Source organism: Streptomyces sp. NPDC101194, from assembly GCF_044767885.1.
Lineage (GTDB): Bacteria > Actinomycetota > Actinomycetes > Streptomycetales > Streptomycetaceae > Streptomyces.
In genome coordinates this window covers 1,344,358-1,402,028 of the sequence record NZ_JBIWOS010000002.1, presented here as the reverse complement: position 1 = coordinate 1,402,028, position 57,671 = coordinate 1,344,358, and the positions used below count along the sequence as shown (strand labels likewise).

45 protein-coding genes (2 of these 45 only partly in view) are annotated in these 57,671 nt (G+C 71.2%); 22 read left to right on the top strand and 23 right to left on the bottom strand.

Going from position 1 to position 57,671, the window contains the following annotated elements; all coding sequences use genetic code 11:
• Positions 1-710: the 3' portion of a response regulator gene (locus ACIRP2_RS13015; RefSeq protein ID WP_404249313.1), read on the top strand. 46 nt of this gene lie to the left of the window's left edge; only the last 710 of its 756 coding nucleotides appear in the window; its start codon lies off the left edge, out of view; it ends in the stop codon at positions 708-710.
• 434 nt (positions 711-1,144) lie between these two features.
• Positions 1,145-2,167, top strand: coding sequence for an alcohol dehydrogenase (locus ACIRP2_RS13010; protein ID WP_404249311.1), 1,023 nt, complete (start codon positions 1,145-1,147; stop codon positions 2,165-2,167).
• 32 nt (positions 2,168-2,199) lie between these two features.
• On the opposite strand, the gene ACIRP2_RS13005 is transcribed toward ACIRP2_RS13010, so the two are convergent.
• Positions 2,200-3,807 carry an MFS transporter gene (locus ACIRP2_RS13005; protein WP_404249309.1) on the bottom strand — a complete coding sequence of 536 codons (1,608 nt, stop codon included), beginning with the start codon at positions 3,805-3,807 and terminating at the stop codon, positions 2,200-2,202.
• Positions 3,808-3,943: 136 nt separating this feature from the next.
• Between ACIRP2_RS13005 and ACIRP2_RS13000 the strand changes: the two genes are divergently transcribed.
• Positions 3,944-4,858 (top strand): TetR/AcrR family transcriptional regulator C-terminal domain-containing protein, encoded by a 915-nt coding sequence (locus ACIRP2_RS13000; RefSeq protein ID WP_404249307.1) that lies wholly within the window; start codon positions 3,944-3,946, stop codon positions 4,856-4,858.
• 164 nt (positions 4,859-5,022) lie between these two features.
• Positions 5,023-7,059, top strand: a complete 2,037-nt coding sequence (locus ACIRP2_RS12995; RefSeq protein WP_404249305.1) for a M4 family metallopeptidase — start codon at positions 5,023-5,025, stop codon at positions 7,057-7,059.
• A 354-nt stretch (positions 7,060-7,413) separates the two neighbouring features.
• Here the strand turns inward: ACIRP2_RS12995 and glgP are convergent, their stop codons facing one another.
• Positions 7,414-10,017 (bottom strand): alpha-glucan family phosphorylase, encoded by a 2,604-nt coding sequence (gene glgP / locus ACIRP2_RS12990; protein ID WP_404249303.1) that lies wholly within the window; start codon positions 10,015-10,017, stop codon positions 7,414-7,416.
• Between the two features lie 753 nt (positions 10,018-10,770).
• On the opposite strand from glgP, the gene ACIRP2_RS12985 reads away from it, so the two are divergent.
• The 4 genes from ACIRP2_RS12985 (at position 10,771) to glgB (ending at position 18,698) form a co-directional block, all read left to right on the top strand.
• Positions 10,771-12,813, top strand: a complete 2,043-nt coding sequence (locus ACIRP2_RS12985; protein ID WP_404249301.1) for an alpha-1,4-glucan--maltose-1-phosphate maltosyltransferase — start codon at positions 10,771-10,773, stop codon at positions 12,811-12,813.
• Entirely contained in the window at positions 12,810-14,516 is a 1,707-nt protein-coding gene (gene treS / locus ACIRP2_RS12980) for a maltose alpha-D-glucosyltransferase (protein WP_404249299.1), read from the top strand. Before ACIRP2_RS12985 ends, treS begins: the two co-directional genes overlap by 4 nt.
• A 240-nt stretch (positions 14,517-14,756) precedes the next feature.
• Positions 14,757-16,160: a maltokinase gene (locus ACIRP2_RS12975; RefSeq protein WP_404249297.1), complete on the top strand. Its 1,404-nt coding sequence runs from the start codon at positions 14,757-14,759 to the stop codon at positions 16,158-16,160.
• 108 nt (positions 16,161-16,268) lie between these two features.
• Positions 16,269-18,698, top strand: a complete 2,430-nt coding sequence (glgB, locus tag ACIRP2_RS12970; protein WP_404249295.1) for a 1,4-alpha-glucan branching enzyme — start codon at positions 16,269-16,271, stop codon at positions 18,696-18,698.
• 61 nt (positions 18,699-18,759) lie between these two features.
• Here glgB and ACIRP2_RS12965 read toward each other — a convergent pair whose 3' ends face one another.
• Complete coding sequence (locus ACIRP2_RS12965) at positions 18,760-19,650, bottom strand: NAD(P)-dependent oxidoreductase (RefSeq protein ID WP_404249293.1); 891 nt, start codon at positions 19,648-19,650, stop codon at positions 18,760-18,762.
• Between the two features lie 443 nt (positions 19,651-20,093).
• Here ACIRP2_RS12965 and ACIRP2_RS12960 point away from each other — a divergent pair, with 443 nt between their 5' ends.
• Positions 20,094-21,032, top strand: a complete 939-nt coding sequence (locus ACIRP2_RS12960) for an ankyrin repeat domain-containing protein (protein WP_404249291.1) — start codon at positions 20,094-20,096, stop codon at positions 21,030-21,032.
• Between the two features lie 71 nt (positions 21,033-21,103).
• On the opposite strand, the gene trxA is transcribed toward ACIRP2_RS12960, so the two are convergent.
• From trxA to ACIRP2_RS12945, 3 genes are all read right to left on the bottom strand, one after another.
• Positions 21,104-21,448 (bottom strand): thioredoxin, encoded by a 345-nt coding sequence (gene trxA / locus ACIRP2_RS12955; RefSeq protein WP_404249289.1) that lies wholly within the window; start codon positions 21,446-21,448, stop codon positions 21,104-21,106.
• A 3-nt stretch (positions 21,449-21,451) separates the two neighbouring features.
• The gene (locus ACIRP2_RS12950; protein ID WP_404249287.1) at positions 21,452-21,856 is read right to left on the bottom strand and encodes a MerR family transcriptional regulator; all 405 of its coding nucleotides are present in this window, start codon (positions 21,854-21,856) and stop codon (positions 21,452-21,454) included.
• Positions 21,857-22,052: 196 nt separating this feature from the next.
• Positions 22,053-23,423 (bottom strand): cation:dicarboxylate symporter family transporter, encoded by a 1,371-nt coding sequence (locus ACIRP2_RS12945; RefSeq protein ID WP_404249285.1) that lies wholly within the window; start codon positions 23,421-23,423, stop codon positions 22,053-22,055.
• 131 nt (positions 23,424-23,554) lie between these two features.
• Between ACIRP2_RS12945 and ACIRP2_RS12940 the strand changes: the two genes are divergently transcribed.
• The 3 genes from ACIRP2_RS12940 (at position 23,555) to ACIRP2_RS12930 (ending at position 26,810) form a co-directional block, all read left to right on the top strand.
• Complete coding sequence (locus ACIRP2_RS12940; RefSeq protein WP_404249283.1) at positions 23,555-25,246, top strand: ATP-binding protein; 1,692 nt, start codon at positions 23,555-23,557, stop codon at positions 25,244-25,246.
• The gene (locus ACIRP2_RS12935; protein WP_404249281.1) at positions 25,243-25,917 is read left to right on the top strand and encodes a response regulator; all 675 of its coding nucleotides are present in this window, start codon (positions 25,243-25,245) and stop codon (positions 25,915-25,917) included. Before ACIRP2_RS12940 ends, ACIRP2_RS12935 begins: the two co-directional genes overlap by 4 nt.
• Before the next feature lie 254 nt (positions 25,918-26,171).
• Positions 26,172-26,810, top strand: a complete 639-nt coding sequence (locus tag ACIRP2_RS12930) for an XRE family transcriptional regulator (RefSeq protein WP_404249504.1) — start codon at positions 26,172-26,174, stop codon at positions 26,808-26,810.
• A gap of 186 nt (positions 26,811-26,996) precedes the next feature.
• On the opposite strand, the gene ACIRP2_RS12925 is transcribed toward ACIRP2_RS12930, so the two are convergent.
• Positions 26,997-28,022, bottom strand: a complete 1,026-nt coding sequence (locus ACIRP2_RS12925) for an ATP-dependent 6-phosphofructokinase (RefSeq protein ID WP_351074711.1) — start codon at positions 28,020-28,022, stop codon at positions 26,997-26,999.
• A 306-nt stretch (positions 28,023-28,328) separates the two neighbouring features.
• Between ACIRP2_RS12925 and pta the strand changes: the two genes are divergently transcribed.
• The 3 genes from pta to pyk all read left to right on the top strand — a co-directional run bounded on the left by pta (position 28,329) and on the right by pyk (position 33,162).
• On the top strand, positions 28,329-30,410 hold the full coding sequence (gene pta / locus ACIRP2_RS12920; protein ID WP_404249278.1) for a phosphate acetyltransferase: 2,082 nt from the start codon (positions 28,329-28,331) through the stop codon (positions 30,408-30,410).
• Positions 30,407-31,657 carry an acetate kinase gene (locus ACIRP2_RS12915; RefSeq protein WP_404249276.1) on the top strand — a complete coding sequence of 417 codons (1,251 nt, stop codon included), beginning with the start codon at positions 30,407-30,409 and terminating at the stop codon, positions 31,655-31,657. Before pta ends, ACIRP2_RS12915 begins: the two co-directional genes overlap by 4 nt.
• A gap of 74 nt (positions 31,658-31,731) precedes the next feature.
• A complete protein-coding gene (pyk, locus tag ACIRP2_RS12910) occupies positions 31,732-33,162 on the top strand; it encodes a pyruvate kinase (protein ID WP_351074715.1) in 1,431 nt (476 codons plus the stop codon).
• Between the two features lie 448 nt (positions 33,163-33,610).
• Here the strand turns inward: pyk and ACIRP2_RS12905 are convergent, their stop codons facing one another.
• The 4 genes from ACIRP2_RS12905 to ACIRP2_RS12890 form a co-directional block, all read right to left on the bottom strand.
• Positions 33,611-34,888: a hypothetical protein gene (locus ACIRP2_RS12905; protein ID WP_404249274.1), complete on the bottom strand. Its 1,278-nt coding sequence runs from the start codon at positions 34,886-34,888 to the stop codon at positions 33,611-33,613.
• The gene (locus ACIRP2_RS12900) at positions 34,878-35,447 is read right to left on the bottom strand and encodes a DUF6114 domain-containing protein (protein WP_404249272.1); all 570 of its coding nucleotides are present in this window, start codon (positions 35,445-35,447) and stop codon (positions 34,878-34,880) included. The genes ACIRP2_RS12905 and ACIRP2_RS12900 overlap by 11 nt, the downstream gene beginning before the upstream one ends.
• Before the next feature lie 95 nt (positions 35,448-35,542).
• Positions 35,543-36,196 carry a DUF6230 family protein gene (locus ACIRP2_RS12895; protein WP_404249270.1) on the bottom strand — a complete coding sequence of 218 codons (654 nt, stop codon included), beginning with the start codon at positions 36,194-36,196 and terminating at the stop codon, positions 35,543-35,545.
• A 598-nt stretch (positions 36,197-36,794) separates the two neighbouring features.
• Positions 36,795-37,772 carry a tetratricopeptide repeat protein gene (locus ACIRP2_RS12890; RefSeq protein WP_404249268.1) on the bottom strand — a complete coding sequence of 326 codons (978 nt, stop codon included), beginning with the start codon at positions 37,770-37,772 and terminating at the stop codon, positions 36,795-36,797.
• A 318-nt stretch (positions 37,773-38,090) separates the two neighbouring features.
• Here ACIRP2_RS12890 and ACIRP2_RS12885 point away from each other — a divergent pair, with 318 nt between their 5' ends.
• Entirely contained in the window at positions 38,091-38,720 is a 630-nt protein-coding gene (locus ACIRP2_RS12885) for a TetR/AcrR family transcriptional regulator (protein ID WP_404249266.1), read from the top strand.
• A gap of 81 nt (positions 38,721-38,801) precedes the next feature.
• Here ACIRP2_RS12885 and ACIRP2_RS12880 read toward each other — a convergent pair whose 3' ends face one another.
• From ACIRP2_RS12880 to ACIRP2_RS12865, 4 genes are all read right to left on the bottom strand, one after another.
• A complete protein-coding gene (locus ACIRP2_RS12880) occupies positions 38,802-40,502 on the bottom strand; it encodes a methylmalonyl-CoA mutase (protein WP_404249264.1) in 1,701 nt (566 codons plus the stop codon).
• Between the two features lie 108 nt (positions 40,503-40,610).
• Positions 40,611-40,943 carry a DUF3817 domain-containing protein gene (locus ACIRP2_RS12875; RefSeq protein ID WP_404249262.1) on the bottom strand — a complete coding sequence of 111 codons (333 nt, stop codon included), beginning with the start codon at positions 40,941-40,943 and terminating at the stop codon, positions 40,611-40,613.
• 63 nt (positions 40,944-41,006) lie between these two features.
• A complete protein-coding gene (locus tag ACIRP2_RS12870) occupies positions 41,007-41,516 on the bottom strand; it encodes a MarR family winged helix-turn-helix transcriptional regulator (protein ID WP_404249260.1) in 510 nt (169 codons plus the stop codon).
• A gap of 32 nt (positions 41,517-41,548) precedes the next feature.
• Positions 41,549-43,018, bottom strand: a complete 1,470-nt coding sequence (locus ACIRP2_RS12865; RefSeq protein WP_404249258.1) for an MFS transporter — start codon at positions 43,016-43,018, stop codon at positions 41,549-41,551.
• A 73-nt stretch (positions 43,019-43,091) separates the two neighbouring features.
• Here ACIRP2_RS12865 and ACIRP2_RS12860 point away from each other — a divergent pair, with 73 nt between their 5' ends.
• A complete protein-coding gene (locus ACIRP2_RS12860) occupies positions 43,092-44,078 on the top strand; it encodes a DUF5937 family protein (protein WP_404249256.1) in 987 nt (328 codons plus the stop codon).
• Positions 44,079-44,172: 94 nt separating this feature from the next.
• On the opposite strand, the gene ACIRP2_RS12855 is transcribed toward ACIRP2_RS12860, so the two are convergent.
• Together ACIRP2_RS12855 and ACIRP2_RS12850 are read right to left on the bottom strand one after the other, a co-directional pair.
• On the bottom strand, positions 44,173-44,466 hold the full coding sequence (locus ACIRP2_RS12855; protein ID WP_014048385.1) for an MTH1187 family thiamine-binding protein: 294 nt from the start codon (positions 44,464-44,466) through the stop codon (positions 44,173-44,175).
• Positions 44,463-44,813, bottom strand: a complete 351-nt coding sequence (locus tag ACIRP2_RS12850; RefSeq protein WP_327244297.1) for a DUF3817 domain-containing protein — start codon at positions 44,811-44,813, stop codon at positions 44,463-44,465. Before ACIRP2_RS12850 ends, ACIRP2_RS12855 begins: the two co-directional genes overlap by 4 nt.
• Positions 44,814-45,136: 323 nt before the next feature.
• Here ACIRP2_RS12850 and ACIRP2_RS12845 point away from each other — a divergent pair, with 323 nt between their 5' ends.
• The 4 genes from ACIRP2_RS12845 (at position 45,137) to ACIRP2_RS12830 (ending at position 47,782) form a co-directional block, all read left to right on the top strand.
• Positions 45,137-45,769 (top strand): AIM24 family protein, encoded by a 633-nt coding sequence (locus ACIRP2_RS12845; protein ID WP_404249502.1) that lies wholly within the window; start codon positions 45,137-45,139, stop codon positions 45,767-45,769.
• Positions 45,769-46,419 carry an AIM24 family protein gene (locus ACIRP2_RS12840; protein ID WP_404249253.1) on the top strand — a complete coding sequence of 217 codons (651 nt, stop codon included), beginning with the start codon at positions 45,769-45,771 and terminating at the stop codon, positions 46,417-46,419. The genes ACIRP2_RS12845 and ACIRP2_RS12840 overlap by 1 nt, the downstream gene beginning before the upstream one ends.
• Complete coding sequence (locus ACIRP2_RS12835; RefSeq protein WP_404249251.1) at positions 46,416-47,180, top strand: AIM24 family protein; 765 nt, start codon at positions 46,416-46,418, stop codon at positions 47,178-47,180. The genes ACIRP2_RS12840 and ACIRP2_RS12835 overlap by 4 nt, the downstream gene beginning before the upstream one ends.
• A gap of 125 nt (positions 47,181-47,305) precedes the next feature.
• Positions 47,306-47,782, top strand: coding sequence for a MarR family winged helix-turn-helix transcriptional regulator (locus ACIRP2_RS12830; protein ID WP_393694483.1), 477 nt, complete (start codon positions 47,306-47,308; stop codon positions 47,780-47,782).
• A gap of 135 nt (positions 47,783-47,917) precedes the next feature.
• On the opposite strand, the gene ACIRP2_RS12825 is transcribed toward ACIRP2_RS12830, so the two are convergent.
• Both ACIRP2_RS12825 and ACIRP2_RS12820 read right to left on the bottom strand, forming a co-directional pair.
• Positions 47,918-49,363 (bottom strand): ATP-binding protein, encoded by a 1,446-nt coding sequence (locus ACIRP2_RS12825; RefSeq protein WP_404249249.1) that lies wholly within the window; start codon positions 49,361-49,363, stop codon positions 47,918-47,920.
• Positions 49,360-50,022, bottom strand: a complete 663-nt coding sequence (locus ACIRP2_RS12820; RefSeq protein ID WP_404249247.1) for a response regulator transcription factor — start codon at positions 50,020-50,022, stop codon at positions 49,360-49,362. Before ACIRP2_RS12820 ends, ACIRP2_RS12825 begins: the two co-directional genes overlap by 4 nt.
• A gap of 117 nt (positions 50,023-50,139) precedes the next feature.
• Here ACIRP2_RS12820 and ACIRP2_RS12815 point away from each other — a divergent pair, with 117 nt between their 5' ends.
• The gene (locus ACIRP2_RS12815; RefSeq protein WP_404249245.1) at positions 50,140-50,745 is read left to right on the top strand and encodes a PepSY domain-containing protein; all 606 of its coding nucleotides are present in this window, start codon (positions 50,140-50,142) and stop codon (positions 50,743-50,745) included.
• 22 nt (positions 50,746-50,767) lie between these two features.
• Here the strand turns inward: ACIRP2_RS12815 and ACIRP2_RS12810 are convergent, their stop codons facing one another.
• From ACIRP2_RS12810 to ACIRP2_RS12795, 4 genes are all read right to left on the bottom strand, one after another.
• Entirely contained in the window at positions 50,768-53,068 is a 2,301-nt protein-coding gene (locus ACIRP2_RS12810; RefSeq protein WP_404249242.1) for a protein kinase, read from the bottom strand.
• A gap of 31 nt (positions 53,069-53,099) precedes the next feature.
• Positions 53,100-55,571, bottom strand: a complete 2,472-nt coding sequence (locus ACIRP2_RS12805) for a protein kinase (protein WP_404249240.1) — start codon at positions 55,569-55,571, stop codon at positions 53,100-53,102.
• A gap of 181 nt (positions 55,572-55,752) precedes the next feature.
• The gene (meaB, locus tag ACIRP2_RS12800; protein ID WP_404249238.1) at positions 55,753-56,709 is read right to left on the bottom strand and encodes a methylmalonyl Co-A mutase-associated GTPase MeaB; all 957 of its coding nucleotides are present in this window, start codon (positions 56,707-56,709) and stop codon (positions 55,753-55,755) included.
• Between the two features lie 73 nt (positions 56,710-56,782).
• Positions 56,783-57,671, bottom strand: partial view of an acetyl-CoA C-acetyltransferase gene (locus ACIRP2_RS12795; protein ID WP_404249236.1) — the 3' portion only. The gene runs 311 nt beyond the window's last position; 889 of the gene's 1,200 nt are visible here — the last part of the coding sequence; its start codon lies beyond the right edge, outside the window; the stop codon is at positions 56,783-56,785.

Genomic DNA, 57,671 nt, shown 5'->3' with positions numbered 1-57,671 from the left:
CGAGCCCAGCCGTCACGACCGGCCCCGGCCCCGCCACCACCAGCCCTACCGGCACCCCCGTCACACTGCTGATCGCGGACGACGACGAGGTGACCCGCAGCGGTCTGCGCACGTTGCTCGCGGCACAGCCGGGAATCGCGGTGGTCGGGGAGGCCGCCGACGGCGTCGAGGCGGTCGAGCAGGCGCGGCGGCTGCGGCCGGACGTGGTTCTGATGGATGTGCGGATGCCGCGACGCAACGGCATCGAGGCCACCCGGCACCTCCTTGCCGAGTCGGCCGAACCGCCGAAGGTCGTGGTGATCACCACCTTCGAGAACGACGGCTACGTCACCGCCGCGCTCGGTGCGGGGGCCAGTGGGTTCGTGCTCAAACGGCTTCCGGTCCGGCAGATCGCGGAAGCGGTGCGGGTGGTGGCGGCGGGAGAGGCGATCCTCTTCCCGGCGGCACTGCGCCGGATGGTCGCCGCCCGCCCGCTGGGCTCCGCCGAGGCGTTGCCGAAGGCGGCGCTGACGGGGCGGGAGGAGGAGGTGCTGCGATTGATGGCCACCGGCCTGTCCAACCCGGAGATCGCGGAGTCGCTCACGGTGAGCCTGGAGACGGTGAAGACCCACGTCGGAAACGTGCTGACCAAGCTCGGCGCACAGAACCGGACCCACGCGGTGGTGATCGCGTACGAGTCCGCTCTGGTGGTGCCGGGGTTCGCCGGCTGACGCGCCTGAACGTGCGTCCGATGCGGCACTCGCCGGCTTCGAAGAAGATCCGTACCGGCCCCGGCCGATCGACGGCTCCTGCCGCCCGCCGGCCCGCTCATGGACGACGACGGGATCGGATCAACCGACTCCGCGAGATTCGACCCGAATGACGGGTCGCAGGGCCCCGGCACGAGCCCCCCGCCGACTGCCGGCCGTGGCCTTTTGAAGCCGCGCGCCGAGGCAGTTCACCCACGCGCAGCCGCTGCGAGCAGCGCTCCCGCGGATTCCGACGTCTCCGCGGGAGCCGGTGCCACCGAAGACGGGGCCCCGCGAGGACTTCGGCACGTGCGCCGGGTGGTCCCCCTCGCCTGCACCACTCGGCGCGCGTGACCGTGCCGGAGCTGGTCTGCTGGTTTTGGGGGGCGTCCGCCCATGACCCGGAGAGATTCCAGATGAGCGTCTACCGAACCGCGCAGGTCGCCACCGCCGGTGGTCCGTTCGAGATCGTCGAACGCGAGGTGCCGCAGCCCGGACCCGGCCACGTACGGGTGGCCGTGGAGGCCTGCGGAGTCTGTCACAGCGACGCCCTTTTCGTGGACGGCGGGCTCCCCGGGGTGCGGTTTCCGGTGGTCCCCGGGCATGAGATCGCCGGGCGGATCGAGGAACTCGGCGCGGGAGCGGAGGACGCCTGGCAGGTGGGCGACCGGGTGGCGGTGGGCTGGTTCGGCGGCAGCTGCGGCCACTGCACGCCCTGCAGGCAGGGCGACTTCGTCGTGTGCCGGTACCTGAAGGTGCCCGGGTGGGCGTACGACGGGGGCTATGCCGAAACGGTGGTCGCGCCGGTGGACGCCCTGGCCCGGATCCCCGACGCGCTGGCGGCGGCCGATGCGGCCCCCATGGCCTGCGCGGGGGTGACCACGTACGACGGGCTGCGGCGCAGCTCCGCCCGGCCGGGTGACCTGGTCGCCGTGCTGGGCATCGGCGGGCTCGGCCACCTGGGGGTGCAGTTCGCGGCCGCGATGGGCTTCGAGACCGTGGCCATCGCGCGCGGAGCCGCCAAGGCCGACTTCGCCAAGGAGCTCGGCGCGCACCACTACGTCGACAGCACGGCGGACACCTCCGTCGCGGACGCGCTGCAGGCCCTCGGCGGCGCCAAGGCGGTCCTGGCCACCGCGGCCAACTCCGAGGCGATCTCGGCGACCGTGGAGGGGCTCTCCCCGCGTGGTGAGCTGGTGGTGATCGGCGTGGACCCCGAACCGCTGGCGATCAGCCCGGCCCAGCTGATCATGAGCGGCAAGACCGTCCGGGGCCACGCGTCGGGTACCGCGCAGGACGTGCAGGACACCCTGGCGTTCAGTGCCCTGCACGGAATCCGCCCGATGACCGAGACCGTGCCGCTGGACGCGGTCGACGAGGCGTACCGGAAGATGATGTCCGGCGCCGCCCGCTTCCGGATGGTGCTCACCACCCGCTGACGCACCCGGCCCCGCCCCGGGGCGACGGTGCTTCACCGCCGTCGGTGCCTCTCCTCGACGGATGAGCCGCCTGCCTCACCGGCCGGGGCGGACTCCGTGCCGCGGAGCAGGGCGATGGAGAGCACGGCGGCACCGGCCATCGCGAGGGCGGCACCCGCCGCGGCCGTGTTCATGCTGTGGGTGAAGGCCCGGAACGCGGTGGGCAGGAGCGTGTCCCGGAGCTGGTGCGGAAGCTGCCGGGCCACCGCGACCGCGCCGGACAGCGTCTCCCGCGCGGCTTCGGGTACGGCGGGCGCGGCGCCGTGCATGTCCCGGCCGTAGACGGCGGCGCCCACCGACCCGAGCAGCGCCATCCCCAGGGCACCGCCGAGTTCCTGACCCGATTCGAGGACGGCGGCGGCGGAGCCCGCCCGCTCGGGCGGCGCTGCACCGAGGGCGAGTTCGTTGGCGAGCGTCATCGCGGCGACCAGCCCGCCCGCGTAGACGGCCGACCCGGCGAGTGTCGTCCACAGCGGCGTGTCCGTCCCGATCCGGGTGAGCGAGAGGAAGCCCGCGGCGGAGACGAGGAACCCGCCGCCCATGACGTACCCGCGGTCGAACCGCCGGGCGAGCGCCCCGCCCAGCGGGGCGGCCACCACGACGCCGAGGGAGGGCACGAGGCTCCACAGCGCCGCCTCGAAGGGGCTCTTGCCCAGGACGGACTGCACGTACTGGGAGAAGAACGCGGCGAATCCGACGGTCGCCCCCATGGCCAGCAGATTGACGAGGGCCGAGCCCCCGAAGGTGCGTCGGCGCAGGAGCGCGAGGTCGACCATCGGGTGGGCGAGGCGGGCCTGCCGGCGGAGGAAGACGAGGCCCAGGGCGAGGCCGACGGTGACGCCGAGGACCGGCAGGGGCCGGTACCCGTGCTTGGCCAGCTCCTTGATGCCATGGATCAGCGGCAGCAGCGAGGCGAGCGAGAGCACCGCGCCCAGGATGTCGAACCTGCCTCTGCTCGGTGCCTTGGACTCCGGCAGCAGCAGCGGTGCGAGGACGAGCAGCAGTGCCATCGCGGGCAGGTTGACGAGGAAGACGGCACCCCACCAGAAGTGTTCGAGGAGCGCGCCGCTGACGACCGGTCCGAAGGAGATACCGGTGGCCATCACGGTCGTCCACAGGGCGACCGCCCCGGAGCGCTGTCGCTGGTCGTGGAAGAGGTTGCGGACGAGGGCGAGGGTGGACGGCATCAGACAGGCGCCGCCCACGCCGAGGAGCGCCCGCGCGGCGATCAGCTGTCCCGGGGACTGGGCGTAGGCGGCGGCGACCGAGGCCGCGGCGAAGAGCACCGTGCCGGTGATCAGTACGGTCCGGCGGCCGATACGGTCCCCGAGTGCCCCCATGGTGATGAGCAGCCCGGCGAGGACGAAGCCGTACATGTCGAGGATCCACAGTTGCTGGGTGGAGCCGGGTTCGAGGTCCGCGCCGATGGCCGGCAGGGCGTAGAAGAGGATGGAGACATCCATCGACACGAAGAGCAGCGGCAGCATCAGCACGCCGAGCGCGATCCATTCACGGCGTCCGGCGCGCGGTGCCGCGGGCTCGGGCGCGTCGGGGTCCGGGGCGGACACGGGTGCTGTCGGGATGTCTGGTCCTGAGGTCATGCCGGGAGCACAGCAGCCTCGCCGCGTACACCGCAAACACCGCCGTAGTACACCTGCCGCTGTTCTCGTACCGGCCCTCGGATCACCGGAGTTGATGGGGTGTACGCCGGTTCTGGCGCACTAGTACAGTGCGCCCGTGCAGACCGAACCGCCCTATCTCAGGATCGCCGGTGAGCTCCGTCGCCGGATCGTCTCCGATGAATTCGCCCCGGGCGAGCGGGTGCCGTCCACCCGTGCGATCGTCCGGGAGTGGGGTGTCGCCATGGCGACCGCCACCAAGGCGCTGTCGGTGCTGCGCCACGAAGGACTCGTACGAGCGGTGCCGGGGGTCGGCACGGTCGTCGCCGAGCGCCCCGCTCCGGGGGGCGCCGGTGCGGGGGCCGGCCCCGCCCTGAGCCGTGAGCGCATCGTGCGCACCGCCATCGAACTGGCCGACGCCGAGGGGCTGCCCGCGGTGTCCATGCGCCGGGTCGCGACCACGCTGTCCACCTCCACCATGGCGCTGTACCGCCATGTGCCGGGCAAGACCGAGCTGGTCCGGCTGATGTCCGACGAGGTCTTCGCGGAACGACCGCTGGGCGCCGCGCCCCGTGACTGGCGGCCGGGGCTGGAACTCGCCGCCCGGTGGCTGCGCTCGGTGTACGGGCGCCATCCGTGGATGGCACAGGCCATGGCTTCCTTCACCCGGCCCACCGCGTCCCCGCACGCCATGCGGTACACGGAGTGGGTGCTGCGCGCCCTCACGGGCACCGGCCTCCCGTCGCACACCATGCTGCACATCCATCTCACGGTGTTCGCCCACGTCCAGGGACTGGCCATGGCCGCCGACATGGAGGCGCAGGCGCGACAGGACACCGGGCTGTCCGACACGGAATGGATGGAAAGAAATGAGCCACAGTTCGATGCCATCTCGGCCAGCGGCGAGTACCCGTTCCTCAACTCCCTGTTCGAACATGATGAGTTCGACCTCGACCTGGACTCACTCTTCGAATTCGGGCTGCGGCGGACCCTGGACGGCATCGCGGTGATGCTCGGCGAAACGTCCGCTTAACGAACATGACCTTTACGGCAACGAACGACTTCCGGCCAACTTGTTGACGCGGTCCTGACAGAACCGTCCTTCGGCTGACACTCTTCACCCCGTTCTGCGCACTTCTCGCTCTCCCCCGGACGGCACGCCCTGCCGCCGGTACCCCCCTCGCAGAAGGAGTCCGCGTGAGATCCACGCCCAGCCGTCGTGCCACCGCGACCGGCGCTCTGATAGCCGCAGCAGCCCTCCTCGCCGTCGGCGTCCAGACCGGTACGGCCACCGCCACCCCCGGCACCACCACCGCGGCGGCGACGACCGCCGGCGCCAAGCACGGTGCCCTGGCCAAGCAGCTCACCCCGTCCCAGCGTGCCGAGCTGATCCGTGAGGCCGACGCGACCAAGGCGGCCACGGCCAAGGAGCTCGGTCTCGGCTCGCAGGAGAAGCTCGTCGTCCGGGACGTCGTCCAGGACAACGACGGCACCACGCACACGCGTTACGAGCGCACCCTCGCCGGACTCCCGGTGCTCGGTGGCGACCTGGTCGTCGAGGAGTCCAAGGCCGGCACGACCGAGAGCGTCACCAAGGCGTCCAGCGTCAGCAGCAACACGCTGAAGGCCGTGGACACGAAGGCCGACGTCGCCCCCGCCGCGGCGGAGAAGCAGGCTCTCGGGCTCGCCAGGGCCGACGGCTCCAAGCGGACCGAGGCCGACCGGGCGCCCCGCAAGGTGGTCTGGCTGGCCCAGGGCAAGCCGCAGCTCGCCTACGAGACCGTCGTCGGCGGTCTCCAGGAGGACGGCACCCCCAACGAGCTGCACGTCATCACGGACGCGACCTCCGGCGCGAAGCTGTACGAGTGGCAGGGGGTCGAGAACGGCGTCGGCAACACCGAGTACAGCGGCCAGGTCACCCTCGGCACCGCGCCGTCGTACACGCTGACCGACACCGGCCGCGGCAACCACAAGACGTACAACCTGAACCACGGCACCTCCGGCACCGGGACGCTGTTCTCCAAGTCCACGGACGTCTGGGGCGACGGCACCCCGCAGAACGCCGAGACGGCCGCCGCGGACGCCCACTACGGCGCCGCGGAGACCTGGGACTACTACAAGAACGTCCACGGCCGCTCCGGCATCCGGGGCGACGGCGTCGGCGCGTACTCCCGCGTCCACTACGGCAACAACTACGTCAACGCCTTCTGGCAGGACAGCTGCTTCTGCATGACGTACGGCGACGGCAGCGGCAACGCGAACCCGCTGACCGCCCTCGACGTGGCCGCGCACGAGATGACGCACGGCGTCACCGCCGCCACCGCGGGCCTGGTGTACAGCGGTGAGTCCGGTGGCCTCAACGAGGCGACCAGCGACATCATGGCCACCGCGGTCGAGTTCTACGCCAACAACTCCACCGACAAGGGCGACTACCTCATCGGTGAGAAGATCGACATCAACGGCGACGGCAGCCCGCTGCGCTACATGGACAAGCCGAGCAAGGACGGCGCGTCCAAGGACGCCTGGTACTCGGGCATCGGCAACGTCGACGTCCACTACTCCTCGGGGCCGGCGAACCACTTCTTCTACCTGCTCTCCGAGGGCAGCGGCGCCAAGACCATCAACGGCGTCAACTACGACTCGCCGACCTCCGACGGTCTGCCGGTGACCGGCATCGGCCGTGACAAGGCCGCGCTGATCTGGTTCAAGGCGCTCACCACCAAGTTCACCTCCACCACGAACTACGCGGCGGCCCGCACCGGCACCCTCGCCGTGGCCGGTGAGCTGTACGGCACGACCAGCGCCGAGTACAAGGCGGTCGCCGACGCCTGGGCCGGCATCAACGTCGGTGCGCGCTCCGGCGGCGGCACCGACCCCGACCCGTCGGGCACCGTCTTCGAGAACAGCACCCCGGTCGCCATCCCGGACCGCGGCGCCGCCATCACCAGCTCGGTCAACGTCACCGGCCGGACGGGCAACGCGCCCAGCGCCCTCAAGGTCGGCGTGGACATCACCCACAGCTGGCGCGGTGACCTGGTCATCGACCTCGTCGCCCCGAACGGGACGACCTACCGGCTGAAGAACTCCTCGATCTCCGACTCGGCGGCCGACGTCAAGACCACCTACACGGTCAACGCCTCGGCTGTGGCGGCGAACGGCACCTGGAAGCTGAAGGTCCAGGACGTCTACTCGGGCGACACCGGCACCATCAACAGCTTCAAGCTGACCTTCTGAACCCGGAGCCGGGCCTGATCCGGCGACGACCGCCCGGGAGGAGCTCTCGCTCCTCCCGGGCGTTTCCCTGTGCGCGGCGGGCGCCGGTCGCTCGGGGGTGTTCGCGTGGGTCGGGGTCTCCCGGGCGTGTCCCTCGGGGTTCCCCCGCACAACGACCGGGAACCGCGGCACCGAGTCGGTACGTGGCGTGCGGCCCCGGTGCGTGCCGCGGTCGGTCGGCGGCCCCTGGGCAGAGGCCCTGGCCCCGGATCCGGCCGGCCCCGGCGACGTGGGAGACGGAGCACGTCGAGGCGCGGCGTTCGAGGAACGAAGGAGCCCGGCACCACGGGGGTGCCGGGCCCCGAAGCGGCCGCGTCAGCGCATCAGCAGGCCCGCGCCGTCCCCCATCGTCTCCGCGGGCAGCGCCACCAGGCCGAGTTCCGCACCGGTCGCCAGGAGCGGATGCGTGGGGAGCACCCGCACCGTGTAGCCGTACGGCCCGGTGCGGTCGAGGGCCAGCGGTCCCTCGTACAGCCAGCGTCCCTCCAGGTCCTGTCCTCCGGCGGGCTTCAGCGGAAACATCTGGGCGTCCGAGATCCCGTCGGCCGCGTCCACCCGGCCGGCCACCGCCTGCACCTCCACGTCGTCCGGCTCCAGTACCCCGAGGGCGATCCTGACCCGCACCACCAGCGCCGAGCCCAGCTCGGCCGAGCCGCCCACGGCGTCGGGCGCCACGGCCTCCACGTGGTCGACGGCGACCCGCGGCCACGCAGCGCGGACCCTGGCCTTCCAGTCGGCGAGCTGCCGCGCGGTGCCGGGATCCATCGCCCGCTGGGCGCGCGCGGCCGGCGCGTAGAGCCGCTCCACGTACTCGGACACCATGCGCCCCGCCAGGACCTTGGGCCCGAGGACGCCCACCGTGCGGCGGACCATCTCGATCCAGCGCTGGGGGAGCCCGTCACCACCCCGGTCGTAGAAGCGCGGAGCGACCCGGTCCTCGATCAACTCGTAGAGGGCGCCCGCCTCCAGGTCGTCACGGCGGTCCTCGTCCAGGGCCAGACCGTCGGCCGTGGGGATCGCCCATCCGAAGTCCGGCTCGAACCACTCGTCCCACCAGCCGTCCAGGACCGAGAGGTTGAGGCAGCCGTTGAGCGCGGCCTTCATGCCGCTCGTACCACAGGCCTCCAGAGGCCGCAGCGGGTTGTTGAGCCAGACGTCGCAGCCCGGGTAGAGCTTCTGCGCCATGGCCATCCCGTAGTCCGGCAGGAACACGATGCGATGGCGCACCCGGGGATCGTCGGAGAACCGCACCAGCTCCTGGACCAGCCGCTTTCCGCTGTCGTCGGCGGGGTGGGCCTTGCCGGCGACGACGATCTGGACCGGGCGGTCCGGGTGGAGCAGCAGTTCCCGCAGCCGGTCGCGGTCGCGCAGCATCAGCGTCAGCCGCTTGTACGAGGGCACCCGCCGGGCGAAGCCGATCGTCAGCACGTCCGGGTCCAGCACGCCGTCGATCCAGCCGAGTTCGGCCGGTTCCGCGCCCCGGGTGCGCCAGGAGGCGTGCAGCCGCTCGCGCACCTCGGCGACCAGTTGTCCGCGCAGGTGCCGCCGCAGGTCCCAGATCTCCCGGTCCGGGATCTCGGCGGCGGAGTCCCAGCGTCCAGGGGTGCCGCCGTACCGGTTGCGCAGCCGGAGGATCTCGGATGCGACCCAGGTGGGCGCGTGGACGCCGTTGGTCACCGAGGTGATCGGCACCTCCGCCGCGTCGAAGCCCGGCCACAGCCCGGCGAACATCTCCCGGCTGACCGAGCCGTGGAGGGTCGAGACCCCGTTGGCCCGCTGGGCGAGCCGCAGCCCCATCACCGCCATGTTGAAGAGCTCGGGTGCGCCGCCCGGGTAGGTCTCCATGCCCAGTTGCAGGATGCGTTCGACACCCACTCCCGGGAGCTCGCCGTCGTCCCCGAAGTGCCGGGCGACCAGCTCGCGGTCGAACCGGTCGATCCCGGCGGGCACGGGTGTGTGGGTGGTGAAGACCGTGCCGGCCCGCACCGACTCCACCGCGGAATCGAAGTCCAGTCCGGTGTCGGAGAGTTCACGGATGCGTTCGAGTCCGAGGAAACCGGCGTGCCCCTCGTTGGTGTGGAACACCTCCGGCGCGGGATGCCCCGTGAGGCGACAGTACGTCCGCACGGCCCGTACGCCGCCGATGCCGAGGAGCATCTCCTGGAGCAGCCGGTGCTCGCTGCCACCGCCGTACAGCCGGTCGGTCACCTCGCGTTCGCCCGGCGCGTTCTCCTCCACGCCGGAGTCGAGCATCAGCAGCGGTACGCGCCCCACCTGGGCCTGCCAGATGTGGGCGTGCAGCGAACGACCGCCGGGAAGCGTGAGCACCACCCGGCTGGGGGTGCCGTCGGCCTCGCGCATCAGGGTGAGCGGGAGCTCGTTCGGATCGAGTACGGGATAGTGCTCCTGCTGCCAGCCGTCGCGGGACAGGCTCTGGCGGAAGTAGCCGTGCCGGTAGAGCAGGCCGACCCCGATCAGGGGTACGCCCAGATCGCTGGCGGCCTTCAGATGGTCGCCGGCGAGGATGCCGAGGCCGCCGGAGTACTGGGGCAGCGCGGCGGTCACGCCGAACTCGGGTGAGAAGTAGGCGACGGCGGCCGGCAGCCCGGCCCCCCGGGCCAGCTGTTCCTGGTACCACCTGGGCCCGTCCAGGTAGTCCCGGAGGTCGGCGGAGACCTCGGTCAGCCGGTGCAGGAACTGCTGGTCCCGGGCCAGCTCGGCGAGTCGGCCGGCGGACACCGCACCGAGCAGCCGGACGGGGTCGCACTCCGCCGACCGCCGCGCCTGGGGGTCGACGGCCCGGAAGAGCTCACGGGTCTCGGTGTGCCAGGACCAGCGCAGATTGCGGGCGAGGTCGCTGAGCGGTTGAAGGGGATCGGGGAGAACGGGACGCACGGTGAATCGACGAATGGCCTTCACGCATTCCACCTTTACAGGGGACGTACGGATCCGACGGGACGCACCACGGGGTGCGTCTCTCCGTCACCCCCGACGTTAACGGCGGGCCGCGCTCCGCAGCCACGGCGCGCGAACGGCTCACGGCGTGTGCCGCCGGACGGGGCGCCCGCACGGCCTCCGCTCCGGGGCGATCTCCGCGCTGCCCGCCCCGCGCCGCACCCACCCCGCCTCATTCGCACCCGGGACCCCTCACGGCCGGTCAAACCACACGGGTCACACAGGTAATGGCCGATTCCCTTCCCTCGTTCGCTCTTGTGGCACTTCACACCAAGGGGAAAGCTGCCCAGTGGCGTCCGGAAGAGCACCGGTGAGCCCGCGCACGCGGGGCGGTCCTCGGCGCATTCAGGTCGTCGCGGATACGCCCGAGTAGTTGACGCACCACCGGATTGGCCCCCCGAGAACTGTGGGAAGGCTACTTCGGTACACACTTCGAGCACATCCCGGGAGCACGCGAATGCCGCCCGAATGCAGCATGAATGCGAGGCAGCTGCGGGACCGATGTCCATCCGGTTTACCTCCGCGAAACACATCCGCACCCCAGCCATTCGAGTGCCATTCGAGTGAATGCGGACAGGAGCGGCCATGCCCACACCCCATCAGCCGTCAACGGAACAGTTAGAAAGGACGGACCCCATCGTTCGCGGTGCGCGAATTCCGCGCTCCGCGGCCGTGTCGCGCCCCGTTCATCCCGAGCCCCAGTCCCCAGGTGATTCCATGATCGGTCGCATTCCCGTACTCGACGTCCGTCCCCTCGTCGACTGCGGCAGAAGGCCCGCCAAGGCCGTTGCCGGTGAGACCTTCCAGGTCACCGCGACCGTCTTCCGCGAGGGCCATGACGCCGTCGCCGCCAGTGTGGTGCTGCTGGATCCGGCCGGGCGGCCCGGCCCCTGGACGCCGATGCGCGAACTCGCGCCCGGCACCGACCGCTGGGGCGCCGATGTCACCCCGGACTCCGAGGGCCACTGGACGTATACGGTCGAGGCCTGGGGCGATCCGCTCGCCACCTGGCGGCAGCACGCCGAGATCAAGATCCCGGCGGGGAGCGACACCGGGCTCGTCCTGGCGGAGGGCGCCGCACTGTACGAACGGGCCGCCGAGGGCGTACCCAAACGGGACGGGCGCGAGGCGGTGCTGGCCGCCGCCGACGCGCTGCGCGACGAGTCCCGCCCGGCCGCCGCCCGGCTGGCCGCGGCGCTCGCCCCCGAGGCGCGGGCCGCCCTCACCCGTCACCCGCTGCGCGAACTGGTCACCGCGTCTCCCCCGCTCCCTCTGGTGGTCGAGCGCCGACGGGCCCTGTTCGGTTCCTGGTACGAGCTGTTCCCCCGTTCGGAGGGGGCCAGGGTCGAACCGGCCGGGCGGGCCGGGTCGACCGGGAAGGGCAGGGCGGGAAGGACGGCGGCCCGGCCGGCGAGGATCGTCAGCGGCACCTTCCGTACGGCTGCCGAGCGGCTGCCCGCGGTCGCCGCCATGGGGTTCGACGTCGTCTATCTGCCGCCCGTCCATCCCATCGGAACCACCCATCGCAAGGGCCCCAACAACTCGCTCTCCCCCGCTCCCCAGGACGTGGGAGTGCCCTGGGCGATCGGTTCGGCCGAGGGCGGCCACGACGCCGTCCATCCCGAGCTCGGCACCCTCGACGACTTCGATCATCTCGTCGGCACCGCCCGCACCCTGCGCATGGAGATCGCGTTGGATTTCGCGCTCCAGTGTTCTCCCGACCATCCCTGGGTGGAGAAACATCCCGAGTGGTTCCACCATCGCGCGGACGGCACGATCGCCTACGCCGAGAATCCGCCGAAGAAATACCAGGACATCTTTCCGATCGCCTTCGACAAGGATCTGGACGGACTGGTCGAGGAGAGCGTCCGCATTCTGCGGTTCTGGATGGATCACGGGGTGCGCATCTTCCGCGTGGACAATCCGCACACCAAACCGGTGGTCTTCTGGGAGAAGGTGATCGCTGAAATCAACCGGACCGACCCGGATGTGATCTTCCTGGCCGAGGCATTCACTCGGCCCGCGATGATGCATGCGCTCGCCGCCATCGGCTTCCAGCAGTCGTACACGTATTTCACCTGGCGCAACAGCAAACAGGAGATCACCGATTACGTCACGGAACTGTCGGGCGTGACCGCCTCCTACATGCGACCCAACTTCTTCGTGAACACCCCGGACATCCTGTCCGGATATCTCCAGGACGGGGGCCGACCGGCCTTCGAGGCCCGAGCCGTTCTCGCCGCGACTCTCTCCCCGGCCTGGGGTGTGTACGCGGGCTACGAACTGTGCGAGAACACTCCGGTCCGTCCCGGCAGTGAGGAGTACCTCGACTCGGAGAAGTACGAGATCCGGGTCAGGGACTGGGAGTCGGCGGAGCGCGAGGGCCGCTCGCTGGCCCCGCTCATCACCCGGCTCAACCGCATCAGGCGCCGTCACCCGGCGCTGCAGCAACTGCGCGATGTGCACTTCCACTCCGTCGACAACGACGCGCTGATCGCGTACAGCAAGCGTGCGGGTTCGAACACCGTTCTGGTGGTCGTCAACCTCGACCCGCACCACACCCAGGAGGCCACGGTCTCGTTGGACATGCCGCGACTCGGCCTCGACCGGCACGAGAGCGTGCCGGTGCGCGACGAGCTCACCGGCGATACCTATCACTGGGGCAGGACCTTCTATGTGCGCCTGGAGCCGGGCGTGACGCCCGCACACATCGTCGTCCTGCGACCGTCCCCGCCGACCGGAGGGTCACCCACACCATGATCGTCAATGAGCCCGTCCACGACACGTTCGAGGACACCCCGGCCAAGGACCGCGATCCCGACTGGTTCAAGCGCGCCGTGTTCTACGAGGTCCTCGTCCGGTCCTTCCAGGACTCCAACGGTGACGGCATCGGCGACCTCAAGGGCATCACCGCCAAGCTGGACTATCTGCAGTGGCTCGGTGTCGACTGCCTCTGGCTGCCGCCGTTCTTCAAGTCGCCGCTGCGCGACGGCGGCTACGACGTCTCCGACTACACCGCCGTACTGCCGGAGTTCGGCGATCTGGCCGACTTCGTGGAGTTCGTCGACGCCGCGCACCAGCGCGGCATGCGCGTGATCATCGACTTCGTCATGAACCACACGAGCGATCAGCACGACTGGTTCCAGCAGTCCCGCTCCGACCCGGAGGGGCCGTACGGCGACTACTACGTCTGGGCCGACGACGACAAGCAGTTCCCGGACGCCCGGATCATCTTCGTCGACACGGAGACGTCCAACTGGACCTTCGACCCGGTCCGCAAGCAGTACTACTGGCACCGGTTCTTCTCCCACCAGCCCGACCTCAACTACGAGAACCCGGCGGTGCAGGAGGAGATCATCTCCGCCCTGCGCTTCTGGCTGGACCTCGGCATCGACGGATTCCGCGTGGACGCCGTGCCGTACCTGTACCAGCGAGAAGGCACCAACTGCGAGAACCTCCCGGAGACGCACGACTTCCTCAAGCGGGTCCGCAAGGAGATCGACGCGCACTACCCGGACACCGTGCTGCTCGCCGAGGCCAACCAGTGGCCGGAGGACGTCGTCGACTACTTCGGCGAGTTCCAGGCCGGCGGCGACGAGTGCCACATGGCGTTCCACTTCCCCGTGATGCCCCGGATCTTCATGGCCGTCAGGCGCGAGAGCCGCTACCCGGTCTCCGAAATCCTGGCGAAGACCCCGGCGATCCCGAAGAACTGCCAGTGGGGCATCTTCCTGCGCAACCACGACGAGCTCACCCTCGAAATGGTCACGGACGAAGAGCGCGACTACATGTACGCGGAGTACGCCAAGGATCCGCGGATGCGGGCCAACATCGGTATCCGGCGGCGGCTGGCACCGCTGCTCGACAACGACCGCAACCAGATCGAGCTGTTCACGGCACTGCTGCTGTCCCTGCCCGGTTCCCCGATCCTCTACTACGGGGACGAGATCGGGATGGGCGACAACATCTGGCTGGGCGACCGGGACGCCGTGCGCACTCCGATGCAGTGGACGCCCGACCGGAACGCCGGTTTCTCCTCCAGTGATCCCGGGCGGCTCTACCTGCCCACCATCATGGATCCGGTCTACGGCTACCAAGTCACCAATGTCGAGGCGTCGATGGCCTCGCCGTCGTCGCTGCTGCACTGGACGCGGCGGATGATCGAGATCCGCAAGCAGAACCCCGCCTTCGGACTCGGCTCGTTCAACGAACTGCCCTCGTCGAACCCGGCCGTGCTCGCCTTCACCCGGGAACACGGGGACGATCTCGTGCTGTGCGTGCACAGCTTCTCGCGGTTCGCGCAGCCGACGGAGCTCGATCTGCGGTCGTACGACGGGCGTCATCCGGTGGAGCTGATCGGCGGGGTAAGGTTCCCGGCCATCGGCCAGTGGCCCTACCTGCTGACTCTCGCGGGACACGGTTTCTACTGGTTCCGGCTGCGCAAGGACGCGCCGCCGAGCTGACCCGGTGCCACCGCGCACCACCCACCGCGGGGCGGTTTCCACCGCCCCGCACGGGGCACCCTCTCCCCCATATCGAGCGCCTCCGGTCCCCTCCGGGTCCCCTCAGGCGTTTCGAACCCTTCGAGTCGAGTCCGTACGGACCATCCTGACCCGACACGTCCCGCACAGCCGGACAGCTATTGCCGCAATCCGGGACACTCTTCGCATCCTGTGGTGTGCCCGGGGAAAGGACGCGATGCCATGTCGGAGGCTGCCTCCACTCGGGTCGCCCTGGCTGCCGCCAGCACAGCCCTGCTCCCCTCTCTCGCTCCCCTGCTGCACGAATGGCTGCCCAGACAGCGGTGGTTCGCGGGCAAGGGAGAACCGATCACCGCGTTCTCGCTGGTGTCGGCGACCGAAATACTGCCGGTGGACACCGATTCCGCGGGCGCCCGGTCCGGGGCCGGGCTGTTGCATCTGCTGGTCCGGGCCCACCAGCCGTCCATGCCCGCCCAGTCGCCGGACGACTGCTACCAACTGCTGCTCGGCGTAAGGGCGGCGCTGCCGCCCCGGCTGGCGCCCGCGCTCATCGGCCATGTGACGAACGGACCGCTCGCGGGCCGGACCGTCTACGAGGGCCTGCACGACGCGCGTCTCGCCGCCCTCCTGCTGGAGCGCTTCCGTACCCGGGGCGCCCTCGGCGTCCTGCGCTTCGACCGGGGCGGCGCCCCCATCGCCGCGAAGCTGCCCCCGCGCCTGCTCGAAACCGAGCAGTCCAACACCTCGCTCGTCTACGGCGACGCCTACATCCTCAAGATCTTCCGCCGGATCTTCCCGGGCACCAATCCGGATCTGGAACTGCCGCTCGCGCTCGCCCGCGAGGGCTGCGGACGGGTGCCCGCCCCCGTCGCCTGGTTCGAGGCCACCGCTCCTCAGCCGCTCACTCTCGGTGTCCTGCAGCCGTTCCTGCGCGGCGCGGAGGACGGCTGGCAGCTCGCTCTGCGCGCCCTCGCCGCGGGCCGCGACTTCACCGGCGAGGCCCACGCGCTGGGCCGGGCCACCGCCGAGGTGCACACCGCGCTCGCCGCCGCCCTGCCGACGTCCGCCCTGCGCCGCGCCCAGACCGAGCATCTCGCCGCCGCGATGGTGCGCAGGCTGGAGGCCGCCGCGCAGGCGGTACCGGCACTCGTGCCGTACGTCCCCGGACTGCGCACCGCCTTCAACGCGGTGACCGCGCTGGGACACCGGGGCCACGGCTGGGCGGCCCAGCGGGTCCACGGCGATCTCCACCTCGGCCAGACCCTGCGCGCGGCCGACGGCTTCTGGTCGCTGATCGACTTCGAGGGCGAACCGGCCCGACCGCTGTCCGAGCGCCGTCGGCCGCAGCCCCCGGTGCGCGACATCGCCGGCATGCTCCGCTCCTTCGACTACGCGGCCCGCTCGCACCGCCCGTGGAACGCCGAGTGGGCGGCGCGCTGCCGGACCGCCTACTGCGAGGGGTACGCCAAGGCCGCGGGTGCCGACCCGCGCAGCGAACCGGAACTGTTGCGCGCCCACGAGACCGACAAGGCGGTCTACGAGGTGCTGTACGAGGCACGGCACCGGCCCGACTGGCTTCCGGTCCCGATGGCGGCGATCCACCGCCTGGCCGCCGTCGCCGACTGACGGCCCGGGTGCCCGCCCGCGATCCCGCCGCCCTCCCGCTCCACCGCCCGGCCCCGCGCCCACGCCGCCCCGTTCCGCCCCGACAACACCTCCGAGGAGGCTGTCCCCTTGACCGCCCGCAAGCCGTCCCGCAAGACGCCCGACCCCACCGAGCCCGAGGTCCGCCAGGTCCGGCCGCCGACTGCGGCGAGGACGGCGTCCCCGGCCGCCTCCGACGTATCCGCCACCGACGCCCCCGCCGTCCCCGACGCCCCTGCCGGGCGGCAGAAGCCGGCGGCCGAGCGGGCCACCGGTGCCGCGGCGTCGCGCCCCCGGGGAGCCGACGGCGGCCAGGGCGTGCGCCGGGCACGCCCCCTCGGCACCGACGACCGGGGCAGGCTGCTCTCCGGAGCGCACCACGCCCCGCACGACCTGCTCGGCGCCCATCCGGTGCGCGGCGGTGTGACCTTCCGGGTGCTGCTCCCGTACGCGCGATCCGTGACCGTCCTGGCCAAGGGGTTGCGCGCGCGGCTGCACGACGACGGCGACGGCCTCTTCTCGGGCCTGCTGCCGATGACCTCCGTTCCCGAGTACCGGCTCCTGGTCGTCTACGAGGACGACGAGACCGAGGTGCAGGACCCGTACCGCTTCCTGCCCGCCCTCGGCGACCTCGATCTGCATCTGATCGGCGAGGGACGGCACGAGGAGCTGTGGACGGCCCTCGGTGCGCAGCCCATGGAACATCAGGGCGCCGTCGGCACCCGGTTCACCGTCTGGGCCCCCAACGCCCGCGGTGTGCGGGTCATCGGGGACTTCAACCACTGGGACGGCACCGGCTTCCCGATGCGTTCGCTCGGCTCCTCGGGGGTGTGGGAGCTGTTCCTGCCCGGGATCGGGGAGGGCACGGTCTACAAGTTCGAGATCTGCCGCCCGGACGGTTCGCGTACACAGCGCGCCGACCCGATGGCCCGCCGCACCGAGGTGCCGCCCGCCACCGCCTCGATCGTGACGGCCTCGCACCACGAGTGGCGGGACGAGGAGTGGATGGCGCACCGCGGGGACGTACCGGTGCACGAGGCGCCTTTCTCCGTGTACGAGGTGCATCTGCCCTCCTGGCGACCAGGTCTGACGTATCGCCAACTGGCCGAGCAACTCCCCGCCTACGCAAAGGACCTGGGGTTCACGCATGTGGAGCTGATGCCGGTCTCCGAGCATCCCTTCGGCGGCTCCTGGGGCTATCAGGTCACCGGTTTCTACGCACCGACCTCGCGCATGGGCACACCGGACGACTTCCGCTTCCTCGTCGACGCGCTGCACCGGGCCGGAATCGGCGTCATCGTCGACTGGGTGCCCGCGCACTTCCCGCGCGACGACTGGGCGCTCGCGGAGTTCGACGGCCGCCCGCTGTACGAGCACTCCGACCCCTCGCGGGCGGCCCACCCGGACTGGGGCACGCTGGAGTTCGACTACGGACGCACGGAAGTGCGCAACTTCCTGGTGGCCAACGCCACTTACTGGTGCGAGGAGTTCCACGTCGACGGCCTGCGGGTCGACGCCGTCGCCTCGATGCTCTATCTCGACTACTCGCGCGACAGCGGGCAGTGGTCGCCGAACGAGCGTGGGGGCCGGGAGAACCTGGACGCCGTCGCCTTCCTCCAGGAGATGAACGCCACCGTCTACCGGCGCAATCCGGGCGTCGTCACGATCGCCGAGGAGTCCACCGCCTGGAACGGCGTCACCCGCGCCACCCACGTCGTCGGCCCCGACGGGTTCGGCGGGCTCGGCTTCGGGCTGAAGTGGAACATGGGCTGGATGCACGACTCCCTGCAGTACGTGTCGAAGGAGCCGGTGCACCGCAAGTACCACCACGACGAGATGACCTTCTCGATGGTGTACGCGTACAGCGAGAACTACGTGCTGCCCATCTCGCACGACGAGGTGGTGCACGGGAAGCAGGCCCTGGTCGGCAAGATGCCGGGCGACTGGTGGCAGCGGCGCGCCAACCACCGGGCATACCTCGGCTTCATGTGGGCCCACCCCGGCAAGCAACTCCTCTTCATGGGACAGGAGTTCGCCCAGGGAGGGGAGTGGTCGGAGGGGCACGGTCCGGACTGGTGGCTGCTCGATCCCTCGTACGGGGCGGAGGCCGACCACCGGGGCGTGCGCACCCTGGTCGGAGACCTGAACGCGGTGTACGGCGCGACCCCGGCGCTCTGGCAGCGCGACACCGACCCGGGGGGCTTCGACTGGGTGGACGGCGGTGCGGCGGAGGACAACACCTTTGCCTTCCTGCGCTACGACAAGCACGGTTCGCCGCTGCTCGCCGTCAGCAATTTCTCCCCCGTGGTGCGGCACGACTACCGCATCGGCGTCCCGGACGTCCTCGGTGACCAGGTCGCGTGGGCGGAGGTCCTCAACACGGACGCCGCGCGGTACGGCGGCAGCGACGTGTGCCATCCCGCACCGCTGAAGCCCGAACCGGTCACCTGGCACGGTCGCCCCGGCAGCATTCTGCTGACGTTGCCACCGCTGGCGACGGTCTGGTTCAAGCCGGTGTGAACCGAAGGGTGAGGGGCCCGTGACCGCCCTTCGGTCGCGGGCCCCCGCCGGGCCGGCCCGCTCACCCCCGGAGCGCCTCGACCGTGCTCGCCCAGGAGTCGGCCCCGTGCCCCCTGGCGATGGCACGGTCGGAGACGGCCTTGATCGCCTCCAGCTGGGACGTGTCCAGGCCCCGGCCGGCGGCCGCGTGCAGCACGTGATCGACCCCGGCGGTCATCATGGCGAGGTTGGCTCCGGCCCCGTCGTACCGCTTCGCGTCGATGTCGGCCGCCGTCCCGGCCACGATGGGCGGCAGGATGTCCACGATGGTCCGCAGATACGGCGCGATGGCCGCGGCGGAGATGTTCTCCGCCCCGGCCAGGGCGAAGGCGTGGACCAGCCCCGCCATGCTCCCGTAGAAGAAGTCCAGCATCGCCATGTCGTGGGCCGCGGCGAGTGCGTGCTCGGACCCCAGGAACGGGGCATTGGCGCCGAGCGCCTTGAGCACGGCCTCGTGCCGGTCGTACGCGGACCGCGAACCCGAGTAGAAGATCAGCGCATCCGGCCCGCCGACCACCTCGATCGGCACCATGATCGCGCCCGCCAGGTAGTCGAGCGAATGTGCCTGCGCCCAGGCCGCGGAGGCACGGACCCGGTCCGGGGTGTCGGAGGTGAGATCGAGCAGGACGCGCCCGGCGAGAGCGTCCGCCAGCGGGCCGAGCACCCGCTGCGAGGCCTCGTGGTCGACGACACAGACGACCACCAATTCACTTGCACGCACGGCCTCTTCGGCCGATGCGGCGCGGACCGCACCCCGGGTGACGAGCTCATCGCCCTTGCCCGGGGAACGATTCCAGACGGTGATGCGGTGCCCGTCGTCCAGGAGGGCGCCGGCGAGGGCCCGGCCCATGGAGCCGAGGCCGATGACGGTGACACTGACGGGTGCGGACGAGGTGTTCGTATGCGTAGTCATACGCGCCATGATCATCGCGGCGGATGCACCCGCCAAGAACCCACTTGTTTCTCAGATACCCACCAGAAGGAAAGCATCCAGGCCAGGCCGACCGAGGCTCGGGAATCGAGGCCTGTGTGCGGTGATGAGGGCACAGTCCACGGCCCATGGCCCTGGTCGCGGGTCCATGCGCGTTCGCCGAGGTCCGGTGGTCGGCTCACGTGCGTGTGGTGGGACGGATCGCGCCCCGAGTGCGAGAGGGCCCAGCTCCGCGGGGCGTCCCGGTCCTCCGCCGCAGCGGAGGAGTCTGCGCACACGACGCACGGCATGGCGCACGTCTGCGGTTCGGCGTCCGGTTCCCGGTTCGGTGCGAGGGTCCACCGGAGCCCCTGACACGCGCCCGGGCCCGGGCATCGGCCTACGATGCCCAGCACGCGGAGAACCCTCGACCAAGGATCACGACCATGACACTTCTGCGCGCGAGCAGCAGCGGCGACACCGAATCGGTGCGGAAGCTCGTTCAGACCCGGTGCGACGTGGACGTGCGTGCCCGGGGAACGGGGAGAACGCCCCTTCTCGAGGCGGTCATCGGCGGTCACCTCGATACGGCCGCTGTCCTCCTGGCAGCGTCTGCCGATGTCGAGGCACGTGACACCGCCGTCGGATTCACGCCGTTGGGCTGGGCCGCGGCACAAGGGGACACGCACCTCGTGCGGGTGCTCCTCGATCACGGCGCCGCTGTCGACAGCGCCAATGGTGACTTCGATCGCACCCCGCTCATGCTCGCGTCCCAACAGGGCCACGCGGACGCGGTGCGCATCCTGCTCGAGCACACCGCGGGTGTCGCCGTCACGGACGGCTCCGGCCGGAATGCGCTCTCCCTGAACCGTGAATCGGCCGGCAACGACGGGGCAGCCCACGTTCATCGGCTGCTCGTCGAAGCCGGCGCCGTTCTCCCGCCACCCGTCGCCGAGCCGCCCGCTCTCTCCTGGCCTTCGGTGGCCCCCGCCCGGGTGGACTACGCCGACCCTGTCGCAGTCGTACGCGGCTATATCCTCCGGATGGCGAAGTGGGAACAGGACGCCCTCGCCGATCGGGCCCGGGACCTCGACGCGCTGTGTGCGGAGCGAGACGTACTCGCGTCGGCCTATCTCAGCGTCCGCCCGCGCACCTACCGCCCGCACAGCATCGGGACACCGACCGAAGTGGACGAACGCGAGACACTCCATTCGGTCCACCGTCCCAAGCCCAACAGATGCGAACTCCTCGTTCGTGATCCACTCGACCACCCGTTTCGTTCCGAACGGCTCTACACCGCAGTCAAGAAACACGGCGAATGGCGCCTCGACACGCTGAAGACCCGCAGGCTGGGCACCGCCGACTGGAGCCGGGCGCTGCTCTGATCCCCGGTCGAGGCCCGCCGCTCCCGACAGGGCCCGAGCGGAAGGGTTCGGACGTACGCCCCGTCCCCGCCTCACACCCCCGCGAACACGTCCTCCAGCTCCTGGAGCAGCTTGCGCTTGGGCCGGGCTCCCACCATCGACTTCACTGGTTCGCCGAAGCGGAACACCATCAGGGTCGGCGTCGCCAGCACCGCGTACCGGCTCGCGATCCCGGGGCTGGTGTCGACGTCGATCTGGACGATCTTGATACGCCCGGCCTCCTCGGCGGCGACTGCGCCGAGGACGGGGGCGAGTTGACGGCACGGGCCGCACCAGTCGGCGGTGAATTGGACCAGGACGGGGAGGTCGGCCCCGAGCACCTCTTCGTCGAAGGTGGTGTCGGTGACCTCGGCCACACCCTCTGCCGCATGAATCATCTGTCATCCTCCCAGTTCACAACGTGGTTCCGGACCGCCCGGAAGTTCTGCCGCGGCCTCCAGCTCGGCTCTCGCGAGCTGTGCGCCCACCTGGGCGCGTACCGTGCGGAGCTGCTCGATGAGCGAGTCGAGCTCGCCGAGCTTGCGCCGGTAGACGGCGAGCGAAGCGGGGCAGGCGTCACCGGCCGGGTGGCCGGCGCGCAGGCACTCGACGAACGGCCGGGTCTCCTCCAGTTCGAACCCGAAGTCCTGCAGGGTCCGGATCTGCTGGACGAGGCGCAGGTCGTCCTCGTCGTACGCGCGGTACCCGTTGTCGGCCCGTCGCGCGGGCAGCAGTCCACGTGACTCGTAGTACCGCAGGGTCCGCGTCGTCGTCCCGGCCCGTTCGGCCAGCTCCCCGATTCGCATGTCTTCGACCGTAGACCTTGACGCGGACGTCAAGGCAAGGAGGAATCACCGCGGAAGACGACACAGGGCCGTCGCGGAGGATTCCGCGATGGCCCTGTGTCCGTGTGGCGTGGCCGGGGACGGCCCTGTTCCGAACGAAGGACCCTAGGGCTGTCCCGCAATCACTGCGCGCCCGCCGGGGATTACGGGACAGCCCTTAGCCCTTCGCCGCAGCCGGCTCCCGGTCGCCGTCGCGCGGCTCCGGAACGCCGTCCGTGCCGTCGCCGTGCCCGGCGTCCTGGTTGAGCATCTCGTCGTTCCACGGGAGCGCGCCGGAGAGGACCTGGTCCACCCGCTCCTTGTCGATCTCCTTGGTCCAGGTGCCGACCAGGACGGTGGCCACCGCGTTGCCCGCGAAGTTCGTCATGGCGCGGGCCTCGCTCATGAAGCGGTCGATGCCGACGATCAGCCCGACGCCGTCGACCAGTCCGGGGCGGTGCGACTGGAGGCCGCCCGCGAGGGTGGCCAGGCCCGCGCCGGTGACTCCGGCCGCACCCTTCGAGGCGACGATCATGAAGAGCAGCAGCGAGACCTGCTCACCGCCGCTCAGCGGGTCGCCCATCGCGTTGGCGATGAAGAGCGAGGACATCGTCAGGTAGATCGCGGTGCCGTCGAGGTTGAAGGAGTAGCCGGTCGGCACGGTGATGCCGACGACGGGCCTGCTGACACCCAGGTGCTCCATCTTCGCGATGAGCCGCGGCAGGGCGGACTCCGACGACGAGGTGGAGAGGATCAGCAGGAATTCGCGGCCCAGATACTTCAGCAGGGACAGCAGGTTGATCCCGGCAACCAGTCGCAGGATGGCACCGAGCACCACGAAGACGAAGATCGCGCAGGTGACGTAGAAGCCGACCATGATGATCGCGAGCGACTTCAGCGCGTCGACCCCGGTCTCGCCGACCACCGCCGCCATCGCGCCGAACGCGCCGACCGGGGCCGCCCACATGATCATGGCGAGGATCCGGAACACCAGGCGCTGGATGTGGCCGATGCCGCGCAGGACCGGCTCGCCCGCCGACCCCATGGCCTGCAGTGCGAAGCCCGCGAGGAGGGCGATGAGCAGGGTCTGCAGCACCTCGCCCCCGGTGAAGGCGGAGACCATCGTCGTCGGGATGATGCCGAGCAGGAAGTCGACGGTGGACTCGCTCGCGCCCGCGGCCTGCTTCTCACCGGCGGCACGCACCGCTTCGGTGAGGTGGAGGCCCTGGCCGGGCTCCAGGAGGTTGCCGACGAGCAGACCGATGGCGAGTGCGACGGTCGACATCACCAGGAAGTAACCCAGGGCGAGGCCGCCGACCGCGCCGACCTTGGCGGCCTTGCGCACCGAACCGACGCCCAGCACGATCGTGCAGAAGATGATGGGCGAGATCATCATCTTGATCAGGTTCACGAAGCCGGTGCCGATCGGCTTGAGTTCGACCGCGACGCCCGGGGCCGCGAAGCCCACGAGGATGCCGAGGCCCACAGCCGCGATCACGGCGAGATACAGATAATGCGTACGGTCCCGCTTGGCGGCTGCCACTCCCACGGGGTTCTCCTCGGCTCGTCAGGGTCGCTCCCCCGTCCCTGGGGGGCTTGGCGACTATCCCGCTCCGCTGTGACGCCGGTCACTGTTACGTGCATTTCGTTCATATGTTTTCGGCCAGGCACACTGTGGCCATGCGCTTCCCCCGTCCCCGTACCCGCCCGCGCAGCCTGGCCGGTCAGCTCTTCGCCATGCAGGTGGTGCTGCTCACCGCCGTGGTGGTCGGGTGTGCGTTCTTCACCTATGTCTCCGGCCGTGAGCAGGCGAAGCAGACCGCGACCCGGCAGGTCAGGGCCGCCGCGCTGGCGATCGCCGACTCGCCGTCCGTACGGGAGGCCATCCGCACCCCGGACCCGTCCGCCGTGCTGCAGCCGTACGCGGAGAAGGTGCGCGCGGACACCGGGATCGCCTTCGTCACGATCATGTCCCCGGACCGGGTCCGCTGGACGCATCCGGACACCGACCGGATCGGCGAGAGGTTCCTCGGGCACACCGCGCAGGCGCTGCGCGGCGAGACGTTCTCGGAGACGTACACCGGCACGCTCGGCCCCTCGATCCGGGTCGTCACCCCGATCCGGGACGGCGGCCGCATCGTCGGTCTGGTCAGCGCGGGCATCACGGTCGACCGGGTCTCCTCGCAGGTGCGGGCGCAGCTCGGGGCGCTGGGGATGGCGGCGGGCGGGGCGCTGGCACTCGGCGGCCTCGGTACGTATGTGATCAACGCCCGGCTCCGGCGGCACACGCACGGCATGAACGCGGCCGAGCTGAGCCGGATGCACGACTACCACCAGGCCACGCTGCACGCGGTGCGCGAGGGGTTGCTGATGCTCGACGGAGGGCGCCGGATCGCGTTGATCAACGACGCGGGCCGGGAACTGCTCGGACTCGAACCGGAGGCCGTCGGGCGCAGGATCACCGAGCTGGATCTGCCGGCCCGGCTGACCGGTGCGCTGCTCGCCTCCGAGAAGCGCGTCGACGAGCTGCATCTGACGGCGGACCGGGTCATCGTGGTCAACACCCGCCCGGTGGTGGGCGGGGAGCAGCGCGGCACGGTGGTGACACTGCGCGATCACACGGAACTCCAGGCGCTGTCCGGAGAGTTGGACTCCGAGCGGGGGTTCACCCAGGCGCTGCGCTCGCAGGCGCACGAGGCGGCGAACCGGCTGCACACCGTCGTCTCGCTGATCGAACTGGGGCGGGCCGAGGAGGCGGTGGGTTTCGCCACCGCGGAACTGGAGCTGGCCCAGGCCCTCACCGACCGGGTGGTGGACGCGGTCGCCGAGCCGGTGCTGGCGGCACTGCTGCTCGGCAAGGCGGCGCAGGCGAACGAGCGGGGGGTGGAACTGGTGCTGGCGGACGACAGTCTGATCGACGACGGCGCCCTGCCCGCGACGCTGCCGCACCGGGATCTGGTGACGGTCCTCGGCAATCTGATCGACAACGCGGTGGACGCGGCGTCGGAGGCGGTGGCCGGTGCGCCCGGTCCGGAATCCGTGCCCGCCCCGCGGACGGCCGGGCCGGGCCGGGCCGCCCGTGCGCGGGTCACCGTCACCGCCCTCGCGGGCGAGGGCGAGTTGCTGCTGCGGGTCGCCGACTCCGGGGCCGGGATCGATCCGGACGACGCCGCCGAGGTGTTCGACCGGGGCTGGTCGACACATGGCGCGGGCCGGGGCATCGGCCTGGCCCTCGTCCGGCAGGCGGTGCACCGCAACGGCGGAACGGTGGCGCTGGACCGCGGCCCGGACGGCGGTGCGGAGTTCACGGTGCGATTGCCGCTGGCCGTCGGCGACCGCACGACGCACACCACGAAGGAGGCCACCGCATGATCCAGGTGCTGGTCGTCGAGGACGATCCGGTCGCGGCGGACGCCCATCGGCTGTACGTGGGCCGGGTCCCCGGATTCACCGTGGCCGCGGTCGCGCACTCGCGGGCCGAGGCGGTGCGGGCGCTGGACCGCGTGCCGGTCGATCTGCTGCTGCTGGATCTGTATCTGCCCGACGGGCACGGTCTGCAGTTGCTGCGCTCCCTGCGCGCGGCCGGGCACGGTGCCGACGTCATCGCGGTGACGTCGGCACGCGATCTCGCGGTGGTCCGGGAAGGGGTGTCGCTCGGTGTCGTCCAGTACGTGCTGAAGCCGTTCACCTTCGCGACCCTGCGCGACCGGCTGGTCCGCTACGCCGAGTTCCGCGCGGCGGCCGGTGAGGCGAGCGGCCAGGACGAGGTGGACCGGGCGCTCGGCGCACTGCGCGCTCCGCAGCCGTCCCGGCTGCCGAAAGGGCTGAGCAGCCCGACGCTGGAGGCCGTCACCCGCGTCCTGCGGGCCGCGCCGGACGGCGTGACCTCGGGTGCGGCCGGGGCGGAGCTGGGCATCTCGCGGATCACCGCGCGCCGTTATCTGGAGCACCTGGTGACGGTGGGGCGCGCGGTGCGCAGTCCGCAGTACGGCCAGATCGGGCGTCCGGAGCTGTACTACCGGTGGGTGGCCCAGGTGCGCTGAGCCCGTGCGGCGCCAGGCATCTGTCCGGTGACGAGCGCGAGGACCGTCGGCGTGAGAGGCCCCGGGCCGTGTCCTCGTACTGCCGCCCACGGTGCGACACCCGTCCGAGGACACGTCCTAGGATGTTCCTACGAGCCGTGATATCGGCGGAACACACCGTAGTCAGGCCACCTGTTGACTCCTACGGTGGGGCCGTGCACCCCTCCCCGCCCTTCAACGCTCCCGCCGCGCGCCGACTCCGCGAGGCCCTGGGGATGCTTCCCGGCCATGTCGCCTACGGCCTCGGGGCCCAGTACGGACTCCGGGTCGGCACGGAGACGGTGGTCGCCTGGGAGCGCGGACTCACCGTCCCGAGCGAGTACGAACTCACGGCACTGGCAGGCGTGCTGTGGTGCTCGCCGGGCGAGCTGCTCACCGCCGCGCGCACCCTGCGGGAGCACCGGGTGGCGCGGGAGCTGGCCGCGGAGGAACTGGCGCGTCTGCTGGGGCTGAGTCCCTCCGCCTATCTGCGGATGGAGGAGTCGGGCCGCTGGCGCGGCAATGAACGCCAGTCCGCGGTGCTCAGCGAGGTGCTGGGGCTGACGGCCGCCGGGTTCGTGGCGGTGTCCGGCCGGGAGGAGGAGCTGGCGGAGCTGTTGCGCGGCGCGGTGACGACGCGCTGGCAGGCACATGTCCGGCCGGTGGCGAAGCTGGTGCCGCTGGAGCGCGGGTTCCTGCAGGACGTACTGGAACAGCTGCACGCCGACTACCAGGCGCTGATGGTGTCGACGCTGAGCTGGAGCAGCACCGGTACGGAACGCGCCGGGGCGACGGGCGACGCGGGGCGGGAGTTCCTGGCGGAGATCGTGGAACGGTTCTGGCGGACGGCGGGGGTGGAGGGGACGAGCGCCTGAGCCGTGCGGACCCCGGTGACCGCGGTTCTCGTCCGTCGGGGCCGCCTTCGGGGTCACCGGGTCGCGGCCCGCCCGCACCGCCTCGGTGGCTGCGGGCCGAAGGGCGGCGAGCGGCCCCGGCCGTCCACGGGGAGGACGGCCGAGGCCGCCGGCCACGGTTTGCGACGCCGCCTCGGGCGTGCGGGGTCAGAAGACCGATTCGGCCTCGTCCATCCGGTCCGCGGGCACCGTCTTGAGCCGGGTGATGGCGTCGGCGAGCGGAACCATCTCGATGTCGTTGCCGCGCAGGGCCGTCATCCGGCCGAAGTCGCCCCGGTGCGCGGCCTCCACCGCGTGCCAGCCGAAGCGGGTGGCGAGCACCCGGTCGTACGCGGTCGGCGTGCCGCCGCGCTGCACATGACCGAGAATGACCGGCCGGGCCTCCTTGCCGAGCCGGGTCTCCAACTCGATGGCGAGCCGGTTGCCGATGCCCTGGAAGCGCTCATGACCGTACTGGTCGATCTCGCCCTTGGCGTACGGCATGGAGCCCTCGGCCGGGTGCGCGCCCTCGGCGACACAGATGACCGCGAACTTCTTGCCGCGCGCGAAGCGCTCCTCGACCATCTTGACCAGGTCCTCGACCTGGAAGCGGCGCTCGGGGAGGCAGATGCCGTGCGCGCCGCCCGCCATTCCGGACTCCAGAGCGATCCAGCCGGCGTGCCGGCCCATCACCTCGACGACCATGACCCGCTGGTGCGACTCGGCGGTGGTCTTGAGGCGGTCTATGGCGTCGGTGGCGACGCCCACCGCCGTGTCGAAGCCGAAGGTGCGGTCGGTGGCGGAGATGTCGTTGTCGATGGTCTTGGGAACGCCGACGACGGGCATTCCGGCGTCCGACAGCATCCGCGCGGCGGTGAGAGTGCCTTCGCCGCCGATCGGGATCAGCGCGTCCATGCCGTAACGGCGACTCAGCTCGGCGCAGTTCTCGGCGGCCTCGCGGAGCCGGTCGCGCTCCAGCCGGGCCGAACCGAGGATGGTCCCGCCGCGGGCCAGGATGCCGCTGACCGCGTTGAGGTCGAGGGGGCGGAAGTGACCGTCGAGGAGTCCCTTGAACCCGTCCTCGAAACCGATGACTTCGTCGCCGTGACCCACCACGGCCCGGTGCACGACCGACCGGATCACTGCGTTCAGGCCTGGGCAGTCGCCGCCTGCGGTGAGAACTCCGATGCGCATCGTGCTGTATCTCCTGCTCGCTAGTGTCGTGCGTTTCGGGGGCGACTACAGAATCCCCCGTACCGTGAGCCACCACGATTGTCCCACGTCAGGTCTGGACCTCGCGCTCCCGGCCGACGCGGGGTGCCCGCACGGGTGCCGCGCCGGAGACGGCGGTGGATCCGACGGCGGTCCGACCGGAAGGGCGGGAGGGGCCGCACCCCTGCGCACAGGGCCTCTCGCCCGGCGGGCGGCGCCTCGGCCCCCACAGGTATCGTCAACATGGCAATACCATCCCAAACCACAAAATTGGACGGGAGAGCACGCGTGACGCGCAGCGTGTACGTGACCGGTATCGACCGGGGAGACGGTCGCCAGGTCGTCGATCTGGGAGTCATGGAGCTCCTGACGCGTCAGGTGGACCGGGTCGGAGTGTTCCGGCCGCTCGTCCACGACGGGCCCGACCGGCTGTTCGAACTGCTGCGGGCCCGCTACCGGCTCCCCCAGGACCCCGCGTCGGCCTACGGTCTGGACTATCACGAGGCGTCCGCGCTCCAGGCGGAACAGGGTACGGACGAGCTGGTCTCCCAGCTCGTCGAACGCTTCCATCGGGTGGCCCGGAAGTACGAGGTGGTACTGGTACTCGGCACGGACTTCGCCGCCACCCAGCTGCCCGACGAGCTGGCGCTCAACGCCCGTCTCGCCAACGAGTTCGGCGCTTCCGTGATCGCGGTGGTCGGTGGGAAGGACCAGACCGCCGAGTCCGTACGGGCCGAGGCCCGTAACGCCTACCGGGCGTACGCCGGCCTGGGCTGCGACGTCCTCGCGATGGTCGTGAACCGGGTGGCGGCCGAGGACCGCGACGCCATCGCCGAGCGGCTGGCGGCCCAGCTCCCCGTCCTCTGCTCGGTGCTGCCGGACGACGCCGCGCTCTCCGCGCCGACCGTCACCCAGATCACCGCGGCGCTCGGCGGCACGGTGCTGCTCGGCGACGACTCCGGGCTGGCCAGGGACGCGCTGGACTTCGTCTTCGGTGGCGCGATGCTGCCGAACATGCTGAACGCGCTGACCCCGGGCTGTCTGGTGGTCACGCCGGGGGACCGGGCGGACCTGGTGATCGGCTCACTGGCCGCGCACAGCGCCGGGACCCCGCCGATCGCGGGTGTGCTGCTGACCCTGGACGAACGTCCCGGCGAGGAGATACTCAAGCTGGCCGCGCGACTCGCACCGGGCACCCCGGTCGTCGCGGTGGCCGGCGGCTCCTTCCCCACTGCGGCGCAGCTCTTCGCGATGGAAGGCAAGTTGAACGCGGCGACGCCCCGGAAGGCGGAGACCGCGCTCGGCCTCTTCGAGCGCCATGTGGACACCGGCGCCCTGCTGGAGCGGATCTCGGTGGCCCGCAGCGGCCGTGTCACCCCGATGATGTTCGAGCACCAACTGCTGGAACAGGCCCGCACCGACCGGCGCCGGGTCGTCCTGCCGGAAGGCACCGAGGAACGGGTGCTGCGCGCCGCCGACGTGCTGGTGCGCCGCGACGTCTGCGACCTCACGCTCCTCGGTGACCCCGACGTCATCCGCAAGAAGGCCGCCGACCTCGGCATCGACCTCGCCGCCACCCGGCTCATCGACCCGCACTCCTCCGAACTGCGCCAGGCGTTCGCCGAGCGGTACGCACAGCTGCGCGCGCATCGCGGGGTCACCCTGGAGCTGGCGTACGACGTCGTCGCGGACGTCAACTACTTCGGCACGCTGATGGTCCAGGAGGGGCTCGCGGACGGCATGGTCTCCGGGTCCGTGCACTCCACCGCGGCGACGATCCGCCCCGCTTTCGAGATCATCAAGACTCGGCCGGACGCCTCGATCGTCTCCTCCGTCTTCTTCATGTGCCTCGCCGACGAGGTCCTGGTGTACGGCGACTGCGCGGTCAACCCGGACCCGGACGCGGAACAGCTCGCGGACATCGCGATCCAGTCGGCCGCCACCGCCGCCCGCTTCGGCGTGGAGCCGCGGATCGCGATGCTGTCGTACTCGACGGGCACCTCGGGTTCGGGCGCCGACGTCGACAAGGTGCGCGAGGCGACGGAACGGGTGCGCGAGAGCCGGCGGGACCTCAGGATCGAGGGCCCCATCCAGTACGACGCCGCGGTGGAGCCGAGCGTGGCCGCGACGAAGCTGCCGGGCTCCGAGGTGGCGGGCCGGGCTACGGTGCTGATCTTCCCGGACCTGAACACCGGCAACAACACCTACAAAGCCGTGCAGCGCTCGGCGGGCGCGGTGGCCGTCGGTCCGGTGCTCCAGGGCCTGCGGAAGCCGGTCAACGACCTGTCCCGGGGCGCGCTGGTCCAGGACATCGTCAATACCGTGGCCATCACGGCGATCCAGGCGCAGAGCGAGGAGCGAACCGCATGACCACCCCAACCGCAGACGCCCCTCCCACCGCGTCCGCGCATCGCGTCCTCGTCCTCAACTCCGGCTCCTCGTCGGTGAAGTACCAGCTCCTGGACATGAGCGACCACTCCCGCCTCGCGGCCGGACTGGTCGAGCGGATCGGCGAGGAGACCTCCCGGCTGGTGCACACCCCGCTGGTCGGCCAAGGTGCCGAGCCGCGTGAGCGGATCGGCCCGATCGCCGACCACGAATCCGCGCTGAGGGCGGCGGCCGAGGAACTGGCCGCCGACGGGCTGGGCCTGGACTCCCCCGCACTGGCGGCGATCGGGCACCGGGTGGTGCACGGCGGGCTGCGCTTCACCGAGCCGGTGGTCGTCGACGACGAGGTGCTGAAGGAGATCGAGCGCCTGGTCCCGGTGGCCCCGCTGCACAATCCGGCGAACATCGTCGGCATCCGTACCGCGCGGGCCCTGCGCCCGGACCTTCCGCAGGTGGCGGTCTTCGACACGGCGTTCCACACCACGATGCCGGAGTACGCGGCGCGGTACGCGATCGACACCGAGACCGCCGACGTGCACCGCATCCGGCGCTACGGGTTCCACGGCACCTCGCACGCGTATGTCTCCCGCAAGGCGGCCAAGCTGCTGGGGCGCACCCCCGAGGAGGTCAATGTCATCGTGCTGCATCTGGGCAACGGCGCCTCGGCCTCGGCGGTGGCGGGCGGCCGTTGCGTGGAGACCTCGATGGGGCTGACCCCGCTGGAGGGGCTGGTGATGGGGACGCGTTCCGGCGACATCGATCCGGCCGTCACCTTCCACCTCAAGCGGGTGGCGGGGATGTCGACGGACGAGATCGACGAACTGCTCAACAAGAGGAGCGGGCTGCTCGGGCTCTGCGGCGACAACGACATGCGGGAGATCCGGCGCCGGATCGACGAGGGCGACGAGCGCGCGGCGCTGGCGTTCGACATCTACGTGCACCGGCTGAAGAAGTACATCGGCGCCTATTCGGCGGTCCTCGGGCGGGTGGATGCCGTGGTGTTCACGGCGGGGGTCGGGGAGAACTCGGCACCGGTACGGGAGGCTGCGATCGCCGGTCTCGAGGAGCTCGGTCTGGCGGTGGACGCGGATCTGAACGCCGTACGGTCCGGCGCATCGCGGCTGATCTCGCCGGACCACGCACGGGTCGCGGTCGCCGTGGTACCGACGGACGAGGAGCTGGAGATCGCCGTCCAGACCTTCGCGCTCGTCGGACAGGACCACAACTGAGCACCCCCGCGCCCCTTTGTACCTTCCACCAGACGGAATATTCCGCAGCGAAACAAACCGATAGGATCCGCCTCATGCGCCGTTCCAAAATCGTCTGCACACTCGGTCCCGCCGTCGACTCCCATGAGCAGCTCGTCGCTCTGATCGAGGCCGGCATGAGCGTGGCACGCTTCAACTTCAGTCACGGCAGCCACGAGGAGCACCAGGGTCGTTACGACCGGGTCCGCAAGGCCGCCGCCGAGACCGGCCGTGCGGTCGGCGTCCTCGCCGACCTCCAGGGTCCGAAGATCCGCCTGGCGAAGTTCGCCGAGGGCCCCGTCGAGCTGGTCCGCGGGGACGAGTTCACCATCACCTCGGAGGACGTACCCGGCGACAAGTCGATCTGCGGCACGACCTACAAGGGCCTGCCCGGCGACGTCGCCAAGGGCGACCCGATCCTGATCAACGACGGCAACGTCGAGCTGAAGGTCGTCGCGGTCGACGGTCCCCGGGTCAGGACCATCGTCATCGAGGGCGGCGTCGTCTCCGACCACAAGGGCATCAACCTGCCCGGCGCGGCGGTCAATGTCCCGGCCCTGTCCGAGAAGGACGTCGAGGACCTGCGGTTCGCCCTGCGGATGGGCTGCGACCTGGTGGCGCTCTCCTTCGTACGGGACGCCAACGACGTCAAGGACGTCCACAAGGTGATGGACGAGGAGGGCCGCCGGGTCCCCGTCATCGCCAAGGTCGAGAAGCCGCAGGCCGTCGAGCACATGGAGGGCGTCGTCATGGCGTTCGACGGTGTGATGGTCGCCCGTGGCGACCTGGCCGTCGAGTACCCGCTGGAGAAGGTCCCGATGGTGCAGAAGCGCCTGGTGGAGCTCTGCCGCCGGAACGCCAAGCCGGTGATCGTGGCGACCCAGATGATGGAGTCGATGATCACCAACTCGCGGCCGACCCGCGCCGAGGCGTCCGACGTCGCCAACGCGATCCTGGACGGCGCGGACGCGGTCATGCTCTCGGCCGAGTCCAGCGTGGGCGCGTACCCGATCGAGACGGTCAAGACGATGTCGAAGATCGTCGTCGCCGCCGAGCAGGAGCTGCTCTCCAAGGGCCTCCAGCCGCTGGTGCCGGGCAAGAAGCCCCGCACCCAGGGTGGTTCGGTGGCCCGTGCCGCCTGCGAGATCGCGGACTTCCTGAACGGCAAGGCGCTGGTCGCCTTCACCAAGTCCGGCGACACGGCCCGTCGGCTCTCCCGCTACCGCGCCGCGCAGCCCATCCTCGCCTTCACCACGGACGAGTCCACCCGCAACCAGCTCGCCCTGAGCTGGGGCGTCGAGGCCCACGTCGTCCCGCACGTGGACAACACGGACGCGATGGTCGACCTGGTCGACGCGGAACTCCTCAAGCTGGACCGCTACAACGAGGGCGACACGATGGTCATCACGGCCGGCTCGCCCCCCGGCATCCCGGGCACGACGAACATGGTGCGGGTGCACCACGTCGGCGGCGGGGCGCGCGACTGACGCGGCCCGTACCCGCACGGAGGGCGTCGCCCGCACCTGGATGCGGGCGACGCCCTCCGTTTCGATGTACGCGAGACGAACGGCCCCGGTACGGGCTGACCCGGGACAGCCCTTGGGGCAGGTGCGCAGCCACCTTCTGCCACTGCTCGTCGGACAGAGCGGCGTGGTCCGCCTGAATTCGTGAGGCGAACATCTCGGCCGCCGCCGACCACTGACCGACGTGTCCGTCGGCCCGTGACACCTCCGGATCGGACCAGCGGTCCACGTGGGCGGCGAGGTCCATGCGGCCGAGACCGGAGAAGATCTCCGCCACCAGGACATCACCCCCACCGATGCGAACGTCTCGCGCCCTGTCTGCGTGCACAGGTGAACGGCCGCGGTCCGCGCCTCGTCATGAAGCGCGGACCGCGACCGTTCCAGGGCTCCCGAACCAGCCCGGTGCATATGGCTAGTTGTTACCGCCGGTGAAGTAGTTGTGCAGTCCGGGCACCTTGAGCGTCCCGCCGAACTGCCCGGCCTGGGTCACCTTGACCTTGGTGAAGAACGCGAAGGGAACGTTCAGCGGCGGCGGTGTCTTCGGGCTGAACGTCACCGGGATGAGGCCGAAGAGGTTGCCCTTCAGCTCCTCGGTGTACATCGTCACCGTGCCGTTGCGGATGGTGGACGTGGAGCCCTTCCGCGCCTGGACGTGGGCCGTGGTCCCGTTCGGACCGACCGTCAGCTGGTGGAGGTCCTTGATGTCGATGGAGCTCGCGGTGAACTTCAGCACCTTCTTGATGGTGCCGTCCTGCGTCTTCACCTCGACGATGCCCTTGTAGTCGAGCCCGTTGAGGGTGAGCAGCGAGCTGTCCAGGATCCACGGGTCGGTCGGGAGCAGCGGGACGCCGGTCTCCAGGTCGGCCGCGGCCAGCGCCTCGGGGTCGGCCGTCGGACACGGGAAGCGCTCCTTGGCGCCGTCCGGGATGTCCTCGTCCTTCTTGGCGTCGAGTCCCTTGGCGCTGTCGTCCAGCTCCTTGACCGGCTTGCCGGCCCTGTCCGCGGCGTCACGGATGGCGGCGGCGGTCTTGTCGGCGGTCTCCTTCGCGGCGCCCGCGGCCTTCTCCGTCGCCTTCTCCGTCGCCTTCTCCGCCGGCTTGGCGGTGTCGCTCTGCGACGGCTTCGGGGACGCGGCGCTCGCGCTCGGGGACGGGCTCGCCGTGGCCTTGTCCGGCCCGTCGAAGAGGTCCTTCAGCGCGTCGCCGAGGCCCAGCGGGTCGAGCGGGTTCGTCGACTTCGTGGGGGTGGGCGAGGCGCTCGGCGCGGCGGCGGGCGCGTCGGCGGCCTTCGCCTCCGGCTTCGCCGCGTCGCTCGCCGACGCGGTCGCCGAGGGGGTCGCCGAGGGCTTCGGTGTCGCCGTGTCGCCCTTGCCGACGGAATCGGTGGCGGACGGGGACGGCGACTTCGTCTCCGACGCGGACGGGGACGGGGACTCGCTCGGCTCGTCGGAGCGGGTCACGCAGGGGCCGGGCGCGAAGGGGATGTCCGTGCTGTCGTCGGCCAGAGCGAGCTTGGGGGTGAGCCCCATGCCCACGAAGACGGCCGTCGGCATCGCAGCGAGCGCGAAGGCCTTGCCCGCGGGTATGTGCAGCTTCGTCAGCAACGACTTCCGGGGGGCCGCGTGGCGCGGCCCGCTTCTCGTCCGGAGGTCCTCCCCGGTCGAGCTCAGCTGCGTCTCGTCACCCCGCACGATGCCTCCCGCCGTCGACCTCAACTGTCGTGTCGTACTGCTCCGGCTGCTGCTGGGGCACCGCCGCCGTGCTGTGGAACTCGGGTTCGGGCTCCTGTGTCCCGGGCCCGGCGTCCTCGGTCTTCAGCCCCTGGGCACCGGTGTCCGTGGGGTCGGGCTTCGGCTCGCCCGGGGCCCAGGAGATGGAGAGCGCTCCACCGAGCAGGGCGAACAGGAAGCCGACCAGGAACCCGCCGATGTTGGCGACCGGTATGGAGATCAGTGCCAGCAGGATCGCGGCGACACCGGCGAACACTCTGACGATGTGGTGGAACCACATCGTGAGGCCCAGCGTGATCAGCAGGACCCCGATGATCAGCGATCCGGCACCGGCGGTCGTGGACATCGCCAGCGTGATGTTGCCGAGGTGCATGTTGGCGTACGGGAAGTACGCGATGGGTAGACCACCCACCATGGTGAACAGGCCCGCCCAGAACGGCCGGTTACCCCGCCAGGTGCGGAATCTCCGCCGGAGGACGCGGAGGTAGTGCTCGTTCTGCCCTGTGGACTCGGGGCTCATGGAAAACAGCTCCCTGGAACCGGTACTGCTGTGAGAAGAGAATGGGTGGGCAGCCGGAGGCCCGTTTCGGGCACCCCGGCCGCCCGGGCGAGCGCTTAGTAGCACTCCTTGACGCCCGACTTCAGCCGCAGGCTCAGGTTGCTGAGCTTGAAGGTGCCTGCGGTGGTCGCCCACGCCGTCTGCCTCACATCGGTCAGCTTCGCCTCTTCGGCGCGCTGCGCGAAGCCGTTCGGGTTCGCCTGGGTGCGAGGCTGGATGCCGATCGACTTGGGGTTGTTCGGGTCCTTGAGAGAACCCGCGGCAACACCGATGTCGATGTTCCTGAACTCGGCGTCCGCGTCGAGCTCGGCGATGTCCAGGTACAGATTGGTCGCCTCGACCGGCTTCTTCGGGTTCGTACCCGCATGCAGCTGCAGCGTGACGTTGCCGAGGCCGAACGGAAGGTTCGGAGTGACCACCGACTGGCACATGTTGGTGATCGTGGCGTCACTGAAGCCGGAAACGGCAACGGCGTGCGCCCCGTTCTCGCCCTCAGGGTTCGTGCCGGTGGCGACGGAACCGTACTGGACGAAGTTGTGGCCGACGAGACTGTCCGCGTGCACCTTGAAGCTCTGGCCGGACACGCTGAAGGACGCCGCGAGGGCACCCTGCGCGAGACCGACACCCACTGCGGCGGTCGCGACGACGCTCGGCACCATGACCAGAGCGAAACGCTTCCATCTGGTGCCGCCACGAACCTGGGAACTCATAAATTTTCCTCCTTCTCGGACGTACATCTCCGGTCCGGGCCTGGGCCCGTCCTGGGATGGGAGAAGTGCTACGTCCTCGGAAAGAGAGCGCCGCGCACGGAGGCTGGAACCGCGTCCGAATCACCGGCGATCACCCCCGAGCGACAACCACTGGCCACGCATGCGCGCAACCTGTTCGGACAGGCCCTGCCGGACGGCAGGAACCCCCCTGTCCGGAGTCGGCGCCACTACCGCCGACCCACTCGGTGGGGACCCAACAGGGCCGCCGCGCCGACTGGCAGCCGGGCTGGCGTTATTGGACCGAGCGTGGCCGATCGTGGTGCATTCCCGCCCGTGGCACAAGGGGGTTCGTTACTCGCTAGTAACGGCCCGATAACCGATGCGCGACGGGGTGACATCACCCGGCCACACAGGGTGGCGCCGAACGGAAGGACGAAAGGGAGGATCGGGCCCCTAATACGGACAGATCCCGAGGGGCGATTTACTGCGAGTAACAGGCCGTACTTTTATCAAGATTTGGTAAAGCGGGGGCGTCTCTTATCGCCCGCTCGCGAAAACGGCCGTGACACCCAGAGGGTGCCACGGCCGCGTTGTCACATCAGAACAAGACCCGCGCCAGCGCCGTCCGCGCGGCGCCGACCCGCGGATCGTCGGGACCGATCACCTCGAACAGCTCCAACAACCGCAGACGCGCCGTGTCCCGCTCGTCGCCGAAGTGACGGCGCACCGTCTCGACGAGCCGGCCGAAGGCGTCCTCGACGTGCCCGCCGACGAGATCCAGGTCGGCGGCCGCGAGCTGCGCCGCGACGTCGGCGGGGTTGTCCGCGGCGTCCTTGCGGACCTGCTGCGGATCCATGTCCTTGACCCGGGCGAGCAGTTCGGCCTGGGCGAGACCGAGCTTGGCCTCCGTGTTGGCCGGGTCGTCGGACAGGATGTTCCGGTACGCCTGGATGGCACCGGCGAAGTCACTGGCGTCCAGGGCCTGTACGGCCGCTTCGAGCAGGGCGTCGTACGGACCCGCGGGTGCCTCGGCCGGAGCCTGGTCGGCTCCCTCGGCGGCGGCGTCCTGGTCGACCACGATCCCGGTGAGCCCGAACCGCTCCTCGCCGACCTGGATCAACTGGTCGAGCGTCTGCCGGATCTGGGCCTCGGGGGCCGCGCCCTGGAAGAGCGGGAGGGCCTGCCCGGCGACGACGGCGAAGACCGCCGGGATGCCCTGGATGCCGAACTGCTGCATCAGCATCTGGTTGGCGTCGACATCGACCTTGGCCAGCACGAAGCGGCCGTTGTACTCGCGGGCCAGACGCTCCAGGAGCGGGCCCAGCTGCTTGCACGGTTCGCACCACTCGGCCCAGAAGTCGATGACGACCGGGACCTCGGCGGAGCGCTGCAGGACATCGCTCTCGAATCCCGCTTCATCGACGTCGATCACCAGGGCGGACGGCGACACGGCACCGCCACCACCCTGCCGGGCGGCCTCGGCGCGGGCCTGCTCCGCCTTCACCTTGGCCTCGCCGGCCGCCTTCACCGCGGCGAGGTCGACGACGCCGCTCATGGACATGTTCCTAGGCTGCATACGTACATCCTCCCCCCTCGGCGCACCGATACGGAAAGCGATCCGGGAACCGCACCCGTCCGCGGGTCCCCACCGGAGTGCGGGGCGCACGGACAGACACGGCCCGAGGGCCCCTGAATGGCCCGTTCCGGCGCCGGGTCCCCACCCGGTGCCTGTGGCTGTCGTTCGGTCGTGGCGTCACGACGGCACGACCGTCGTCGTTACGCTACGACCCGTAGCGTAACTGCCGGGAACCCCTCGCGCACAAGTGTGTTCGGTGATCTGTCTCACGGCGAACGAGGCCGGTCGGTTCTACTTACTGACCGGTATGGTCGCGGCATGCTGAGCCACAGCAACCCCAAACCCGTTCGAACGGGGCGTCCGCGCAGCGCCGCGGCCGATGAAGCGATCCTGGAGGCGACCAGGGCCTCCCTGGTCGACCTCGGCTGGTCGAAGCTGACGATGGGCGACGTGGCGACGCGGGCCGGAGTCGCCAAGACCACTCTGTACCGCCGGTGGGCGGGCAAGAACGAGCTGGTCGTGGACGCCGTCGCGGTCCTTTTCGACGAGTTGGAACTGCCCGACCTGGGCAGCCTGTCGGCCGATGTGCAGGCGGTGGTCCTGCAGTTCGCCGCGCTGCTGGAGCGGCCGGAGACCCGGACGGCGCTGATGGCGGTGATCGCGGAGTCGACCCGTGACGAGGCCCTGCGGACCCGGATCCGCGACTCGATCGTCGACCGGCAGAAGCGGCTGGTGCTCCAGGGCCGCCGACGGGCCCAGGAACGCGGGGAGTTGCCCGTCGAGCAGGACGAGGCCGTGGCGGCGACGACCGCCGATCTGATCTTCGATGTGATCGCCGGCGCGGTCGTGCACCGGGCCCTGGTGAGCGCCGAGCCCGTCGACGCGGACTGGGCCCGGCGCTTCACCGTACTGCTGCTCGCGGGGCTGGGCGCGGTGGCCTCCGGCTGAACCGGACGGGCCGCGGCGGCCGGGCACGGTGACGCTCCCGGTGCGCCCCGAAGGCGACACCAGGTCGCCGCCGCCCGCTCGTCAGAAGCCGGGCGGCTCCGTGTAGGTGCCCCACTCCTCGCGCAGGACCCCGCAGATCTCACCGAGCGTCGCCTCGGCCCGTACCGCGTCGAGCATCGGCGCGATCATGTTGGAGCCGTCGCGGGCGGCGGCCAGCATCGCGTCCAGCGCCGACTTGACCCGGGCGTCGTCGCGGGCGTCCTTGCGGCCGCCGAGCACCCGGACCTGCTCGCGCTCGACCTCGTGACTGACCCGCAGGATCTCCAGGTCGCCGGTGACCGAGCCGTGATGGACGTTGACGCCGACGACGCGCTTGTCGCCCTTCTCCAGCGACTGCTGGTACCGGAAGGCGGACTCGGCGATCTCGCCGGTGAACCAGCCGTCCTCGATGCCGCGCAGGATGCCGGAGGTGATCGGCCCGATGGGGTGCTGCCCGTCCGGGTGGGCCCGGGTGCCGCGCTCCTTGATCTGGTCGAAGATCTTCTCGGCGTCGGCCTCGATCCGGTCGGTGAGCTGCTCCACGTACCAGGAACCGCCCAGCGGGTCGGCCACGTTGGCGACGCCGGTCTCCTCCATCAGCACCTGCTGGGTGCGCAGCGCGATCTCGGCGGCCTGCTCGGAGGGGAGCGCGAGTGTCTCGTCGAGGGCGTTGGTGTGCAGCGAGTTGGTACCGCCCAGGACCGCGGAGAGTGCCTCGACCGCCGTCCGCACGACGTTGTTGTACGGCTGCTGGGCGGTGAGCGAGACACCGGCGGTCTGGGTGTGGAAGCGGAGCCACTGCGCCTTGTCGGTCTTGGCGCCGTACGTCTCCTTCATCCAGCGGGCCCAGATCCGGCGGGCCGCACGGAACTTGGCGATCTCCTCGAAGAAGTCGAGGTGCGCGTCGAAGAAGAAGGAGAGGCCGGGCGCGAAGGTGTCGACGTCCAGCCCGCGGGAGAGGCCGAGCTCCACGTAGCCGAAGCCGTCGGCGAGGGTGTACGCGAGTTCCTGCGCGGCCGTCGCCCCGGCCTCCCGGATGTGGTAGCCGGAGACGGAGAGCGGCTTGTAGGCGGGGATGTCGCGGGCGCAGTGCTCCATCAGGTCGCCGATGAGGCGCAGATGGGGCTCGGGCTGGAAGAGCCACTCCTTCTGCGCGATGTACTCCTTGAAGATGTCCGTCTGGAGCGTGCCGTTGAGGACGCCCGGGTCGACGCCCTGGCGCTCGGCGGCGACCAGGTACATGCAGAAGACGGGGACGGCGGGTCCGCTGATCGTCATGGACGTCGTGACGTCGCCGAGCGGGATGTCCTTGAAGAGGATCTCCATGTCGGCGGCGGAGTCGATGGCCACGCCGCAGTGCCCGACCTCGCCGAGCGAGCGGGGGTCGTCGGAGTCGCGGCCCATCAGGGTCGGCATGTCGAAGGCGACACTGAGCCCGCCGCCGCCCGCGGCGAGGATCATCTTGTAGCGCTCATTGGTCTGCTCGGCGTTGCCGAAGCCGGCGAACTGGCGGATGGTCCAGGTCCGGCCGCGGTAGCCGGTCGGGTGGAGCCCCCGGGTGAAGGGGTACTCGCCGGGCCAGCCGATCCGCTCGAAGCCCTCGTACGTGTCCCCCGGGCGGGGGCCGTACACGGGCTCCACGGGGTCTCCGGAGAGCGTGGTGAAGTCCGCGTCACGCTTGCGGGCCTTGTCGTAACGGGCCTGCCAGCGGCGGCGGCCCTCCTCGATCGCGTCAGCGTCCATACCATCGAATTTACTAGGACGTCCTAGTAAATGTCGATGGCAAACCGCCCGGTGCTTCGCACGGGGCGGTTCGGGTGGTGCGGTGCGGCCGGTCTCCCGGCCCGCGGTTCAGGCCTTGACGGCCACGGGGGAAGCGTCGGCGACCAGCGGCTCGATCTCGCGGACGACCTTGCGCTCGACGAAGAACGCGGCCGTCGGGATGGTGCCGGAGATCAGCACCCAGAGCAGCTTGCCCACCGGCATCTTCGCCTTGGAGCCCAGGTCGAAGGCGAAGATCAGGTAGATGATGTAGAGCACGCCATGGATCTGGGAGACGACGAGCGTCAGATCCTTGCCCATGTCGAAGCCGTACTTGAAGACCATGCAGGTGCAGAGCACCAGCAACATGACTGCGGTGACGTAGGCCATCACCCGGTACCGGGTCAGCACACTGCGTTTCATGGAATCGAGCGTAACCGGACGCCCTGGGCGATCTTGCAGCGGCCCGGGCCTCGAAATGTTGTCCTACGGTTCCTCGAAATCCTGGGCCGCGATCCGCAGCGGCCGCAGCATGGCGAAGATCTCCGCGCACTCCTCGGCGTCGTACACACCGAGGCCGAACTCCATGTCGACCAGGTCCTTGGTCGCCGCCTCGACGACCTCGCGGCCCCTGTCGGTGATGGAGGCGAGGGTTCCGCGGCCGTCGTTCGGGTTGGGGCGCTTGGCGACCAGGCCGGAGCGCACCAGCCGGTCCACGGTGTTCGTGACGGAGGTGGGGTGGACCATGAGCCGCTCACCGATCTTGGACATCGGCAACTCCCCCGCCTTGGAGAAGGTGAGCAGCACCAGCGCCTCGTACCGCGCGAAGGTCAGTCCGTACGGCTTGACGACCGCGTCGACCTCGGCGAGCAGGATCTGCTGCGCGCGCATGATCGAGGTGATCGCCCCCATCGAGGGCACCGGGCCCCAGCGCTGCTGCCAGAGTTCGTCGGCGCGGGCGATGGGATCGAAGGGGAGACTGAGCGGCTTCGGCACGGCATCGACCTTACCCACTGGTCATATGCTGGTCAGCCCCGTCTCGGACTTCGGTACCGGACTCCCGTTCTCTGGACCTCCCGGACGACCAGCAGCGTACACAGGGTGCCGATCACCCCGGAGGCGGCGACGACCTGGTGGACCGGGAAGAACTCCGCGGCCAGCCCCGCGAGGGCCATGCCGAGCCCCTGGATCGTCATCAGTCCGGCGGTGAGCAGGGTCATCGCCCTGCCCCGCAGCACCTCCGGCACCGCGTCGACGAACCACTGGTCGAGCCCGATGATGTACGCGCCCCCCGCCCCGGCCAGCACCAGGGCGACGAGGGTGAGCGACATGCCGGGCCGGGAGGCGTACAGCGTCAGCGGAAGCAGCCCGAGGGCGGCCGTGGGCAGCACGATCCTGGAGCGGGTGCGGGGATCGAGGGCGGAGCCCGCCCAGAGCTCCGCCCCGATGTGGCCGACGGCCATCGCGCCCATCAGCAGGCCCAGCGCCGCGGGCCCCAGGCCGACCGCGTCGGCGTAGGGGGCGGCCAGGGCCTCCGGCGCGACCACGAAGAAGGCGGGCACCCAGAAGAGCAGCAGCAGCGCCCGGATCCCGCGGTCGGCGAAGACGGCCCGTGCTCCGGCGAGGGAGTCCCGCAGCATTCCGGCGCCGCCCTCGCCCGCCGCGACCAGGCGGGCGGGCCTGGGGCGGGTGCCGAAGCGGAGCAGCAGCGCCGAGCAGCAGAACGTGCCGACGGTGACCGTGATCGCGCCGCGCGGCGACAGAGCCGCCAGCAACGCCCCGCCGACGCCGAAACCGGCAAGGAGGGCGCTCTGCGAGACGATCCGCAGCAGCGAACGGCCCAGGACGTAGAGGTCGCCCTCGCCGAGGATGTCGGCGAGGGCGGCGGTCCGCGTCCCGGAGAACACGGGCGCGACCGCCGCCACGGCGCACCGCAGCGCGAGGAGCGCGCCGACGGGGGTGCCCGGCAGCACCATGACGGCGACGCAGCAGGCGCAGACCAGATCGCAGACGACGAGGACACGGCGTGCGGGATAACGGTCGGCGACCCCGGCGAAGAGCGTGCCGCCGACGAGGTAGGGGAGGAGGCCCAGCGCGAAGGTGAGGGCGGAGAGCAGCGGCGAGCCGGTGAGGTCGTAGACGAGGACGGTGAGGGCGAGTTCGCTGACGACCACGCCCAGCAGCGAGAGCAGGTGCGCCGCGAACACCGCCCGGAACTCCCGCACCCGGAACACGGCCCGGTAGCCGCCCTCCGTGCCCGGTCCCGCTCCCCCGTCGGCGGCGGCACCGGGGCCGGGCGCACTGCCGGGGACGTCGGCACCGGCCCCTCCGGCCGCGCCGGGAGGCCCGGCGTCACCGTCCGCCCCGCCCCGGAGCCCCGGTCCGCCGCTCGGGTCGTGCGGGTCGTCGCGGGGCTCCGGGACGCATGCCGGGAACGGCACGTCGGGGGCGGGGGCGGTGCGGGGTGTGCCCGCCTGCGTACGGTCGTCGTTCGGCATGGCCGCAGCCTGGCCGAACCGTGCGGCCCGCCCATAGACTTTCGGCTGACGCCGAATCCTGCCGGAGTCCCTCGTGCCGTTCCATCTCCACTTCGACGAGAGCGACCTGCTCCGCTGCCGCTTCGCGCTCTCCCCGCTCTGGGAGACGCAGGCGGCCGTGCGCACGCTCGGCCGGCCCGGCGGGCACGGCTACCACCTGCCCTGGCTGCGCCGGATCGGCGAGGCCGCCGCCGGACTGGACCTCGCGCCGCTGTGGCGGCTGATGCCCGACGGCGGGCACAACCCCGACTTCATCTGCCCGCCCCCGCTCGGCCCCCTGGCCACCTTCGAGGAGGAGATCGCCGCCGTCCGCGCGGTCGATCCGCAGGCGGCCCGGGACGACATGGCGCAGGCCCTCGTCGGCATGCCCGGCGGTCTCGGTTCGCCCGCCGCGCGGCGGATGCTGGCCGATCCCGCGCGGACGGTCCGGGAGCTGGCGGATCTGCTGGAACGGGCCTGGCGGGTGATGGTCGAGCCGCACTGGCCGCGTCTGCGTGCCCTGTTGGAGGCGGACATCGCCTACCACTCACGGCGCCTCGCCGAACTCGGCTTCGAGCGACTGCTCGGCGAGCTGAGCCCGCAGCTGCACTGGAGCGGTTCGACGCTCACGGTCACCGGCACACGCGGCGACCATTCCCGGGTGCTCGGCGGTGAGGGGCTGGTCCTGATGCCCAGCGTCTTCGTCTGGCCGGAGGTGGTCGGTGGGTACGAGCCGCCCTGGCAGCCGGCCGTGATCTACCCGGCGCGCGGTATCGGGGGGCTGTGGACGGAGTCCTCGGACCGCACCCCGGATGCCCTGGCCCGGCTGCTCGGACGGGCCAGGGCCGACATCCTGTGCGCGCTCGACGAACCCGCCGGGACGACGACGCTGGCGCACCGGCTCTCCCTTGCGCCCTCGTCGGTGTCGGAGCATCTGTCGGTGCTGCGCGCCGCGGGCCTGCTCACCTCGCGCCGGTACGGCCACCAGGTGCTGTACGAACGCACACCGCTGGGCATCGCGGTGGCGGCGGGAGCCCCCTGAGCGCCGCACACCGGGGCAGCGCGCGGGAACGGGACGAGCCCCCGGCCGGGTGGGCGCGGGGGCTCGTCTGGGAGCGGGACGGGCGGACGGGTGCTCAGTCCGCCAGGTACCGCTCGACGGTCTCGACCTTGGACGTCAGGCCGTCGGTGACACCGGGCCTGATGTCCGCCTTCAGGACCAGGGAGACACGTCCGGCACGGGCCTCGACGGCGGCGACGGCCCGCTTGACGACGTCCATGACCTCGTCCCACTCGCCCTCGACGGAGGTGAACATGGCGTCCGTACGGTTGGGCAGCCCGGACTCCCGCACGACCCGGACGGCGTCGGCGACGTACTCGCCGACATCCTCGCCGACGCCCAGCGGGCTGACCGAGAACGCGACGATCATGCGCTGACCACGCCTTCCCGGCGGGCGCGGGCGGCGATGACGCCGTCGGCCTCGTACCGCTTGAGCACCTTGTCGCCGTACAGACCGCCGAACGGCAGCAGTGCGAGGAGGAAGAAGAACGCGACGCGCTTGAACGGCCACTTGGTCTTTGACCAGACGTCGAGGAGCAGGACGGCGTAGATCACGAAGAGCACACCGTGCAGGATGCCGAGCGGCATCATCAGGAAGTCGATGTCGGAGACCCGGCTGAGGATCGAGCCGAAGATGATCAGCGCGGGGAAGGAGAGCGCCTCGGGAATCGAGATGAGGCGCAGCCGGTGCAGGGCGGTAGCGGTCTTGATGTCCACGAGGGCACCTTCGGTGGGAGGGTCGTGACGGCTTGTGAACGGAGGCACAAGCGCAACCCATTGTGGCATCGACACGGACGGAACCCGGCGCCGGGGGCCGTATGTCTCCGGTCACTTCCGCCGTCATGTCCTGAGGGGGCCGCCGTCGCTCCCCGTCGCACGTCGCCGGGACGCGTCCCGTTCCGTCGTCGCGCCGTACGGGATACGTCCCGATCACGTACGGGTCCCGTACCGGATGCGTATCAGGGGCGGTTCAGGGTGCCTGTTCCACCCTGCGGCCCTGTCCCGGCCGGTGTCCGGCCGCTACCGTCGGCTCCGTGGCAATGTTCCGACTCCAAGGCAGCAGAACGCTCGCCGTCGACCTGACCGGCGACGCCGTCAAGGCGAAGAACGGCTCGATGGTCGCGTACGACGGCCGGATGACGTTCAAGAAGATGACCGGTGGCGGTGACGGCCTGCGCGGCATGGTGACGCGCCGGCTGACCGGCGAACAGATGTCCGTGATGGAGGTGAAGGGGCAGGGCACCTGCTACTTCGCCGACCGTGCGAGCGAGATCAGCCTCGTCTCGCTGCGCGGCGACAAGCTCTACGTCGAGGCGAGCAATCTGCTGTGCACCGAGGCCGGGCTGCGCACCGGCACCACCTTCACCGGCCTGCGCGGCGGAGCGACGGGCAACGGCCTGTTCACCACGACCGTCGAGGGCACCGGCCAGGCGGCGATCATGTCGGACGGTTCGGCCGTGGCGCTGCGGGTCTCCGCCCAGTACCCGCTGTTCGTCGACCCCGGCGCCTACATCGCGCACCAGGGCAGCCTGCGGCAGCACTTCCAGTCCGGGGTGAACTTCCGGACGCTGATCGGCGAGGGTTCGGGCGAGTCCTTCCAGATCAGGTTCGAGGGCGAGGGAGTCGTCTACGTCCAGCCGAGCGAGCGGAACACCATCGGGGGCGATGTCTGATGCCGTTCCGTGAGATCAACTCGAAGATGGTCGAGGCGACCGTGCTTCCCGGCCAGAAGATGTACAGCCAGCGCGGAGCGATGCTGGCCTGTCGCGGCGAGGTCTCGTTCACGCCGAACATCCAGGGCGGCCAGGGCGGCGTGATGTCGATGATCGGCCGCCGGGTGGCGGGCGAGGCGACCCCGCTGATGACGGTGGAGGGCAACGGCACGGTGATGTTCGGCCACGGCGGCCACCACATCCAGGTGATCAACCTGTCCGGCGACACCCTCTACGTGGAGGCCGACCGGTTGCTCGCCTTCGACGGGACGCTCCGGCAGGGCACGATGTTCATGGGTTCGCAGGGCGGGGTGATGGGCATGGTTCGCGGCCAGGTGACCGGGCAGGGGCTGTTCACCACCACTCTCCAGGGTCATGGCGCGGTCGCCGTGATGGCACACGGCGGGGTGATCGAGCTGCCGATCACCCCGGGCCGCGAGGTGCACGTGGACCCGCAGGCGTATGTCGCGCACCACGGCGACGTGCGCAACAAGCTCTCCACCGCGCTCGGTTGGCGCGACATGGTGGGGCGCGGCTCCGGCGAGGCGTTCCAGCTGGAGCTGAGCGGCAGTGGAGCGGTGTACGTCCAGGCCTCGGAGGAGAAGCTGTGAGCACGCCCGTGGTCTTCGACCCGATGACACTGCCGTCGGACGACAACGTCAACGCGTACACCTTCTGCGTCGAACTCAAAGGGAGCCAGTGGTTCCTGCAGAAGGGCAAGATGATCGCCTACTACGGGCACATCGAGTTCGACGGCATCGGTCACGGCCGCTTCGAGCGGCTGCTCCGTACGAGCTTCCACTCGCCGCTGCACGCGAGCGACTGGGTGGTGGCCGAGGGCAGCGGCAAGATGCTGCTCGCGGACCGCGCCTTCGACGTGAACTCGTACGACCTGGACGACGGGAACCTGACGATCCGGTCCGGCAACCTGCTGGCGTACCAGCCGACGCTGGCTCTCAAGCAGTCGATCGTGCCGGGCTTCCTGACGCTGATCGGCACGGGCAGGTTCGTGGCCGCCTCCAACGGCCCGGTGGTCTTCATGGAGCCGCCGCTGCGGGTCGACCCGCAGGCCCTGGTGGGCTGGGCGGACTGCCCCTCGCCGTGCCACCACTACGACCACGGCTACATGACGGGCGTGCTGGGCGGACTGCGGTCGATGACGGGGTTCGGCGGCACCTCCGGCGAGGAGCACCAGTTCGAGTTCGTCGGCGCGGGTACGGTGCTGCTCCAGTCGACCGAGGCGCTGATGCCCGAGCTGCCCACGGGGGCGACACCGGCGCAGGCCGGGGTGCCCGGCCAACCGGGTCAACCCGGCTCCTCGTCCCGTCCGGCCGGTCAGCTCGGGGACCTCCAGCGTCGCTTCGGTTGGTGAACGGTAGTCTGCGGAGTGTGACGTCGAACGTCTGCACCCCGCACCCGAGCCCGGCTCCGAGCGGGTGCCGGGCGTCACACTTCCCCACTTCGTCCGGCTTTCAACTTCTTAGGTAGAATCCATATATGGAGACCGAGACGGCCACCCGTTGGCTGAACGACGCGGAGCAGTGCGCCTGGCGCACCCACCTGGACGTCAGCAGGCTGCTGATGCACCAGCTGGAGAAGGATCTCCAGCCGTTCGGCCTGACCAACAACGACTACGAGATCCTGGTCAACCTCTCGGAGTCGGACGACCAGCGCATGCGGATGAGCGACCTCGCCGCCGCGACGCTGCAGTCCAAGAGCAGGCTCTCGCACCAGATCACCCGTATGGAGAACGCCGGCCTGGTCCGCAGGGAGAACTGCGAGTCCGACCGGCGCGGTCTGTACGCGGTCCTCACCGAGGACGGCGCCGAGACGATGCGGAAGGTGGCTCCGCACCACGTGGCGTCGGTACGCAAACACTTCATGGACCTGTTGACGCCGGAGGCGCTGGCGGACCTGCACGCGGCGCTGGCACCGGTCGCCGATCACCTGCGGGGGCGACGCGGCAAGGTGTGACCCACGGCGGGAAGACGGTCTCGCACGGCTCGGAACGGGGCGGCGACGAGGCGGCCCCGGGCTGCCCGGAAGGTGTGACCTCGGCGGAACGGCGGCCGTGCCCCGCTCGGGACGCGAACCGCCGCAGGACGGCGTTCAGCCGGCGCTCGGCAGCCACAGCTCGAACCGTGCACCGCCCTCCCGCGCACCCTTCACCGTCAGCCGGCCCCCGTGCCGGGACGCGACGTCGCGGGCGATGGCGAGGCCCAGACCGGCGCCGCCCTCGTCCCGCGTGCGGGCGTCGTCGAGTCGCACGAACCGCTCGAAGATCCGCTCACGCTCGCCCGGCGGCACCCCCGCCCCGTCGTCGGTGACCGCGACGACGACGCCACCCCGCTCCGCACGTACCGAGATCGCCACCGCGCGCTCCGCGTGACGTTCGGCGTTGTCCAGCAGATTGCCGATCACCCGCGCCAACTGCCCACGGGAGCCGGTCACTTCGAACCCGCCGGATTCGGGCACCGACACGGCCGCCGGAATGCGGTCGCCGGTGCGCTGCGAGACCTCCTCGTGGACGAGCGCGCCCAGGTCCAGCGTGGTGCGTCCCGGCCGCTCCCCCGCGTCCAGCCGGGCGAGCAGCAGCAGATCGGCCGCCAGTGCCTGCAGTCGAACGGTGTCGGCGACCGCGCCGGGTACGTCCAGCAGCTCCGGATGCGCGGCACCCACCTCCAACTGGGTGCGCAACGAGGCGATCGGGCTGCGCAGTTCGTGCGAGGCGTCGGCCACGAAGCGCCGCTGCCGCTCCACCGACGCCTCCAGTGCCGTAAGGGTCTCGTTGGTGGTACGGGCCAGCCGGGCGATCTCGTCACCGGAACCGGGCTCCGGCACGCGCCGGCTCAGATCCTCGGACGCCGTGATCGCGGCCATCTCGCGCCGGATGCCCTCGACCGGACGCAGCGCCCGCCTGGTCACCAGCCAGGTCACCCCGGCGACGACGAGCAGCAGCACCGGCAGTCCGATCAGCATCGCGCCGCGCACGCTGCCCACGGCCTCCTGCTCGGCGGCCAGCGGGGCGCCCGCGTGGACGGTCAGGGTCACCCCGGTGGAGGTGGTCGCTTCGACGGTCGCGAAGCGGTAGTCGGCCGTCTCACCGTCGACGGTCGCGGTGCCGTTGTGGAAGTCCGGGTCTCCGGAGTCGACTTCGCCCCGGCCGGGGGCACTGTGCTGCCGGTCGTCGTCATCGCTCGCGTCGTCGTCGTCGGAACCGCTGGAGCCCCCTGCGGCCGCCGTCGGGGCCGGGGTGACCTGCCCCGTACCGGTGCCGGAGATCGCCTGCAGGTCCTTGGAGACGGCCACCACGCGCCCGTCCTCGTCGGTCACCTGGACCGGATGGTCCTCCTCCTCGCGCATCTCCAGCCGGTCGTACGGCACATCGAGGGCCAGCTGCCCGGCCACCTCGCGGGCCACCACCTCGGCCTGCAGACCGGCCTGGTCGGTGAGGTTGGCCCGCAGCACGAGGAGTACGGCGAGCCCGGCCCCGACCAGCGCGAGGGCGACGACCACGGTGGCGCCGAGCGCGGCCCTGGCCCGTACCGACCTCACAGCGCCTCCAGCCGGTATCCGGCCCCGCGCACCGTGCGGATGGCCGTCGCGCCGAGCTTGCGCCGCAGCGCGCTGACGTACACCTCGACGATGTTCGGGTCGCCGTCGTAGGCGAAGTCCCAGACGTGCTCCAGGATGTCCGTCTTGCTCACCACCTGACCGGGCCGCAGCGCCAGCTGTTCCAGCACCGCGAACTCCTTGGTGGTGAGGGTGATCTCGGCCGTGCCGAGGTGCACGCGACGGGCGGCGGTGTCCATGCGCAGCGCGCCGACGGTGACCACAGGAGAGGCGGAACCCCCGCCCCGGCGCCGCAGCAGCGCCCGGATCCTGGCCACCAGGACGACATAGGAGAAGGGCTTGGTCAGGTAGTCGTCGGCCCCGGTGTCCAGGCCCTCCGCCTCGTCGTACTCCCCGTCCTTCGCCGTCAGCATCAGGATCGGCGTCTCGTGGCCGGCGGCGCGCAGGGCGGCGCAGACCCGGTAGCCGTTCATCCCGGGCAGCATGATGTCGAGAACGACGAGGTCGTACGCCCCTTCGGCGGCCCGGTGCAGCCCTTCGAGACCGTCGTGCACGACGTCCACGGCGAAGCCCTCGGCGGTGAGCCCCGCGGCCAGGGACGTCGCCAGCCGCTTCTCGTCCTCCACGATCAACAGGCGCATGTGCACAGGGTCGCAAACCGAACCTGAAGACGGCTTCAGGCGGCTTCAGGCTGCGTTCAGCATCACCCCGGCAGTGTGGACCATGTCGTAACCGTCCCGATACGGGGAGGAACCCTCATGAAGCGCAAGATCGTCATCGCCGCCGTCACCGCGGCCGTGCTCGTCGGCGGCACAGCCGCCACGGCCGTCGCCCTCGCGGACGACGACGGCCACGACCGCGAGGCCAGGAGCAGCGCGGCGAGCGGCGGCACCGCCCGTGTCGGTGTCGAGGACGCGGTCGCGGCCGCCGTCGGGGCCGTCCCGGGCACGGTCACCGAGGCCGAGCTGGACGACGAGGACGGCGGGCAGGTCTGGGAGCTCGACGTGTACGGCTCCGACAAGGTCCGGCACGACGTGACCGTGGACGCGGGCAACGGCAAGGTGCTCGGCCGGCACGTCTCCGACGATGACGACGACCGCGACCGCCAGGCGCCCCAATCCGCCCCCGTGTCGCTGAACGCGGCGGTCGACGCCGCGCTGAGGGCGACGCCCGGGACGGTGACATCGGTCGACCTGGACGACCACGACGGCCGCGGCGGCGGGGCGCTGCGCTGGGAGGTGGACGTCCGGGGCAAGGACGGCAAGCAGCACGAGCTGGACGTCGACGCGAGGACGGGCAAGGTGACGGCGGACCGGGTGGACGACGACCACGACCGGGACGAGGACCACGGGGACGACGACTGAGGGGCGGTTTCCGGGCGGACCGTCAGGGCGCGTACCCGGAGATCACGGTGCCCTGGTCCATGCCCGCGAACACCACGTCCCCCTTCACCAGCAGGGAGACGGCACGGGGGTCGACCTCGGAGTCCGGCCATCCGTCATATCGCTTGGTGTTGACCGGGGTGCCCTGCCCCTCGCGGGCGAAGTCGTAGGACTCCAGGTAACCCTCGGGAGTGACGAGGTAAGCGCGGTCGCCGACGACGACCGGCGCGCCGGAGTGGTCGACCGCGTCGGGCGTCGCCCAGATCTGCCGTCCGTCGGCGAGCCCGAACGCGTACACCCGGTGCCGGGTGCTCACCACGACCGTGCCGTCCGGAGCGACGGCGGGCCGGTAGGCGACATCGAGGCCGTCGGCGATGGTCCGGCGGTTCTGCGGGGCCGTCACCTCGACGACCGTCAGCCCGTCCGGGCCCGAGCAGAGCAGCTCCGCCCCCCTCAGAACGGGCGTGCGGCAGGTCACGTCACCGGCCGCGACGGCCCCCAGCCGGGCGCCGTCCGCGCCCTTCAGGACGGTGATGCCGTCGCCGGCCACGGCCAGCCGGCCGTCGGCGAAGGCCAGTTCCGCTTCGGCGGCCGGGGCGTCCCACGGCGTGTCCCACATGCGTGCGTGCTTGCCGGTGAGTCGATGGGCGACGATCCGGCCGGTACCGGTGCCCGCGGACTTCGTGGCGTAGTAGAGGACGCCGCCGGACCGGAGGGAGTCGACCACCCGTGCGTCGCCGGCCTGCGCGTCCCGCCACTTCTCGGCACCGTCGGCAAGGCCCAGTGCCACCAGGGCGCCGTCCTCGAAGGCGTACACGGTGGTGCCGATGACCGCGGCCACCGAGGCCGGTCCGGTGCCCGCCTTTCCCGGCGGGGTCTGCCAGCGCCGCTCGCCGTTCGCGGCGTCCAGCACGGTGATGCGCTCCGGGCCGCCGCAGACCAGGGAGGTGTCCGCGAGCACGCACCGCACCCGGCCCGCCGCGATCTTGGCGTGCCAGGGCTGCCAGCCCGCGGGCCTGATGGAAGCGTCGGCAGCGCCCGTCCCGAAATCGCCGGTGCGACCCGCGTCCGCGCCGGGAACGACAGCGGGCCCCGCCTCGGTCCGCCCGGCCCGGGAGGCGGAGACGGTCGGCCGCGCGCCTCCACCGCCGGTTCCGCCCGCGCCGACGTCGCCTCCACCGTCGCTGAAGTGACCCGGCAGCAGTACCGTCCCCAGCACCGCGCACACCGCCGTGGCCGCTGCCGCGAGCCCGATCCACAGCCTTTTGTGCCCCCGTCCGTCACCCGGTACCGCCACGGGCACGACAGGCGTCGGCGCCAGGGCGGGCCCGACGGGATCCGGGGAGTGGAACGGCAGTGCCGGTGCGGCGGCCGAGAACGCGGCCGCCGCCGCGACGGCGCGCGCTCCCGCCGCGTGCGCGGCGAGCTGCCCCCGGATCGCCTCCGTCCAGGGGAACGGTCCGCCGGCCGCCGCGCCCGCCCGGTCTCCCGGCAGCAGCATGCCGACCAGTTGCCGAGGCGTCGGCCGGGCCTCGGCGTCGCTGTGCAGGCACTTCTCGATCACCGCACGCAACCGCGGTGGCACGCCGGAGAGTTCGGCCTCGCCCTGGGAGATCCGGAAGATCACGGCCGCCATGTCGGAGTCGTCGAACGGTCCCCGCCCGGTCGCCGCGAAAGCGAGCACCGCACCGAGACAGAAGACGTCCGACGCCGGTACGAGCGACCGTGAGCCGTTGACGTGCTCGGGCGAGATGTAGCCCGGGCTGCCCACGACCACGCCGGTCCGGGTGAGCTGGGTGGCGTCGAAGGCCTGGGCGATCCCGAAGTCGATCACCTTCGGCCCGTCCGCACCGAGCAGCACGTTGCCCGGCTTGAGGTCGCGGTGCAGGACGCGTACGGCGTGCATGTCGGCGAGCGCGCGGGCGAGACCCGCACCCATCTCGCGCACCACCGGCTCGGGCATCGGCCCGCCGCGGGTCACCGCCTCTGCGAGCGAGGGGCCCGGTACGTACTCCGTCGCCAGCCAGGGCAGTCGGCCGCTCGCGTCGCCGCCGACGAGGGCCGCGGTGTGCGGACTGCGGACGGCGCCCGCCGCGTCGATCTCGCGGCGGAAGCGGATCCGGAAGCCGTCGTCCAGATCGAGATCCGGCCGCACGGTCTTCAGCGCGACCAGACCGCCGAGCGGGTCCCGCGCACCGGCCGGCCGGGCCAGATACACCTCGCCCATGCCGCCCGCGCCCAGCAGCCCCAGCAGTTGGTAGGGGCCGATCAGCCGGGCCCGGCCGGGCGGAAGCGGCTCGATCACTGCGCGGCTCCTTCGCCGTTCGCCGGACGGTTCACTCGGGCAGCGGTACGGAGACCGTGGTGCCGTCGTCGTACACGACATGCACGACACCGCCGACCGGCAGCACCTGCGGGTCGAGCAGTTCCTTGTCCAGGTACACGCCCTCGGTGACGGAGTCGTACGTCGGTGTCCGGCTCGGGCCCGGGGCGCCCGGAATCCGGGTCCGCGCCAGGGCCCCCAGGGCGCCGTCCCGGCGGATCGGGACCGTGTACAAGGACGTGCTGTCGGCCCAGACCAGCGTGCTCTCGACGATCAACGGGTCGGACACGGGGTTGCTCATGCCCTGCGCCTGTTTCCCGCCGAGCGGGAACCTGCCGAGGGTCCGGCCCTTGTCACGGCTCACGACGACGAGTTCGTCGGGCACCCCTTCGCCACTCCTGCGGAATGTGATCACCCGGTCGTCGAGCGCGGTGAGCGTCGCCTCTCCGACGAGTGCGGGATCCACCGGGATCCGCCCCAGCGTCTTGAGGGTTCCCGCCGAGAACCGCAGCAGATGCATGTCGTCGCCGTGGCCCGAAGGGTCGCCGCCGGAGACGTACGTCGCGCAGAAGGCGGACCCGTCACGCACCCGCAGGTCCCCGCAGCCCGTGTTGCGCTCGACGGCCTCCTGCACGGCCTCGCCACCGGCCGTGCCGAGCAGAGCGCCGTCCTTCGGCCGGTACGCCCTGGGCGCGTCCTCACCGACCGCGTACACCACCCTGCCATCGGTGGCGACCGGCCAGAAGTTGCCGTGCTGGGCGTTGGAGACCGTCTGAGGGGCCAGCGGTTTGCGCCATTTCTCGGCGCCGGTCCTCAGGTCGTACGCGGCGAGGGCCGCCCCCTCGGGCGTCGGTGCGGTCGAGGCGAAGACCGAGTCGCCGACGACGAGCGGCGCGCTGTCCAGGTCGTGCGCCCCGCCGGACCGGGCCGTCCAGCGGACCGCCCCCGTACGGGCGTCCAGCGACTGCAGCCGGTCGCCCGCGGCGAGCAGGACGGTGTCGTCGTACACGCTGGGGCGGGTGGCTCCGGCCGGCATGAAGAACTGGCCCCGGGGTCCCCAGCCCGCCGAGCGAGTGGTCTCCCCCGCGTCCAGCGTCCACATCCGGTGCCCGTCCGCCGCCGACAGCGCCTCGTACGTGCCGTCCGTCTTCCGGCAGACCACGACGTCACGGCCCGCGGAGCAACCGATCGGCGACCCGGAGAACTTGCCCTTCCACGGCTTCGTCCACCCCGCCGGGCGCACGTCGCGGCCATAGGGGACCGTGCCCGAGCCGTCCGGGCCGCCGTTCTCGTCCACGCCCGCCACGATTCTGCCGACGACGGGTGAACGGTCCTTGCCCGCCGTGTCATCGGGCGTGCCGTGGTCGTTGCGCCAGGCCAGAATGCCCCCGGTGGCCGCCCCCAGAGCGATCAGCGCGGCGAGGGCCGCGCCCAGGGTGCGCCGGGAGCGGCGCGGGGGCCGGGCGAGGCCGGGGCCCTGGGTGGGCGCGACATGCAGGCCCGGAGTGAAGTCGGTTCCCCGAGTGGGCAGTCGGTGGGGTTCGACGTGACGCCCGGCGGCCACCTCGGTCGGTGTGTATCCCGGCAGCAGCGGACCGTCCAGCGCGACGACCCGGTCCAGTTCGCGCTCGTGCTCGGCGATGTGCCGGGCCACCGCCTCCGGCCACCGCTCCGCCGCGCCGGGGTCGAGCAGCTCCGCGAGTTCGGCGGCGGCCGGACGGGCGGCCGGGTCGGCCACCAGGCAGCGGTCCAGCACGGCGCGCAACGCCTCCGGCACATCGTCGAGATCGGCCTCGACGTACTTGACGCGGTAGAGCACGGCCGCGACCGGGCCGTCCCCGAAGGGGTCGCGTCCGGTGGCGGCGTAACAGAGCACGGAGGCGAGACAGAACACGTCGGACGCGGGAACGACGCGTCCGCTGCCCGCCACGTGTTCCGGGGACATGAAGGCGGGGCTGCCGACCATGCGGCCGGTGGTGGTGAGCGGGGTCGCGCCGAAGTCGCGGGCGATCCCGAAGTCGATCAGGCGCGGCCCGTCGGCGGCGAGCATCACGTTGCCGGGCTTCACATCGCGGTGGACGATCCCGGCCGCGTGGACGGCCGTCAGCGCGCGGGCCAGTCCGGCGCCGAGCATCCGCACCTCGGCCTCGTCCATCGCGCCCGCCCCGCGCACGGCGGCGGCCAGGGTCGGTCCGGCCACGTATCCGGTGGCGAGCCAGGGCACCTCGGCGTCCGCGTCCCCGTCGAGCAGCGGGGCCAGACGGGGGTCGTCGACGGACCGGGCGACGGTGATCTCGCGGCGGAAGCGGTCGCGGAAGCCGGGATCCCGGGCCACGTCGCGGCGGACGGTCTTGACGGCGACCGGGTCGCCGCCGCTCTCCGGGGATCCGAGGAAGACCTCCCCCATGCCGCCCGCGCCGAGCCGGGCCCGTATCGCGTAGGGCCCGATCCGTCCGGGCGAGTCCTCCCGCAGCGGACCCAGCATGCGCCACTCCCCCCGTCGGTACGCATGAATCGCCGGACACCCCGTGCTCGTGTCCGGCGGTAATCCTGCCACGGACACGTCATCGGCCGCAGCGCCGGACGGGACGACCCGGCGGCCCCGGGGGCGGCCCGCACGCCGCTCCCGGTCCAGCCCGGTCGTCCCGTCCGGTCGAACCGTCGGATCAGGCCTCGGTGAGTCCTGCCACCAGTTCGTCCGCCGCCGCGTACGGGTCGAGGCCCCCCGCCACGATGCGCTCGGCGAGCGCGCCGATGTGGCGGTCGCCGTGCAGATCACCGATCCGCTCGCGCAGGCGGGTGACGGCGATCGTCTCGACCTCGCGGGCGGCACGCGCCGTGCGCCGCTCGGCGAGCACCCCGTGCTCCTCCATCCACGCCCGGTGCTTCTCCAGGGCCTCGACGACCTCGTCTATGCCCTCGCCCCGGGCGGCGACCGTCTTCACGATCGGCGGCCGCCAGTCGCCGGGCCCTCGCGACTCGCCGAGGCCCAGCATGTGGTTGAGCTCGCGCGCGGTGGCGTCCGCGCCGTCCCGGTCGGCCTTGTTGACGACGTACACGTCGCCGATCTCCAGGATCCCGGCCTTGGCCGCCTGGATGCCGTCACCCATGCCCGGCGCCAGCAGGACGACGGAGGTGTCGGCCTGCGAGGCGATCTCCACCTCCGACTGACCGACACCGACCGTCTCCACCAGGACGACCTCGCAGCCCGCCGCGTCCAGTACCCGGATCGCCTGCGGTGCCGACCAGGCCAGGCCGCCCAGATGCCCGCGCGTCGCCATCGAGCGGATGTAGACGCCGGGGTCGGAGGCGTGCTCCGACATCCGGACCCGGTCGCCGAGGAGCGCCCCGCCGGAGAACGGGGAGGACGGGTCGACGGCCAGGACGCCGACCCGCTTGCCCGCCTTCCGGTAGGCGGAGACCAGAGCCGACGTCGATGTCGACTTGCCGACACCGGGTGAACCGGTGAGGCCGACGACATAGGCGTTGCCCGTCAGCGGCGCCAGGGCCGCCATCACCTCGCGCAGCTGCGGCGACGCCCCTTCCACCAGGGAGATGAGCCGGGCCACGGCCCGCGGCCTGCCCGCACGGGCCTGCTCGACCAGGGTCGGGACGTCCACCATCACCGCTCCGTTCGCTCGCTGCGTGTTCCACGTGCACTACGTACTACGTACGGCCTGCCGCGGCCGTTCCTGCCTACTTGGGGACGCGGATGATCAGCGCGTCGCCCTGCCCTCCGCCGCCGCACAGCGCCGCCGCGCCGGTGCCGCCGCCGCGCCGCTTCAGCTCCAGCGCCAGGTGCAGCACCACCCGGGCACCGGACATGCCGATCGGGTGACCCAGCGCGATGGCGCCGCCGTTGACGTTCACCTTGTCCGGGGTGACGCCGAGGTCCTTCATCGACTGGACGGCGACCGCCGCGAACGCCTCGTTGATCTCGATGAGGTCGAGGTCCGCCACCTCCAGGCCGTCCTTCTTCAGGGCGTGCTTGATGGCGTTGGACGGCTGCGACTGGAGCGAGTTGTCCGGGCCCGCCACATTGCCGTGGGCGCCGATCTCGGCGATCCAGTCCAGGCCCAGCTCCTCGGCCTTGGCCTTGCTCATGACGACGACCGCGGCGGCTCCGTCGGAGATCTGCGAGGAGGTGCCCGCGGTGATCGTGCCGTCCTTGGTGAAGGCCGGGCGCAGCTTGCCGAGGGACTCCGCGGTCGTCTCCGGGCGGATGCCCTCGTCCTTGGAGAAGAGGACCGGGTCGCCCTTGCGCTGCGGGATCTCGACCGGGGTGATCTCGGCCTCGAAGAGCCCGTTCTTCTGGGCGGCGGCGGCGCGCTGGTGGGAGAGGGCGCCGATCTCGTCCTGATCGGCGCGGGACAGGCCCAGGCGGGTGTTGTGCTTCTCGGTGGACTCGCCCATCGGGATGTTCTCGTAGGCGTCGGTCAGACCGTCGTACGCCATCGAGTCGAGCATCTCGATCGCGCCGTACTTGTGACCCTCGCGGGACTTCGGGAGCAGGTGCGGGGCGTTCGTCATGGACTCCTGGCCGCCGGCGACGACGACGTCGAACTCACCCGCACGGATCAACTGG

What these genes read in the sequence shown, in the direction of transcription:
- ACIRP2_RS13010 (WP_404249311.1), top strand. Translation starts at nt 1,145, where the DNA reads ATGAGCGTCTACCGAACCGCGCAGGTCGCCACCGCCGGTGGTCCGTTC.
- ACIRP2_RS13005 (WP_404249309.1), bottom strand. Translation starts at nt 3,807, where the DNA reads ATGACCTCAGGACCAGACATCCCGACAGCACCCGTGTCCGCCCCGGAC.
- ACIRP2_RS12985 (WP_404249301.1), top strand. Translation starts at nt 10,771, where the DNA reads ATGATCGGTCGCATTCCCGTACTCGACGTCCGTCCCCTCGTCGACTGC.
- treS (WP_404249299.1), top strand. Translation starts at nt 12,810, where the DNA reads ATGATCGTCAATGAGCCCGTCCACGACACGTTCGAGGACACCCCGGCC.
- ACIRP2_RS12975 (WP_404249297.1), top strand. Translation starts at nt 14,757, where the DNA reads ATGTCGGAGGCTGCCTCCACTCGGGTCGCCCTGGCTGCCGCCAGCACA.
- ACIRP2_RS12965 (WP_404249293.1), bottom strand. Translation starts at nt 19,650, where the DNA reads ATGACTACGCATACGAACACCTCGTCCGCACCCGTCAGTGTCACCGTC.
- ACIRP2_RS12960 (WP_404249291.1), top strand. Translation starts at nt 20,094, where the DNA reads ATGACACTTCTGCGCGCGAGCAGCAGCGGCGACACCGAATCGGTGCGG.
- trxA (WP_404249289.1), bottom strand. Translation starts at nt 21,448, where the DNA reads ATGATTCATGCGGCAGAGGGTGTGGCCGAGGTCACCGACACCACCTTC.
- ACIRP2_RS12950 (WP_404249287.1), bottom strand. Translation starts at nt 21,856, where the DNA reads ATGCGAATCGGGGAGCTGGCCGAACGGGCCGGGACGACGACGCGGACC.
- ACIRP2_RS12940 (WP_404249283.1), top strand. Translation starts at nt 23,555, where the DNA reads ATGCGCTTCCCCCGTCCCCGTACCCGCCCGCGCAGCCTGGCCGGTCAG.
- ACIRP2_RS12935 (WP_404249281.1), top strand. Translation starts at nt 25,243, where the DNA reads ATGATCCAGGTGCTGGTCGTCGAGGACGATCCGGTCGCGGCGGACGCC.
- ACIRP2_RS12930 (WP_404249504.1), top strand. Translation starts at nt 26,172, where the DNA reads ATGCTTCCCGGCCATGTCGCCTACGGCCTCGGGGCCCAGTACGGACTC.
- ACIRP2_RS12925 (WP_351074711.1), bottom strand. Translation starts at nt 28,022, where the DNA reads ATGCGCATCGGAGTTCTCACCGCAGGCGGCGACTGCCCAGGCCTGAAC.
- ACIRP2_RS12915 (WP_404249276.1), top strand. Translation starts at nt 30,407, where the DNA reads ATGACCACCCCAACCGCAGACGCCCCTCCCACCGCGTCCGCGCATCGC.
- pyk (WP_351074715.1), top strand. Translation starts at nt 31,732, where the DNA reads ATGCGCCGTTCCAAAATCGTCTGCACACTCGGTCCCGCCGTCGACTCC.
- ACIRP2_RS12900 (WP_404249272.1), bottom strand. Translation starts at nt 35,447, where the DNA reads ATGAGCCCCGAGTCCACAGGGCAGAACGAGCACTACCTCCGCGTCCTC.
- ACIRP2_RS12895 (WP_404249270.1), bottom strand. Translation starts at nt 36,196, where the DNA reads ATGAGTTCCCAGGTTCGTGGCGGCACCAGATGGAAGCGTTTCGCTCTG.
- ACIRP2_RS12890 (WP_404249268.1), bottom strand. Translation starts at nt 37,772, where the DNA reads ATGCAGCCTAGGAACATGTCCATGAGCGGCGTCGTCGACCTCGCCGCG.
- ACIRP2_RS12885 (WP_404249266.1), top strand. Translation starts at nt 38,091, where the DNA reads ATGCTGAGCCACAGCAACCCCAAACCCGTTCGAACGGGGCGTCCGCGC.
- ACIRP2_RS12880 (WP_404249264.1), bottom strand. Translation starts at nt 40,502, where the DNA reads ATGGACGCTGACGCGATCGAGGAGGGCCGCCGCCGCTGGCAGGCCCGT.
- ACIRP2_RS12875 (WP_404249262.1), bottom strand. Translation starts at nt 40,943, where the DNA reads ATGAAACGCAGTGTGCTGACCCGGTACCGGGTGATGGCCTACGTCACC.
- ACIRP2_RS12865 (WP_404249258.1), bottom strand. Translation starts at nt 43,018, where the DNA reads ATGCCGAACGACGACCGTACGCAGGCGGGCACACCCCGCACCGCCCCC.
- ACIRP2_RS12855 (WP_014048385.1), bottom strand. Translation starts at nt 44,466, where the DNA reads ATGATCGTCGCGTTCTCGGTCAGCCCGCTGGGCGTCGGCGAGGATGTC.
- ACIRP2_RS12845 (WP_404249502.1), top strand. Translation starts at nt 45,137, where the DNA reads ATGTTCCGACTCCAAGGCAGCAGAACGCTCGCCGTCGACCTGACCGGC.
- ACIRP2_RS12840 (WP_404249253.1), top strand. Translation starts at nt 45,769, where the DNA reads ATGCCGTTCCGTGAGATCAACTCGAAGATGGTCGAGGCGACCGTGCTT.
- ACIRP2_RS12830 (WP_393694483.1), top strand. Translation starts at nt 47,306, where the DNA reads ATGGAGACCGAGACGGCCACCCGTTGGCTGAACGACGCGGAGCAGTGC.
- ACIRP2_RS12820 (WP_404249247.1), bottom strand. Translation starts at nt 50,022, where the DNA reads ATGCGCCTGTTGATCGTGGAGGACGAGAAGCGGCTGGCGACGTCCCTG.
- ACIRP2_RS12815 (WP_404249245.1), top strand. Translation starts at nt 50,140, where the DNA reads ATGAAGCGCAAGATCGTCATCGCCGCCGTCACCGCGGCCGTGCTCGTC.
- ACIRP2_RS12805 (WP_404249240.1), bottom strand. Translation starts at nt 55,571, where the DNA reads ATGCTGGGTCCGCTGCGGGAGGACTCGCCCGGACGGATCGGGCCCTAC.
- meaB (WP_404249238.1), bottom strand. Translation starts at nt 56,709, where the DNA reads ATGGTGGACGTCCCGACCCTGGTCGAGCAGGCCCGTGCGGGCAGGCCG.